The sequence below is a fragment of the Paenibacillus silagei genome, from assembly GCF_017874735.1.
GTDB lineage: Bacteria > Bacillota > Bacilli > Paenibacillales > Paenibacillaceae > Paenibacillus_AQ > Paenibacillus_AQ silagei.
Map to the genome: position 1 here is coordinate 1 of NZ_JAGGLV010000009.1, position 57,671 is coordinate 57,671.

Consider the following 57,671-nt stretch of genomic DNA (forward strand, 5'->3'; position numbering starts at 1 on the left):
CCGATCCGCAGTTCGAGGAACTTCATCAGCCATTCGTGATCCACGTGGTTGAAGAAACCCGAGATGTCCGCATCGACGACATAGCTGGTTTTCCCCTGCTCGATGACCCGGTTTAGATGCTTCAGCGCACTGTGCATGTTTCGGTTCGGGCGAAATCCATACGAGAAATCCATGAAATCTTGTTCATAAACGGCTTCGAGCACTCTTTTCAGCGCATGTTGCACCAGTTTGTCTTCATACGCAGGAATTCCTAGGGGCCGCATACTTTTCTCGTCCTTTGGGATGTAGACTCTTCTCGCGGGCTGAGGTCTGTAGCTTTTTCGCTTTAACCGATCCACTAGGTGTGCTACATTCGCTTCCACGTTGGCTTCGTACGTCTCTTTGGTCGATCCATCGACTCCGGTTGCTTTTCCTGGTTTCATCTCTTTGTGACTTCTCTTTAATGCCTCTGCCTCAATGAGATGTCCGATGGAGGTGAACCGTAACTTCGGATCTGCTTTGGCCATTTCTGCTATTCTTGCTAATTTCGTTTCCATGTTTTTTCCCACCTCTGTGTGTGGCCAATGTGTCCTTACCAAGATTGATTAGGGTGTCGCCTGCCTTTCCTCCGCCCCCATTACAGGGGTTTCACAGGTCTTATGCGGCGATCCGACTCCCTGAGCGCCGTTTGGCATTCTTACGTGTTACGGCTTGTTTGCCATACTCCTGCAGAGGTTCCTAACTAGTACTTCTCTTGCAGAAGAGCGTCAGGGTCTCCCGAGTTGCTGAGTAACCATGGGTATACATGCCTGGCTCTTCGATCCCGGGGAAGCTCCTCCATCCTCGCCTTTTTCGGCTGGAGTCATGTTGTCTTCCGAGTCTGTGATCTCGTCGACCTTCCCGTTTGGTGCGTTTCGAGACTCCATCACTTTCAGGCCTGCATCCTAACTGTCTACGCTTAAACGGTAGAGTTACCCCTCCCGCTCCAAGACTCGCTATTGGTGACGTGGCTTCCGCCTTTCCAAGCAGGGGTTCCACCTGCTAAGTTACTCAACCTAGGCTCGGTCGCTCCACAGAATACACTTATCCTGTTTTTTCGCTACAAACGCAGTGGATCAGTAAGAACCAAATCGATTATATTCTCCATAAATAGTTAGTGTTTTTACAAACAATATTTCACCAGCGCATCGCGCACACCGTTGGCATTATTGGTACCGGTGATCACATCTGCGGCTGCTTTGACCTCTACCGGAGAGTTATCCATCGCCACGCCCAGACCGGCATACGTCAGCATGGAGATATCATTATAATAGTTGCCGATCGACAGCACCTGCTCTTGCGGAATGCCAAGCTCAGCTGCCAGATGCTTTAGGGCATTGCCTTTGGAGGATTCCGGGTGCATGAGATCAACGAAGAACTCTCCGCTGCGCAGAATATTGTATTGCTCTCCCCAAGTAGCCCACTCCCGCTGCGCTTCATCCAGAATATCGGACTGTGTGAACACAGTGAATTTCACAATCGGTTCGCGGAACTCCTCCCAGGCTGGAAGGGATGCAGGCATAATCCGGAAATGCTCATACATAAAGTGGGCTTCCTTCGTCAGGTTCTCCACATTGTCCACATACATCTCAAATGCCGTATTCACATCAAAATGGATATCACGCTCGCGGCAATAGGCGATATACGGGTCCAGCCCTCTGGCGTCCAGCCCGTACTGATGCAGTACCTTACGGTCCTTGACACTCACCGTAGCCGCTCCGTTATGACCCAGCACATACCCCGACAAGCCCATCTCCTCCATAAAAGGAATCGAATTCTGCGGACTGCGCCCTGTGCAGAGTACAATCTGCCCGCCCTGACGCGTGACCTCAGCAACCGCCGCTTTGTTCTCTTCGCTGAGCTGATGATCATCATTCAGCAGTGTTCCGTCTACATCCAGTGCAATCAGTTTGTATTTCATACCCCATCATCCTATCTCTGTATAGTATACCGCCAGGCATTTTCCTGCTTCACCATTCATTGGCAGCTCATTGAGATCAAGCTGCTCCCGGCGTACCTAACTAAGCTTCCGTTTAACGGACTCCAAAGACGCTAATTCGGCACAAAAGGTTATTTTAAGCGTCTAACGGACCCGAGTGTACTTATCTCCTCACCAGTGGTTGAAATTACGCCAAATAGCTGCCAATAAAGGCCGTGGAGTCCGTGAACAGGTGAAAATCAGCCTTTTTGCCGAAATAAGCGTAGTTGAGTCCGTTACCGGCAGTCAGGCAGTTAGTCTATCAGGCTGTCAGAGGTGTATCATCTAACGCTTCAGCAGCTCCAGCTCACGGGCCGTGAGCTCCCGGCAGGCTCCCTCGGGCAGAGTCTCGTCCAGCTTCAATTCGCCCATCGACACCCGCTTCAGGAACACTACCTTCTTCCCGACAGCTACGAACATCCGCTTCACCTGATGGAATTTGCCTTCTGTAATGGTGAGTGAGATATACGACAGCACGCGGCTGCCCCGTTCTCTGCTCAGAATGCTAAGCTGCGCGGGCAGGGTCACATAACCATCCTCAAGCGTAACACCCTCGGCAAAAGCAGCCACATCCGCCGCATCGACCTCCCCCTCGACGGTGGCCTCGTAGGTTTTGGGGACATGCTTGCGCGGGGACAGCAGCTCATGTGCCAGCTTGCCGTCATTCGTGAGCAGCAGAAGACCCACGGTATCCTTATCCAGCCGCCCGACCGGGAAAGGCTCGAACAGCGCATGCTCCTGCTTCAGCAGGTCCAGAACCGTGCGGTCCCGTTTATCCTCGGTGGCGGATAACACGCCCGGGGGTTTATTCATCATCAGATAGATGAATTCCCGGTAGAGGACCGGCTCCCCGCCAACCTCTATGCGGTCCTGCTGCGGGTCTACATGGAACCCGCTGTCTTTGACGACAGCTCCATTTACTGTGATCAGGCCCTGCTTGGCCTGCTTGCGGATATCGCTGCGCGAGCCGATCCCCATGTGGGACAGCACCTTGTCAATCCGTTGCTTCTTATTTGCATTTTCTCCTGTAGCCATACTCTAAGTCCACCTCCAGCCTGCGGGATATTCATTCTTCAGCAGCCCGTCCTGCCATTTGCCCCAGCCTGCGCTGAAGCCGTCGATGCAGACGAGGGTATAGCCTTTGTAAGCATGTCCTTCCTTAACGGACAGGCGCTCTGCGGGGATCGACAGGGTCTCCCCCTTCAGGTAGGACACCGCTTCCCCGCTGGCGCTGGATAGCGATACCGAGCGGCTGCATTCCTCAGGACGCAGTGCTGTAGCGAGCGGATGACCGGGAACAAATCTGCCGCTCTTGATCTGCCCCACATACCAGCCCGGCCGAACCGTCTTCAGACCGTCCAGCGCTTCACGCGGCAACGGGGAGAGATATAGATGATCGCCGAACCATATGGCATGTCCGGGCGGCTGTGTCCCCAGCAGCTCTTGAATAAAGTCCGCATAGACCGCGAACCCTAGCGCTTCACCGCCAGTTCGCTGTGACTGCGGACCTGGACCCGTTCCGGCTCTACCAGAGCCGGAGCCGTGTCCAGATCCGCGTCCTCCCTTGCCGCCCCGGCCTTGATCTGCCCTGCCGGGAACTGCCTTACTGTGAAAGTCTGTTTTCGCAGCCTTGCTCCGGGGCGCGGCAGACAGACTTCTCTCTCTCTTATCATTTCGTGCTTTTACATTCTCTAAAGTGTCTGTCACCGTAGCTCCATTCTCTGCTGCCCCGGCCTCAAATGCCTCTCTCGCAGGTCCGCCACTTCCGTCATGGCGCAATACAGCCATGAAATGCCCTTCCCCCTTGACCTTATGCGGCCACAGCCGCGCCGCACCCGGCAATGGGCCGAGTCCGGCAGCGAACGGGCCGGTTCCGCCTACGGGAACCAGCGAGAACTGCGGATGCCCGGACAGGAATCCGGCAATCATCTCCTCGTTCTCCTCTAGAGCGAACGTGCAGGTGGAGTACACCATAGTACCGCCTGGCTTCAGCGCTGAAGCTGCGGCCTGCAGAATCTCCCGCTGCATCTCCGCATATTTGTCCGGGGTTCCCGGCTCCCACTGTCTGACCATATCCTCGTCCTTGCGGAACATGCCTTCACCCGAACACGGCGCGTCGATCAGAATCCGGTCGAAGAAGCGGGGAAAGGCCGCCGCAATCCGCTCCGGGCGCTCATTCAGGACAATACCGTTACGCACGCCGTACAGCTCCAGATTCTTGGCCAGTGCTTTTGTCCGCTCGGGATGCAGGTCGTTGGTCACCAGCAGACCTTCACCCTGCAGCTTGGCGGCGATCTGTGTAGATTTACCGCCCGGGGCTGCGCACAGATCGAGCACACAGTCCCCCGGCTGAACGTCCAGCAGTTCAACCGGGGCCATGGCACTCGGCTCCTGAATATAGTACAGCCCGGCATGATAATAGGGATGTTTGCCGGGTCTGGCTCCCTCTCCGGTATAGAAGCCCGAAGGGCACCAGGGAATCGGCTCCAGGGTGAAGGGGGAACGCCCCCGCAGCCCGTCCACCGTTATTTTCAGTGTATTGACACGGATTCCCCCGTAGGGTGACTGCTGATAGGTATCTGTAAATTGCTCATATTCCGGTCCCAGCAGCTCTTTCATACGCTGCGCGAAAGCTCCGGGCAGTTGTGCCGTCATGATGCCTTCCTCCCGCTCAAATAATCAGGAACACCCCTGCGGGTGCTCCTGTTGTAGCCTTACTATGGTCAAGCGCCATCCGGCCTGTTCCTCGGTCTGTCCGGCTGCTGCGGGCCGCGCCGCTGAGGCACCACAGGCTGAATGGACTCTGCCGCCAGCCTGACCTCTTCCTTCAGCACGGGGTCTACGATGCGGATGGTGAGATCATAATAATCAAAGGGCTGATCTTCGTAAGCTTCCAGACGGGCAACATACGCTCCCGCTTCCCGGACCAGCTTCTCCAGATCAATACCAAGCGTCACCGCCGGATATCTGCCCAGTACTTCATGAGACTGCTTCAGCAGAATCAAGCCCCCGCGCACATTGGCATTACGGAAATGGTACAGCCCGACTGCCACCTGCAGCAGAGCTTTGTATAACGGATCACGCTGCTTTTCCAGCCATAATTCCTCAAGCACCTCATGACATTCGAAATAATCCCTGTCCCGGTTGAAGTAGATGAGGTAGGCCAGATACAACGGCTCATAAGCCATCCGGCTCGCTGCCCTTCTTGGCATTCGAGAGCAGCTCGCGCACATGGTCCAGCAGTTCCTTCATCGCATCCATATCCTGAGCCTGCCAGATCGCATTGAACCGTTCCTGGCTTTCAATCGCTTCATTCACAAGATGATAGAAATACAGCTGATGAATAGCCTTCAGCAGTTGGGTCGTCATGTTCGAGTTCTCCTCGAAGGTCTTCTGCGCTTCCAGAATCTCTTCCCGGATACTCGACATCTCGCTGTCCAGAATGGAAGCCGCTTCTGCTGCCGTCTTCAGGCGCACCCGCATTTCATCGGGCAGGCTCTCCCGGTATTTATAATTCAGCGAATGCTCAATGGTTGCCCAGAAGTTCATCGCCAGTGTACGGATTTGGATTTCAGCCAGCACAATCTTTTGGCCCAGCGCAGTCTGTACCGGATACCGGATGATCATATGGAAGCTGCGGTAGCCGCTTTCCTTGTAATTGGTAATGTAGTCCTTCTCATATAACACTTCAAGATCCTTGCGGGCACGGATATATTCCGCCACTCTGCGGATATCCTCGACGAACTGGCACATAATGCGAATGCCGGCGATATCCTCGATGCCCGTTTCCAGATCCTCCATTTTTACATTTAACCGTTTGGCCTTCTCGAGTATGCTAGACAGCCGCTTCACACGGCCGGTAACGAATTCAATCGGCGTATATTCTTCCCTTTTCTTGAGTTCAGAGCGCATCGTCTTGAATTTAACCTTCAATTCCTCCACCGTTTGTTCATAAGGAAGCAGAAAAGTTCCCCAGTCCCTGACGTCCATCGCCTTGTCCTCCTGTCCATTCATCCTTCAGTGATGATCAGCGCCTACCGCATCAAGGAGCCTCTCGAAGCCGTCCCGCCGCAGCAGCTGCCGTAGTCCGGCATGCACTCTGCGGTTAACCTCCGGCCCTTCATAGATGAGTGCTGTATAAATTTCGACCAGACTGGCGCCTGCCCGTATCTTATCGTAAGCATCCTGGGCTGTAAAAATCCCTCCCGAACCGATAATCGGCAGCTTGCCGCCCGTCTGGCTATAGATTCTGCGGATAATCTCTGTAGAACGTTCGCGCAGCGGCTGGCCGCTCAGCCCGCCCGTCTCACCGGCTTTGTCGCTCTGCAGCCCTTCACGGGAGAGGGTCGTATTGGTGGCAATGATACCGTCCATTCCGGCTTCCGTGATGGTATGTACCATATATTCCAGCTCAGCGTCACTGACATCGGGAGCAATTTTGACCAGCAGCCCCTTCGCGGTGCCCGTCTTCGCCCGCTGCAGCTCCATCTCTTCCTTAACCTCGCTAAGCAGGTTCGAGAGCTCGCTGCCATGCTGAAGACTCCGGAGATCCGGGGTATTCGGCGAGCTGATATTGACCACAAAAAAATCACCGTACGGATACAGCGTACGGATACACTTGCGGTAATCCTCATGTGCCAATTCATTCGGGGTGGCCTTGTTGCGTCCGATATTGACCGCCACCGGAATTCTGCGCTTCTTCAGCCTCTTGAGGCGTTCAGCCATGGCCTCCGCGCCTTCATTATTGAAGCCCATCCGGTTAATGAGCGCCTTGTCGGGCAGCAGCCGGAACAGCCGGGGACTGTCATTGCCGGGCTGGCCTACCGGAGTTACCGTGCCTACCTCCATAAATCCGAAGCCGATCGAAGAGAATCCTCCTACCGCTTCTGCATTCTTATCCAGTCCTGCCGCTAAGCCCACTGGGGTCGGGAAATGTACCCCGAACAGATCCACCGCAAGGTCAGCTGTCTCAGGAACCCCGTACATGAGGCGCATAGCCGCGCTCCCGCCGGGAACCAGATCTGCTTTATTCAGTCCGCCGATGACGAGATGATGCGCCGTCTCCGGGTCCATTTTAAAGAAAATCGGTTTACCAAAATGTCGATACAGCACCGTTCTCGCTCCTTTAAGGGAACCACAATTGACATAACGACTCCCGTATCTATAGGTTTCTTCTTAATTTTATCCGTTTCCGGGGGAAAAGAAAAGTTTTTTGCCGCAGCGATTGTCCCCGCCCTGCCGTACTTCCTTAATGCCGCCGCCAATTCTCACAGATTCCCCGTAATTTCAATCCCGTCCGCAGTCCGCAGGTGATTCCTTGCCCAGCTTATGAACTGGTTCAGAAAATCCTGCAGTTCAGCGTCTGTAACCGGCCGCTGCTCCAGTTCAGACAAGATAGACTCCCAGTGGCTCTTCGGAATTGGGTTCTCCCAGCACGGGTCCAGCGATGTCATCTCTTCCCCGGTGAACGGATCGGATAGAGGGAAGACCCTGCTGACTGCAGGCTTAAGATACTCGAAATCCCCTTCATAAATAAACAGCATCTCTCCCGGTGCATTCCCGCCCGCGTCCATGTTCAAATCATACCGGGAAAAGGTAAACCCTATATTCCTCCGCGGACCTGCATAGCGGTAGAGCAGTACCGGAATTTCGCTTTTGGACCTGCTTGCCATAGCAGCATCACTCCTGCTTCTGTGTTCTTCATGCTCCAGCATAAAACCTTTCTTATGATACTCCAGGCGGTAATCCTCTGTATAGACCAAGACTTCGGCCAGCCAGTCCCTACCGTAAGAGATTGCAGCTAGACTTGTCTTTTCATCCAGACTAGAATAGAGGAGCGGGTACAAGTTCCATGCACCACCACCAATCCTCATATGTAAGGGTTATCACAGACTAAGAGAGAAAGAAGGGTGACCAAATGTCAACGAAACGCAAGCCTCCCACACTCCAGCAGAAAAAAGAAGAAGTGAACCGCAAAGCCATTCTGTGGATCAGCGCCAGTCTGGTACTGCTGATTGCGCTTATCGCCGTTTTATTTGTCTTTGTCGGGAATTAGTTCAGCCAATGGTACACTTTATGGGGGTTGGTCTGATTACGGGGCGAATCCGAAGGGAAACGTTCCTCCGGTACGACAAGCTCCTCAGGCAGAACCCCTTGACTGATTTGAACCTTCGTGCCCATCGGCACCATGGCGAACAATTCCTCCACATCCTTCCGGCTCATCCGGATACACCCCAGCGACTCATCCTTGCCGATGCTATCCGGCTCATTCGTCCCGTGAATCGCATAATTACTGTCCGAGAGCTGCATACCGCGGCTGCCGAACTCCCCGTTATCGCGCCCGTTCGGGTTCACGACCTTATCCTTAATGAAGAACTCCCCTTCAGGGGTCTTATCTCCGCCGAGTCCTACGGCATAATTCCGTAAAATCACATTGCCGCTGGTGACCGCCAGACGGTGGTTTTGCTTATCTACAACAATAGCAATCGGTTCTTTGAAAAAAAGCTTCTCCCCCGGCCCCTCCGCCGGACCTCCGCCGCCCGTCTGCTCTTGCCCCGGAATACCTGCATCTTGTCCGCCGGACGGCTGCGGTGATGCTGAGAACAGCGGCGCCTCTCCCCGTGCGGCTCTGCGCAGAGGTGCGAAGGCTTCCTTCATCAGCGGGGTGATGCCGCCCAGCACGTTCGCCGGGAAAGGCTTCACTAATTCCTGCACCGCTTCGGGATATGCTCCCTTGCTGCTCTTGTACGCACGCAGCGCACTCCAGAGCACAGCCAGCTCCTCCTGCTGCTTCTGCCAGCCCAGCCCCTGCTGCTTAAGCTCCGCCGAATCCGGCGGCTGGCATGCGCACGCTGCCGGATTATAGGACTGATAGACTATACGCCCTTCTCCGCTCTTGGCAAGAGTAGCCTCCAGCGGCAGCCCTTTCTTCCACAGCAGCCATTTGCCCGAGCGCTTCATACCGAGCAGTGCGGTGGCGGAAGGCGTCTTCGCCGACTTCAGGATGGCTGCCAGGCCCCCGCCCCCCGCAGCAGCATCCGCCGCTACCGCCGTGAAATCCAGACTTGCCGGTTCTTGCGGACTTCCCTGCGTCTCTGCGGCTGTCTCCGGCAGCACGGCTGAGACCGCTTCGACCGGGGCAGCTGCCCCCTTACTGTCCGGCAGAATTCCCGGTGCGACGGCAGCCGGAATAAGCATGAGCAGCAGCAGCATTAGAGCCAGCAGCACCCGGCGCTTCCTGAGCCTCGCGGTCTGCCGTTCCCGGGCCGATTCCAGCAGCCCTTCCTCGTACTGCTGCAGCATTTCCGCGGGCACCTTGCTGCGTTCAAATGCCTCATACACTTCCCCGGCCTGATTATAGCAGTAATTCGCTTTTCCATACTGCCCGTTCTTATAGTATTCCTTACCAAGCAAGTACCATGCCATCTTATTATCCGGATGCATCTGTACATAGGCTTTTAGATGCTGAGCATTCTTCATGTGGGCCTCCACTATTGGTGGTATGGTTATGTATTCGTATGTACCTTCTATTGTATATCGGCAGGGAATGCAAAAAAAGACACCTCAAGCCGCATTTATCGCGGTCCTGAGATGTCTTTTATGGAGACGGCAGAAGCTTAGCCCTCTTTGTTGAAAGGTGCATCTGCAATCTTAATGGAGTCTGTAGGGCATCCGTCAGCTGAATCCTGCAGGTCATCGAACAAGTCGTCCGGAATCACAACATTACCGTGGTTGCCGTCGTTCTCATAGATCACTTCTGCCAAACCTTCGTCATCATAATCAAAAATATCAGGGGCCGTCGCGCCACAAGCACCACAAGCGATGCATGTGTCCTTCTCGACCCAAGTGTACTTAGCCATTTTTTTCTCTGCCTCCCGCTTAACTATACAGCCTGCAGTCGCAGCCTGTTATTTTTCTCATATTAATATAAATAGGATACAATTTCAATGAATTTTCAATGTGTTGACATTATTGCCTCATTCTCTGCGGTGCTCCAGGCGGCTGATGACGGGCCTTAATTCAGTCTATATCCTTGTCTGCGCCGCCCAGATTGTCCTTCTGCAGCGAGGTGCCCCGCTCCTTATGGTTACGCAGCCGCGCCGAGTGGCTGTCGCTCAGCATCCCTGCGGTCAGCACCGCATTCTCGCCGAACTTGTTGCGCAGCATGTCCATCGCCTTATTAAGCGACTCCTTCTTCGGCTGCCGCTCGTAGTCGAACAGGTCCAGCTGAATAGCCGACTCCTCTTTGGGCATCAGCCCTTGGAGCGTTACCCCCAGCAGCCGCACCGGCTTGTCGCCCTTCCAGTGGCGCGCGAACTGGTCGCATGCCACCTTATAAATGTCCTCGGCGCTCTCGGTGGGAGCCTCAAGCTGGCGGGAGCGGGTGATCGTCTTCATATCCGGCGTGCGGATCGTCAGCTGTACCCCCGCTGCAACCAGCCCCTGCTTCCTCAGCCTCCGCGCAACCTGATCACTCAGGTTCAGCAGGATCGGGCGCGCCTCAGCCAGCCCTACCACATCATGCGGCAGCGTGGTTGTATGGCCGATGGACTTGCTCTGCTCCCGCTCAGGATTGACGATTCCGTGATCAATCCCGTTCCCCGCCCGCTTCAGCCAAGCGCCCATGACACCGAAATGGCCGACCAGCATCGCCTCGTCTGCGGCTGCCAGCTGTCCGATGCTGTAGATGCCCAGCTTGCGCAGCTTCTCGGCCGTTTTGCCGCCAATGCCGAACATCTCATTGCACGGCTTGTCCCACAGCACGGACGGCACATCGCGCAGCCGCAGCACGGAGATGCCACTGGGCTTCTTCAGATCGGAGGCGATCTTCGCCAGCAGCTTATTGGGGGCAATCCCGATGGAGCAAGGCAGACCCAGCTCCTCCATAATCCGGCGCTGCAGCGCCTCGGCAATCTCCGGCGGCGTTCCGAATTGGCGGGAGCCGGTGATATCGAGATAGCATTCGTCTATAGAGACGGCTTCGAGCAGCGGAGTATAGCTGTAGGCAATCTGCATGAATGCATTGGAGTACTTGCGGTATAGATGAAAATCCGGCTTAATAAGCATTAAAGACGGACAAATCCGCAGCGCCTTCTGCACCTGCATGCCCGTGGAGATGCCCAGCCTGCGCGCGGCGTAGGAGCAGGTGACGATAATTCCCCTTCTAGCCTCCACGCTGCCCGCCACCGCTGTCGCCTTGCCTTTATATTGCTCCGGATCTTCCGCCTCATGCACAGAGCAGTAGAAGGCATTCATGTCCACATGCAGAATAACCCTGCCGCTTGCCGGATAATATTGATCCACACTCTGCATGGCATCCACCTTCTTATCTTTCGGGGTTCCATTGTTATTGTCAGCATACCTCTACCCCGGCGGGAGGTCAACTTGCCAAGAGAGCCGCTTGTGACAGCGCGGTGAAAAGTTCTTTGTTACTTTCCCGCGTAAAAATGCTATAATATAAAAATTAATTTCCTATGCGAAGGCTAATAACACTTTAGGAGGACACTCATGTCTAAGTCTATCTCCATCTTCGATACTACCCTGCGCGACGGAACACAAGGCGAGGGGATCAGTCTGTCGGCGGATGACAAGCTGAAGATTGCCAGGAAACTCGACGATCTGGGTGTCCATTATATTGAAGGCGGCAATCCGGGAAGCAACAACAAGGACATCGAATTTTTCAAAAGAGTCCAGGAGCTTCATCTGAATGCCAAGATTACCGCATTCGGCAGCACCCGGCGTAAAAACACTGTAACCGAGCAGGACGAGGGGCTGCAGCGGATGATTAACGCAGGCGTTCCGGCGGCTACCCTGGTAGGAAAATCGTGGGATTTCCATGTTCATACTGCCCTGCAGACCACCCTGGAAGAGAATCTGGCCATGATCTTCGACTCCATCTCTTATTTGAAGCGCAAGGGGCTTGAGGTCATCTTCGATGCAGAGCATTTCTTCGACGGCTTCAAGAACAACCCTGAATACGCCGCTGCTGTTCTCACCCGTGCCCGCGAGGCCGGAGCAGACTGGCTGGTGATGTGCGATACGAACGGCGGCACCCTGCCGCAGGAGATTCATGATATTGTGACAAGCATCGGCGTGCTGCTCCCGGAAGCATCGCTCGGTATTCATACACACAACGATTGTGAGCTTGCGGTTGCCAACACCCTGAGCGCAATCGGTGCCGGTGCCCGGCAGGTTCAGGGGACCATTAACGGCTATGGCGAGCGCTGCGGCAATGCCAATCTGTGTTCCATCATTCCAACACTTCAGCTTAAGATGGGCTATCACTGCATCCCTGGCGATTCCCTGCCGCAGTTAACCAACACGGCCCGGTTCATCAGCGAGGTTGCCAATGTGAATATGCCGGTGAATCAGCCTTATGTCGGCACAGCCGCATTCGCCCACAAGGGCGGCATCCACGTATCTGCCATTTTGCGCGATTCACGCACGTACGAGCATATCGCCCCTGAGCTGGTCGGCAATAAGCAGCGTGTGCTGGTCTCTGAGCTTGCCGGACAGAGCAATGTGCTGTCCAAGGCGCAGGAGATGGGACTCAGCCTTGATCCAAGCAGCGAGCAGGCACGCAAGGTGATTGACAAGATCAAGAATCTTGAACACCAGGGGTATCAGTTCGAAGGCGCAGATGCTTCGCTTGAATTGCTGCTCCGGGAAGCGACCGGCGAGATGAATGAGCTGTTCACCTTCGAGTCGTTCAAGATGCTGGTTGAGAAGACTGCCGGCCGCCCTGTCGTCTCCGAGGCCTTCGTCAAGCTGAAGGTCGGCGGTGAGAGCCTATACACAGCCGCCGAAGGCAATGGACCGGTCAACGCGCTGGATAATGCGCTGCGTAAGGCGCTGCAGACCTACTTCCCTCAGCTTAAGGATATGCACCTCTCCGACTATAAGGTCCGTGTGCTGGATGAACAGGATCAGACCGCCGCGAAGGTACGTGTGCTGATTGAATCCAAGGATTATAGCGACACCTGGAGCACAGTAGGCGTATCCAGCAACGTGATCGAAGCGAGCTGGGAGGCTCTGGTCGATTCCATGCGATATGCCCTTCTGGGACAGATCTCACTGGAGCAGGGCATCCAGACCAGCAATGAACCGAGAGGTCTGGTCAATCACTGACCTCCTTGGCTTCGCTCTATGCACTCCAAAAAGCCCTCCTCTGCGGAACTTTCTCCGCGCAGGAGGGCTTTTCACTATGCGGCTGATCGCCGGTGCTAAGAGCCAGTCAGCGCAATAATCTTTTTCTCCAATTCCTCTGCGCTCAGGACCCCCAGAATAATCTCGCTGATGACCCCGTTCTTATCAATCAATACATTGGTCGGGAACACCGCCCCGTTATACTTGTCGAAGATCTGGCCCTTTAGATCATACATTACCGGAAAGGTCAGCATATACTTCTTGACGAAGCGTTCCGCATTAGGCTTGTAATCCTGGCTAGTTACGTTAATGCCGTATACATCCAGCACCTTGCTGTATTTCATAGCCAGCTTATTCAGTTCAGGAGCCTCCTGCCGGCAAGGATCACACCAGGAGGCCCAGAAGTTAAGAATCACCGGCTTCTCCCTTGCCCCATCGACGCCATATTGCTTATCCCCTTCCTGCACTGTAAAAGGAGGCGCTTTGAGTCCGGCAGATGCACCAGTCTCCGGTTCCGCCGTCTGCTGCAGGACCGCAACCGCCTTAGGCTCCGATTTCACTTTATGTTCTATGGCAAGAACGGCCAGAAAAACAATCAAGGCCAGAATCGTTACATTCCGTTTATGGACTGCTTTCATAGAGTTCAGATCCTTTACATGGAGGATTTTTCTCTATTGTACCCCCACTTGCTCCAGTTTCAAACGTTATCATAAAAAAAGAGGATTCCGTCAAAGACGAAATCCCATGAAGAGAGAGGGGTAAAGCTGACAGCGGCCAGGGAAGCCCCCGGCTGTTCAGACCGGACTCTTCCGTACAGCAGAGGCTGGGGAAGCTTCTGCTGCCCGGCTGCCGCAGGAGACCTGCAGACAGCTACTGGCGCTGCCGCAGCGGGTGGCATGTGTATTGGCCTAAGGCCGATACGCAACGTAGCGCCTGACCCGCCGCCTTCCAGATATACCTTAATCAGTCCCCGCTTTGCACTGCAATCCGGCCAGTCTTACCAATAACTCTCATGTCCTGCTTAGATAAGCGTATAAGTCGCCTAACGTATCTACCTGATTCTTTTGTAAGATCTGGCGGATGTAAGCTACCCACAGCTTCGCCGTCATCTTGGCATCCTCCAGCGCATGATGGCGGCCCTCGATGGGAATCTCATGAATCGCCAGCAGCTCATCCAGCGTGTAATTGCTGCGGTGCGGCTCCAGCCAGCGGGCCAGCATCATCGTATCCAGCACCCGGTGGGTTAACTGGACCTTGGAGGTCTTCCATAGGGCGGCATTCAGGAACGCCTTATCATGGGCACTTCCGTGCGCCACCAGTACCCGCTGCCCGACGAAGGACATGAAGTTATGCAAGCCGTCCATCAGCGGCGGAGCAGAGGAGGTCATCTCTGCTGAGATTCCGGTCAGTCTCGTAATATTATCCGGAATCGTTGCCCCGCAGTTCACCAGTGTATAGAAGCATTCCTCTGCCTTGATCTCTTCCCCGACCACCCGGATCGCCCCGATGGACATAATCTCATCCCCGCCCTGGTGGGAGAAGCCCGTAGTCTCCAGATCGAATATCACCGTCTCCAGTTCAGACAGCGGAGTATGCAGCACCTCGGGACGCCGTTTCTCACGCATCAGAGAACGGATAAAGGCCATTTGCTGGGCTGTCTGCTGCGCCGATTCTCCGCCTCTCATGGAAGCGATGGCGGAGGGCATTCCGCCTTGCCGCAGATTATTCCAGAATCCTCCGCCCTTGCTCGGCTCCTTCATAGCTGTCTCCTTTCCGCTGACCGGAGCTGCCGCTGCAGCGCCTTATGCAGGCGTCTGATCAGCAGCAGGCTTTCCCGCAGCTCCGCCCGGAGCTGCTTATTCTTCAGATCATTCTCGGCATAATAATCGCTGCTCACGAGCAGGCCGTCCGTCACTGTAAACGGCGTGTTCACCCGCATCCTGAGCGCCGTCAGACAAGCGCGCCTGATCTCTTCCAGATGCTGATACTGCTCCAGCTTAGCCAGCTCATCAAGCCGCTTCAGTGTCGAAGATGCTTCGATTCCGTGCAGCAGCGACAAATGCCTGACAATATTGACAAGTGGAATGTAGAGACCATATTTGACATCGAAGCCGCCAGCATTATCACCGAACCGCTCCGTGAGCACCTGTCCCAGCAGATTCAGCGTTGCTTTATGGCGCACCGTATTGCGCAGTACCGCCATCGTCAATTTGCTGTTATCTGTGAATCCGGCATGCAGGGCTTCCCGCCACTGCGCAGACAGTGCCTCACTTCCCGCTACATGGCGCATATCCGAAGCTATAATGAGGTACCGGACAGGCTCCCATTCGAGTTGCTCCATCCAGTCAGACAGCTGGCGCTTCCAATCTGCCAGTGACTTCCGCCAGAGCGGCTCAGAGCACATGACCCTGCCCTCGCATTTCTCATAGCCAATCGCCTCAAGCACATCCGACAGCATGCTGCCAAAAGCTTCGAAATACCTTTTCCGCTCACCCTCCAGCGCTTCCTCTACAATTAAGCCGTTATCCTGATCGCTCCACAGCGTAGCCTCCTGCCGGCCCGCACTGCCGAATACAATAAAGGAATAGGCGCAGGGAGGCAGGCCGTAGCCCGCCTCCTTCATCTGCGCCTCACATATGCGTACCGCCGTCCCGGCAAGCTGGTCATGCATCGCATTGACCCGGTGCATCCATACCTGAACGGGAATCACGCCCAGCTGCTCCAGCAGCACTTGTTGACAAGCGGTACGCCTCGCCTTAAGCTCCTCCGGCGAACCGGCTGTTACGATGGACAAGTAACTTTCTTCTTCGTTCCAATCTGCTGCCTCCATCGAAGCCACTCGGTCCGCCTCCCTGCCTGAGTATAAATATTAGTGTTTGAGGGTTTTGGATTCTGATTCACTAATCAGCTTCATTTGCTCAGGATAACCGTACGTACCATGCTCACTGATATCCAGACCCATCAATTCTTCTTCTTCCGTTACACGGATACCCATAACCATCTTCATTACATACAGGATGACGAAGGACATCACAGCTACGAACACGAAGGTTCCGACTACACCCAGTGCCTGCACACCGAGCTGATGGAAGCCGCCGCCGTAGAACAGACCTGCTTTACCTACAAGTGCGCCTTGTTCAATCAGATCAGGTGCTGCGAAGAGGCCTGTAGACAACGCCCCCCACATACCGGCGATACCATGTACAGAGAAAGCATAGATCGGATCATCCAATCCTGCACGTTCCAGCCACTGCGAGGTCATGAAAGTAAAGGCACCGGCAATGAGACCGATAATGATGGCTGCCCAAGGCTCTACGAAGGCACAGGCACCGGTGATGGCAACCAGAGCTGCCAGTACGCCGTTAAGCATGGCCGGAATATCGGATTTGCCGAAGTACAGCCAGGAAGCTGCCAGTGCTGCCAGACCGCCTGCCGCCGCTGCAATGTTCGTAGTCAGCGCTACGTGTCCGAAGAATCCGCCCATAGGGGACAACGCGCTACCGGGGTTGAAGCCGAACCAGCCGAACCAGAGAATGATAACACCAAGTACAGTGAAGACCTGGTTATGACCTGGAATAATAACCGGCTTGCCTTCTTTGTTGAATTTTCCAAGACGGGGCTTGAGGAGAATGGTCGCCACTACAGCCGCCGTTGCCCCTGTAAGATGGACTACTGTAGAGCCTGCATAATCCTGCATGCTCAGCTCTGCCAGCCAGCCGCCGCCCCATACCCAGTGAGCTACAACCGGATAAATCACAACCGAGAAGAGAATTCCGAAGATAATATATACGCTAAGCTTAGCACGTTCAGCCATACCGCCGGATACAATCGCCAGGGAGACTGCCGCAAATGCCATTTGGAACAGGAATTTCGTATTTAGTGTAACATCGGAGAAGGCCAGGGATTCAAATGCGGAGGCTGTGGAATCTCCACCGTAGAAGAAGCCTGTAGTTCCGAAGAAGCTGTTGCCGTTACCGAAGCCAAGGCCAAAGCCCAGTGCCCAGAAGCACAAGCTGGCAATCGCCAGTGTCAGTACCGTCTTACCGGCCACATGGCCGGCATTCTTCATCCGGACCGAACCCGCCTCAAGTAATGCGAATCCTGATTGCATGAAGAATACAAGGATAAATGCCAGGAACGTAAATGCAGTGTCGAGTCCAATCTGCAGATCCGGTGCTGCCGGACCCTCAGCCGCGAAGGCGCTGACCGGATAGATCATTAGTGTAATCATACCCAGGAACATCATCAACATCTTTTTTTTCATAGTGTACCCCACTCCCCAATGTTATATTTTCTAACAAAGCGTGAAACTCTTAATGTCATTATAATCAGAAGTCAGGTAAATTGACAAGACTATTTTTTTGAATGCTTTAATTTAATTTTGGAAGCTGCGCTTTTCTTCACTCAAGGACTATTCCCGAGCACGATTACCGGTAACCCGGCACGAGTAGCGCGCTTCCTTACGTACCAGTTATGCAAACGTATACAGTCAACAGAGCTTTTTCCTAAGTTTCATACTGTATTTTTATTAATGTCTATTAGTAAACATGCCTTTTATTATTCTTTGATCACACCATACCGTATCACCCGCTCACCGTGATCCTGATGATTACCAGCTGAGCTGGGCGCTTAAGTATATAACACGTCATGTCAAGTTTTACATGGATTCTTCTCCTCTAAGGAATATTCCCGCTTCGATTGCCTCCCCAGCATCTTTATGAAAAGTCAGCATATACTTTAAAGTAAGCGTCACGTTTGACTGTACGGTTTCCAATTTGATATGATTATTTTACGCAGCAAATAGCGAGGTGAGATAACTTGGAGATATGACCCTTTACCGGATCGGAGAGCTGGCCAAGGCGGCCGGCATCAGTGAACGTACCATTGATTATTATACGAAGCTTGGACTGATTACACCGGAATCCAGGAGCATGAAGAATTACCGGCTCTACAGTCATGAAACCTTAGTCGTTCTTCAACGTATTAATCAGCTTAAGCAAGAGAAATATACATTGGAAGAAATCAAATCCCTGATGGGCAAGTGGAATGCAGCCACCCCTGAGGCTGAGGTCTCCGGCAAGCTGGTCCAGCTTGAGCTTCAGATGCAGCAGCTAGAACGGGAAGTGAAGGCCCTGGAGCCCGTGATAAGCGGTTTGAAGCCTGGCCAGGCCAACCGGGCACTGGCAGCACTGATTCCTCAGGGCGTCGCCTGTATGGAAGCGATCCGGCTTCTGCTGACGCAAGGGCCGCCAATGTAACAGCTTGTAATTTATAATGGAGGAATGAGCACATATGATGCCACTAATGTATCTGTTGTTAGCTGTCGCTTTTATCTTTTCTGTATGGGCCCAGTTCAGGGTCAAGGGCAATTTCAAGAAATGGGCCAAGGTGCCGAACATGAATGGCTTAACGGGTTATGAAGCTGCCCGGCGTATGCTGGATGCCAACGGACTCTACGATGTTCCCATTGAACCGGTTCAGGGAACCCTTACAGACCACTACGACCCGATTAACCGCGTTGTACGGCTGTCGGAGCCTGTATATTATGAAAGCTCCATCGCAGCGGTCTCCGTCGCTTGTCACGAGATCGGCCATGCGATTCAGCACAAGGAGCATTATCCGATGCTGGCGCTGCGCCACCGGATGTTCCCGGTCGTGAACTTCGCCTCCGGGGTCGCTCCCTTCATGCTGCTTGCAGGCTTCATCTTCAGCTCGTTCAACCTTATCGGGCTCGGCATTATCTTCTTCTCTGCCGCAGTAGCCTTCCAGCTCGTCACGCTGCCCGTTGAATTCAACGCCAGCAGCCGCGCGCGCCGGATTATGGTACAGCAGGGCTTCATCCGTAATGATGAAGAGCGCGGCGTAGCCAAGGTCCTGAATGCCGCAGCGCTCACCTATGTGGCAGCAGCGCTGGTATCTCTGATCGAGCTGATCCGCCTGATCCTGATGTTCCTCGGTAACCGCGATTAAGATCTATATCACTGCACAGACAATACCCCGGTAGGCTATGAGCCGACCGGGGTATTGTCTGTGTGCCTGTCTTTGAAATAGGTAAGCAGGAAGTTACGGAAGGACTGGGCGACCAGCGGCAGCTTGCCTTCTGCCCGGTGAATCAGCCCGACGGTTCTGGTAATCGTAGGCTCCACCACCCGGACCTGTGCAGGCTGCATCGGGTTGGTCTGATAGAGCGCCATCTCCGGCAGCAAGCTTACCCCCATCCCGGCGGCTACCAGACCGCGGATTGTATCGGTCTCCCCGCCTTCAAAAGCAATCTGCGGCTTGAACCCTGCCGCAAGGCAGGCCTGCCACACAATCGGCCGCAGCGAGTAGCCTTGGCTGAACAATACGAACTTCTCGTCCCGCAGTTGTTCCAGCCGGATCACTTCCCTGCTTGCAAGCGGATGATTCTGCGGCAGAATGGCGAACAGCTCCTCGGTCATTACGATATCTCCGGCCACATGCCCTACATTCTCCGGGAACGGCGAGATGAATGCCAGATCCACCTCTCCAGAGATAACATCCTTGATTAAGGATGGATAGGCTCCCTGCTTGAAGCGGAATTTCACATGGGGATAATGGCTGCGGAACTCCGCCACAATGGAAGGAATCAGATGGGTCCCGAGGCTATGCGGGAAGCCGATGCGGATCTCGCCGCGCTCCGGGTCAAGGAATTCATGCACCTCCGCCACCGACCGGTCGAGTTCATTCAGGACCGACTCCACTCTTTTGCAAAAGAGCTGCCCGACAGGCGTAAGCTGCAGATTCCTCCCCTTCTGCATGAACAGATCCACTCCCAGCTCCTGCTCCAGCTGATGGATCTGGCGGCTTACCGCAGATTGTGCGACATGCAGCTCCTCCGCCGCTCTGGTGACATGTTCCTTCTGGGCAACCTTCAGAAAATACTGCAGCTGTCTAAGCTCCACGATTACACCCTTCCTTATCGCCGTTTTCGTTTGAATACACGGATGATTAGCCCATAGATGAAGAATCCGGCGATCAGGCCGCCGATATGAGCCATATAATTGATATTTGGAGCGGCAAAGGACATGATAATCCCCATCACCAGAAGTCCGTAAAGCGTCTTGCGCGAGCCCTCATCCATCATTGCCCTTTGGAACACCGCAATATAGAGGAATGCGCCATAGACGGCGTAGATCGCCCCCGAGGCCCCTACAGAGACAATTCCAATCTCCACATTCCCTCGGCTGCTTATAAGAACCCACAGCAGATTAGCAATGAAGCCACCGCCCAGATACAGCAGTGCATAACGCCACCAGCCCATCAACCGCTCCAGCGGCGGGGCGAACACAAGCAGCGAGAAGGTGTTGAAGAACAAATGAGCGAAGCCGTTGTGAAGGAACATCGCCGTCACGCAGCGCCACAACTCATCCGTTTCAACACCCACATTGACCGTAGCCCCGTACTCCACAAGTGTATACAGGTTGGTGGAGCCGCCATTCAGGGACAGCACGATGAACATAACCACATTGGCCAGAATCAGCGCACAGGTTACAGGATAATACCGGAGATAGCTTCTCCACTTCTCATACCTTATAAAAATCATAACATCCATCCTTTTATGTATGTTGTCCAGCTCGACATCCAGCTTCTAAAAAGATTATAATTTATTCTGGCAGGTACATGCCAATAATGCAATTCAAGGAGGAAACAAGGACATGACGCAAGAAAGAACAGGCGTAGCCACTTTTAAGGGCAACCCCATTACTCTGGTAGGCCCGCAGCTGAAAGCCGGAGATTCCGCGCCGCAATTCACGGTAAGCAAGAATCTCTTGGAAGATGTTACACTTACAGAATACGCTGGCAAAATCAAGCTGATCAGCGTTGTACCTTCCCTGGATACCGGCGTGTGCGATGCGCAGACCCGCCGCTTCAACAGTGAGGCTGCCGGTCTTGGCGATGATGTAGTCATTCTCACCATCAGCACAGATCTTCCTTTCGCCCAGGCCCGCTGGTGCGGCGCCGCAGGCATCGACAGTGTAATCACCCTGTCCGACCACAAAGAGACTTCCTTCGGACAAGCCTATGGCGTCCTGATCAAGGAATTCCGCCTCGACATGCGCTCCATCTTCGTTGTAGACAAGAACGACACTTTGGCTTATGTCGAGTATCTCGGTGAAATGGCTGAGCACCCGGACTACGAAGCGGCGATTTCCGCAGTTAAAGCTCTGCTCTAGGCTTAAACGGACAGCACTGATATGTTATACAGCATCCAAGACTATAAATGTACATTTTTGAAAAAAAGCGGCAGAAGGTCATCCTTCTCCGCTTTTTGCGTATGATGATCAATAAGGATATCCGTGCCCGGAACAGGCTGTCCCACTCCCGGAAACCGCATACAAACCCGGCAATACATGCCCGAATGCTGTCCTTAATCCACCTTATATTTGCCCAGCTTCTTATCCAGAGACTGGTACAAACGCTGAATGACACGGTAATTGGCACCCAGATCGCCAAGCGACCCTCTGGATGCTGAATATATATCTACGGCACAGCGTACGGGCGTGGTGCTTAACACAGATACGGTAATATCCAGCGAGCGGCCTAACGCCGTTCTTTTCTCCAGGGTAATCTCCCCTACAGACTGCACTTCATGCAAGACCTTATAACCAGGAATTTTCTTCAGCGTTGCGGATACTTCATCCCACGCCTTGTCTCTTGAAAGATTGTAATAACGCGTTTTCAATGCCGGATCTTTGGCACGGTCGCTTGTTCCGTCATGACTGCGAAATAAACCGACCAAGGTTCTTTTCAACGACAAAATTCTTCCCCCTCTTCAAATCCCAAGTTCACTACCCTAAGTGTAACACTCTTGTCCGCGGAACAAAAGGGCATTGCTCACTTTAACCTTGAAAAAGGCACCCTCTACCCGCTAGTGAGCAGGTAACAGGATGCCTTGTCAATTCCATTAGAAAACCCGCCTATGCCGTCCGGCTGCAGTGTCTTCTGAACCTGCTAGAGCAGGTGGGTGACCGCAGAAGTCGTTTTTGAATTCCCCAGGTCATATAGACAGGGCTGTTCAGCCGCGCTTCATGTAGATCTCCCAAGACATTATCATTGGTTCAAAACAACGAGCAACCATAACGTACATCGCAGGATTTATTAACATTATAGTGCGTTTTGACGAAAAAGTAAACCTGTATACGCTTTATTTAACGCCGGGATCATTTTCCGTTGACATTGCTGCCCTCATGATCAAGGGAATGTTAAGTCCGCTTGAAATCCTTACCGGTGTACTTATCTCTGTCGTCTTCATCCTCGTCTTCGTCATCATCGTCATCATCATCGGCCGGCAGACCTTCATTCTCAGCTGCTTCCAGCGCGGCCTGTTCTTCAGCCAGCTTCTTCTTCTCCACCTGAAGTTGCAGCTTATTGTATGTAGCGAAGAAATTAAAGAAGGCGAGCATAGCAATCAGCGTAGGAATACACAGCACATAAAGCACCGGATACCGCAGACCTATATAGAGAAGAACGCCTGAACCAATCAACGTCGAGAACACACGGATCGGCCGGGCGATCGTGAGCAGAATCGAATTGGTTACCACTTCCTTGAACGTCATCTGGTAGTGAACCACGATGGAGAAGAAGTTAAACATCGATACGAACAAAATAATCATCAGCACCAGCATCAGGATACCGACGATCTTGAAATTCGGCATTTGCGTCATGTATACGGTCACATCAACGTACATCACGACAAACAGCAGGGTGTAGATAAGCCCTCCCAGCATGCTTTTCAGATAATTCTCTTTGTATCCCTGAAAAAAAGTGCGGAATGTACTTACATCGGTATTGCCCATTACCCATTTGCGCACCACTGTAAATAACGCCGACGTAGCCGGAAATACAGTGAATGGCGCGAATACACCAAGTACCCAGTTCAGCATAATCTGCTCATTCGGTCCGCCTGCTCCTGAACCCAGCATGAGGATCTTCATAATTCCTGCGAACAGAAACGGTATCGAACACAATGCCCATAAAATATTGCTGAAGGCGATGCGTGTGATCCATTCCGTGATGCGGTATATACCGCCCATTGCTCCTTTAAACTCCAATTCCCTTCCTCCTGTCTATCTTGTGCATACTGCGTATCTTAACTATACCTGTTTGTACAGGACTTTTCCAGCGCCCAAGTTTACAAGTTCTAGGTAAGTGTCTAAGCAAGCTCTGCAATACGTCCATATATTACATTGTAACCACAACAAATCCCCCATGCTCAAAGGAGGTTGACCTCATGTCCGCACCTGGCTGCTGCAATCCCTGGACTTCCACCGGAACAATTCTCGTGCTCTTCATCCTGCTGGTCATCATCAGCCGTACCTTCATCTAAGTGAATCCACAGCAAAAAAAGAAGACGGGAACCGGTAACGGTTGCTCGTCTTCTTCAAGGTGTTTTGTTATAGCTTAAGCGTCAAAATCCTGCTTGGCCGGGCGGGTGCTTGTGCTGCTCGGACGCGAGGACGGTCTTCCGTCTGTGTTACGGCTCGCTCCATCACGGTTGCCTTTGTAGCCGCCGCCGTAGCTGCTGCCGCTTCCGCTGTTGCCGCCATAGCCGCTGCTGTAGCCGCCACGGGTGCTTCCGCCGCTGCTGGCATTGTCACGATTTCCGCGATAGCCGCCGCCGCTTGCATTGTCTCGGTTGCCGCGATAGCCGCCACCGGAGCTAGAACCGGAACCGGAACGGTTGCCGCCATAGCCGCCGTTAGGCTTACGCCCGCTGCGGATGTCGTTCTTGCCGCCGCGGCGCTTGGCACGGATCGGATCTTCAGGAGTCAACTCAATTTGCGCATCCTTGTTATCGCCGGTAAGAAGCTTCATAGCTGCGGACAGCAGCTGTACAGAATCATATTGCTCCAGCAATTGAATGGCAATGCCTTTGTATTCGTTCAGTTCGCCAACCTCAACCATTGCAAGCAGACGTTCTGCTGTAATGCGTTGTTTGCCTTCAATAGCCTCGGCCATCGTAGGAAGCGGTTTGCGGGTAATGCGGTGACGGGTCACGCGTTCGATCAGGTGCAGGTGATCCATTTCGCGCGGAGTTACGAAGGACCAGGCTGTTCCTTCTTTGCCGGCGCGGCCTGTACGGCCGATACGGTGTACATAGCTCTCCGGGTCCTGCGGAAGGTCGAAGTTGATTACATGCGTTACGCCGGATACGTCCAGGCCGCGTGCAGCTACGTCTGTAGCAACCAGTACATCAATGCTGCCGTCGCGGAATTTGCGCATTACAGCATCCCGCTGGTTCTGCGACAAGTCGCCATGCAGGCCGTCAGCGGAATATCCGCGCTTCTGCAAGCCTTCTGCAAGCTCGTCTACCCGGCGCTTCGTGCGGCCGAATACAATTGCCAGATCTGGCGATTCCATGTCAATCAAGCGGCTAAGCGCTTCGAATTTCTGGCGTTCAGGCACTTCAACATAAGCCTGGTCGATAAGCGGTGCGCTAATCTGTTTAGGAATTACGGATACATGCTGCGGGTTCTTCAAGAACTGCTGGGCAAGGCGTTGAATGTTAGGAGGCATAGTAGCCGAGAAGAGCATGGTCTGACGTTCTTCGGGAACGAGCTTGAGGATGGTCTGGATATCCTCCATGAAGCCCATATCTAGCATTTCATCGGCTTCATCCAGTACGATCGTCTGAACATCATCCAGGCGGATGGTCTTGCGGTTGATATGGTCCAGGAGGCGTCCTGGTGTACCAATAATAATCTGTGGTTTTCTCTTCAGTCCGCGGATCTGGCGGCCGATATCCTGCCCGCCGTAGATAGCCAGTGAACGAAGTCCTTTGAAGCGGGTCAACTTACCGATTTCTTCAGCGACCTGGATGGCCAGCTCACGTGTTGGCGTCATTACCAGTGCCAGAATCTTATCTTCTTCTCTTGCGATCTTGGAGATGAGGGGAATCCCGAAGGCTGCGGTCTTACCTGTACCCGTCTGTGCCTGTCCGATAAGATCCGATCCGGCCATAGCAAGCGGGATAGCCTGTTCCTGGATTGGTGTTGCTTCCTCAAATCCTAGCTCTGTGATTGCTTGAAGTACTTTTGGCTCCAAGCCGAATTCTGCGAATGTTTTCAAATTATTCATGCTCCTTCTATACAGTGGACATTCCACATGCTTGTCTGTATTCTTAAGTAGCGGTAAACACATTTATAGGCTGTCCAATCATGCCGGATTTTCTGCATGGTTTAGCGCGTATTGGGACAAACAACTGTCCTATGATCAGGCCACTACATACACCTGACAATTGTAGCTTCGCATTCTAAGCAATGCAAAAATACCATTGTAACGTCCTACTCAAGAATATCCTATACATTATATCACAAACCCAATCAGGAATACCAGTGTATTCCTTACTTTCATTACTTACATGACACTCACACTACACTCAGAGGTGAATTTGCTTGGTTAAACTAAGATTATTCGGGAGCTTTCTTGCCGTCCTCTTCGGTTCAGCGATGATCGCAAGCGGCTTTAATCTGTTCCTGATCCCCCACAGACTGCTCAGCGGAGGCGTATCCGGCCTCGCCATGCTGGCCGGTTATTTCACTCCTTTTAATATCAGCTTACTGTATTTACTCTTCAATATCCCGCTGCTTGTCGCCGGATGGTTCCAGCTCGGCCGCCGGTTTATCATTCTCAGCATGGTCTCTGTAGGGGCTACCACCTGGCTGATGACGGTGGTACCGGTCTTTCAAGTATCCTCGGATATGCTGCTTGCCTCTGTCTTCGGCGGGGTGCTTGTGGGTGCCGGTGCGGGCATCTCCTTCCGTGTAGGAGGCTCCTCAGGCGGCTTCGATATTCTGGGCTCCATTATAACACGGTACCGGGATTTCCCGGTAGGCAGTGTGCTGGTCGGTCTCAATGGTCTCGTCATTCTTGCTGCGGCTTATTTTGACGACAACTGGAATCTGGCGCTGGCCTCGATGGTCTCCATTTACGTCACCGGCAAGGTGGTCGACCTGATTCATATCAGCCACATCAAAGTTACCGTGTACATTATCACCAACCGGACTGACGAGCTGCTGCAGCAATTGCTGGGCCTTCAGCGCGGCGTTACAAAATTTAAGACAGAAGGTGCTTATTCTCATGTAGAACGGGACATGCTAATGACAGTGACCACACGGTATGAGCTTGCAGAATTGAAACGTATTATTAAAACAAGCGACCCGCAGGCTTTTGTAAATATCGTTGAAACTGTCGGTGTGATGGGCTCTTTCCGCAAACGGTAATTCATAAGAAAATGCTTATCCGTTCAAATTATGTTATATTATAGCTACGCAGGACCTTAACAATTTCATGAAGATTGTGATTTACCCTCTTTTTTCCAGGCACTTCGTTTTTCCGGGTGGACCCTGAATTCTGATTCAGTTCGATTCGAAAAAGGAAAGGGTGATTTTTGTGGAAATGGAAACGGTAAAACTGTCAGCAATCGTCATGAGGTGGTATCCGGATATGATACCGTTCCTGAAGCAGGACGAACTCAATTCTGTAATCGTACTGCGTGACGGTCTGAGTATTCTGGAACCGGCAGATGCCATGGATATCATCCATTACAGCATTTGCGAGCATCAGAATTCTGCGTATCTTCATTAAGCAAGCTGCCCTAAAGAGCAAGTTGTAATAGTTGCCGTCCTGGTCATTGGCCTTCGTGCCAGTCCGGGGCGGCATTTACTTTTATAATCAGCGGTTCAAAATCTGTGCATCCCGTTTATAAACAACAAGAGCGGAAATATGACCTCAAAAAATTACGGGTATTGTTACAAGTCTGTTCTTTTTGGGTGCATCCGTTACCTTATACTTTATAAGGAATGTACATAAAGGGAGCGAATAAGAAATGAATATCACCTGGGCTTTACTGATGATGGCCCTGGGAGGCGTAGGTGTCCCGAATCAAGGACATGAGGCCGATGTGGCAGCAGTCTTGCAGGGCGCCATGAATCCCCCCATCGTCGCAGAACACACCACCAATCCGGATCCAGCAGCATCACCGAACGGAGGCGGCACTGCCTCTCCTGCACCTTCACCAAGCGCATCGCCGGAGACAGCGCGTCTTGCCGATCCGCAGCCGGATGCTCCCAAGGTTAAAGGGATATACGTGACTGCCTACAGCGCCGGTGGCGCACGGATGGAGACCCTGCTTGCCCTGCTGGACAAGACTGAGCTCAACTCCATGGTCATCGATATTAAGGATGATGCCGGATATATCACCTACAAGACGGACAATGCTGAGCTTCAGCAAATGGGGCATCCCCAGCCGTTCATAGGGGATATCAACAAGCTGATGACCCGCCTGAAGGAGCATGATGTCTACCCGATTGCGCGGATCGTAGTATTCAAGGATTCAGTGCTCGCCAAGAAGAACAAGGAATTATCCTTCGTCAACAAAGACGGCTCTGTCTGGGCCAACAAGGGCGGAGACAGCTTCGTCAATCCTTATAATGAAAATGTGTGGAAGTATAACGTAGATATTGCCAAGGAAGCCGTTAAGCTCGGGTTCAAGGAAATCCAGTTTGACTATGTACGCTTCCCTGAAGGCTTCGAGAAGCGTGCGGACACTCTGAAATACACGAAGAGTGACAGACCGCGCGTGGAAATCATCGCCGACTTTGTCAAGTATGCCAAAGCTGAGCTCGCTCCGCTGGGAGTTCGGATCTCTGTAGATATCTTCGGATATGCCGCCTCGGTACCTGCCGCAGAAGGCATCGGACAGGACTTCGTGAAGATCTCCAAGAATGTCGATGTTATCAGCCCGATGGTCTATCCGAGCCATTACTCCACCGGCTGGTTCGATGTGAAGGACCCGGACAAAGACCCTTATGCTACCATTAAGGGCTCAATGGTCGATACACACAAGAAGCTCAATCCGCTAGGCAGCTACAAGCCGGTCATCCGCCCATGGATTCAGGATTTCACCGCCAGCTGGCTGGGCAGCGGGCATTATGTCAAATACGGCAAGAAGCAGGTTGAAGATCAGATCCGTGCCTTGAAGGATCAGAATATTGACGAATTCCTGCTATGGAATGCCAACAACCGCTACACCGCCGATGTGAAGTATGACCAATAAGCTTTCTGCAATTATCCGGATGTATCCATAGCCGCATGATATCCAGAGCCCGGCAGCTGCCGGGCTTTTTACTGGGAATATTCACACTGGGAAAATAAGTATTCAAAATAAAGATAACGGGGCATTGATCATTATGAAACAGACAACTTCCATTAAACAAAAGGCTGGGCAATTCCTGCATATATTGCTTCCGATTCTGATTACTCAGATTGCATTGTCGGCCATTACCTTCTTCGACACCAATATGTCCGGCAAATTCGGCACGAATGATCTGGCCGGCGTAGCCATCGGCACAAGCCTGTGGATTCCGATCCAGACAGGCCTTAGCGGTATTCTTATGGGGATTACACCCATTGTGTCTCATCTCCTCGGCAGCAAGCGGGGGAAGGATGTGGCTAACCAGGTGATGCAGGGCATTTGGCTCTCCCTGATCGTATCCGTGCTCGTGCTGTTTCTTGGCAGCCTCGCTCTCACACCGATCCTGAATTTCATGAATTTGGAGCCTGCGGTACGAGATATTGCCTTCCGCTTCCTCGGTGCTATTTCCTTCGGCATTATTCCGCTGTTCGGCTATACCGTTGTCCGCAGCTGTATTGATGCCCTGGGTCAGACCCGTGTCTCCATGTTCATCACCCTGATTGCCCTGCCGGTCAATGTGGGGCTTAACTATCTGCTGATCTTCGGCAACTTCGGCTTCCCCCGCCTTGGCGGAGTAGGCGCAGGCGTAGCCTCTGCGATCACGTATTGGGTCATTTTTCTGATTGCCCTAATCTTCGTCTACCGGGCTGAGCCTTTCCGCAATCTGCAGATTTTCCGTAAATTTCACGCGGTGTCCCTGGTAAGTCTCAAGGAGCTGCTGAAGATTGGTGTGCCTATCGGCTTTTCGATCTTTTTCGAGACGGCGGTGTTCTCGGCTGTAACCCTGCTGATGAGCCGCTTCGATACCATTACAATCGCTGCCCATCAGGCCGCCATTAACTTCGCCTCCACCCTCTATATGATTCCACTGAGCATCTGCATGAGTCTGACGATTCTCGTCGGCTTCGAGAGCGGCTCCGGCCGGCTGAGGGATGCGCGCCAGTATGGCATTATGGGCATTGGTACGGCGGCTGTCCTCTCACTGCTCACAGCGCTGGTGCTGCTCTTCGCCGGGAATCATGTCGCCGGACTGTATTCGGATGACCAAGAAGTGATCTCGCTGATCCAGCATTTCCTGATCTACGCGATCTTCTTCCAGATCTCCGATGCCATCGCAACCCCGACTCAAGGTGTGCTGCGGGGATATAAGGATGTTAATCCTGCGTTCGTCATCTGCTTCATAGCCTATTGGGTGATCGGCCTGCCCGTCGGCTACCTGCTCGCCACTTATACTGAGCTTGGGGCTTACGGCTACTGGATCGGACTCATTACCGGCCTTGGAATCGGCGCAATTCTGCTCCTGGGCCGGCTCGTCAGGGTGCAGCGCAGATTCGCCCCGGAGAAGGCATGAAATAGCACGGAGCTCCACAAAAAAGTTCTTGTCTTATAACAAGAACAGCCACAGATAAGGAAGAGTACTCTCCTTCGTCTGTGGCTGTTCTTCATTAACGGCTCTTTACAAGCAAATCTACTGCTTCCTTAATCACTTGATCAGGGGAGTTCCCCTTCGCAAGCTCTTCCTGAATACAGTGCTCCAGATTGTCTCCGATCACTGCACCAATAGAGCGGTCTACGGCTGTTCGGATCGCTGTCAGCTGAGTCACGATCTCGCGGCAATCTTTGCCTTCCTCCAGCATCCCGAGTACTCCCCTCACCTGACCTTCGATACGCTTCAACCGGTTGCTAATAGCTTTATCATACTCCACTGTCCCTTGGCCCCCTCTAGATGAATAAGTTCACGCCGGAATCCTCGGCAGCTCCAAGATAGCTGGCAACACCGCCGAAGTCTACACCTTCAATTAATTCCTCCTGCTTGATGCCCATGATGTCCATGCTCATCGTGCAGGCCATCAGCTTAACCCCGGCATTCAGTGCGCCTTGCATCAGATTCTCCAGGGATTCCACATTCTTGCGGCCCATAGTATAGCGGATCAGCTTCGACCCAAGCCCGCCCATGTTCATGCGGGATAAGGGAAGCTTCCGCGTTCCCTTCGGCATCATCATGCCAAACATCCGGTCTAGAGCATTCTTCTTCACCTGCGGAGACTGCCCCCGGCGCAGAACATTAAGCCCCCAGAAGGTAAAGAACATGGTTACCTGCTTGCCCATCGCTGCGGCGCCTGTTGCAATAATGAAGGAAGCGATAGTTTTATCCAGATCACCGCTGAATACAATCATCGTGGTTCCTTCAGAGACGGCTGCCTGTTCCGCCGGAACTACGGTTCTGTCTGCCGGATCTACTCCCTTCCGTATCAACGCCTGAACCTTGCCCCCGGATACATCCACTGATTCCAGTGTGTTCCCTGTCTTGCTGCACCACTGCCTGATATCAGCGGCAAAACCGAAATCCGTTGCAGTGATCTCAACCCGCTGGCCTTCCTCCATTAAGCTTATAGTCTCATATACTTTGAGTATAGGGCCGGGGCACTGTAATCCGCAAGCATCCAGCAGGAGCTGCGGCTTAGGGCTGAGCTGTTCGTGGCTATGGACTATACTGGCGGGAGACGGGGCATTCACTTTTAAAGCCGGCGTCTCTCTTTTCCCGGAATCATCAGTGTTATTCCCCCTTGCCATCGCTGCGTATGTTTTGTACCCTCCGTCAACATTTCGTACTGCATATCCGTATTGGATTAACATGCGGGCAGCAATGTAGCCGCGCAGCCCTACCTGGCAGGACACGGCGATCTCCCGATCCCCAGGAATCTCTGTGAGCCGGTCTCTCAGCCCAGCCAGCGGAATGTTGATGGAACCTGGAATGAAACCGGCTAAACGCTCTGCTTCGTCTCTGACATCAATGACGAGGCCGCCACTACGTGTGAATTCGTCCACTTCATGCCATTGCAGATTACGGACGAGTCCCTCCATCAGATTGGAGGCAACATAGCCCGCCATATTGACCGGATCTTTGGCCGAGGAATACGGCGGCGCATACGCCAGCTCCAGATCGGCCAGCTCATCTGCCTTAAGCTTGCTGCGGATCGCGGTGGCAATGACATCTATTCTTTTGTCCACTCCGGCACTTCCGGCCGCCTGTGCTCCATAAATCTCTCCTGTCTGCGGGTTGAACAGCAGCTTAAGCGCTATCGGTGCAGCACCGGGGTAGTAACCGGCATGAGAATTCGGATGGATATGCACAGCTTCATAAGGTACCCCAAGCGACTTAAGTGTCTTCTCGTTGTTCCCGGTCAGCGCAGCAGTCATATCGAAAATTTTGATAATCGCAGTACCTAATGCCCCAGTGTAAGAGGCTTCCCGGCCGTTGATATGATCGGCGGCCAGACGCCCCTGCCGGTTCGCTCCCCAGGCCAGGGAGACCATGGTATCGAACCCTTGAACGCGGTCCTTCACTTCAATGACATCCCCTACGGCATAGATGGCCGGATCACTGGTCTGTAGCGAAGCATTGACCTTAACCGATCCCCGGATGCCCAGCTCCAGCCCGCAGCTCCGTGCCAGGTCATTCTCAGGACTGACCCCAATCGCCAAGATAACCATATCCGTTCTAAGCTCCCCGCCGGAGGAGAGACGGAGCAGGCTGCCTTGCTGTTCAATAGCCTCTACACCCTCATTCATCCGCAGTTCCACCCCGTGCAAACGCATGTGCTCTTCCAGCGGACGAACCATCTCGAGATCAAGCGGGTTCAGAATCTGCTGCCCCCGGTCAATCACAGTGACATCAAGCCCCCGCTCCCGCAGGTTCTCCGCCATCTCAAGACCAATAAAACCTGCACCAATTACAGTGGCATGCCGGGGGTGACGGCTGTCCACATAGGCCTTGATACGGTCTGTATCAGGAATATTCCTTAAGGTGAACAGGTTCTCAGCCTCTGAAATACCCGGAATCGGAGGAACTATCGGCTTCGCTCCCGGTGAGAGTACTAAGATATCATATGGAATCTGCAGTGTCTCGCCTGTTGTAACATTGCGGCAGTGTACCTGCTTATGTTCACGGTCAATCTCTGTCGCCTCGGTAAAGATTCTCACATCAATATTGAAGCGTGCCCGGATTCCAGCCGGTGTCTGCAGAAACAGCTTGTCCCGGGAATCAATACTCTCCCCAATATAATAAGGCAGCCCGCAATTGGCAAAAGAAACATGCTCTCCCCGCTCAATCATGATAATGTTGTCTTCTTCGTTCAGTCTTCTTAGGCGTGCCGCAGCGGATGCCCCTCCGGCAACACCGCCGATAATGACTATAGTTCTACTCATGCTTATTCCCTCCTAATTGTATACCCCTATGGGTATTAATATATACGGGTGGGGGTATACTGTCAAGTCAAAAAAGAGCAGCCCCTTCCGGTGATGGAAGGCTTGCTGCTCCGGTGAAATTTGAAGATCCTATAAATTCTGCTGCTCTTACTGGGACAAACGGGAAGCCAGCTCATACAGCTCGATATTGAAATCCTTCTTCGTATTCACTACCTTATCGATATCGGTCAGGGTCAATTCCCCTTTAATAATTCCGCATGCCTTGTCCGATTCGCCTTCGATCAGCTTACGGACCGCGAAATCAGCCAGACGGCTGGCGAGGTTACGGTCTCCTGGTGTTGGAGTACCTCCGCGCTGAATGTGTCCCAGTACCGTAACACGGGCATCCAGGGAAGCATGGCGGTCTTTGAGTGCCTGAGCAACATCCTCACCCTTGCCGACGCCTTCAGCTACAATGACGATACTGTGACGTTTGCCGCGTGCGAAATTATCCTTCATCCGGTCAGCTACCTCATTCAGGTCATAAGGCATTTCCGGCACCAGAATCGTCTCCGCCCCGGAAGCAAGACCTGCATGCAGAGCGATATCTCCGCAGTGACGCCCCATAACCTCTACGATGGAGGAACGCTCATGGGATGACATGGTGTCGCGCAATTTATTGATCGCATCCACTACCACGCCAACGGCAGTATCGAATCCGATAGTGTAGTCTGTGAACGATATATCATTATCAATGGTACCCGGCAGAGCCATCGTCTTGATTCCAAGCTTGCTGAGCTTGTTGGCGCCATGGTAAGAGCCGTCTCCGCCGATAACAACCAGACCGTCGATGCCGAGCTCATTCAGAATGTCAGCACCTTTCTGCTGGCCTTCCGGCTTCATGAACTCCAGACAGCGTGCAGACTGCAGAACCGTTCCTCCGCGCTGGATGATATCTCCGACACTGCGCAGATCCATCGGGAAAATGTCGCGGTTCAACAGGCCCTGATACCCGCGCTGAATGCCGAATACTTCAATTCCGAAGTAGATCGCGCTGCGGACAACCGCACGCACTGCGGCGTTCATCCCCTGGGAGTCTCCTCCACTGGTTAATACTGCGATTTTTTTTACGTTTGACATTCTGTTAGTTCCTCCTTAAATTTGTGCCAGTTTCTCCCCTTACCTGGAGAAGATCCGGCAGCATCTAATACATGTGTTTGCGTATCCAGCGGCTGTTGACGAAGAAGAAGAGTCTGGTCAGCGGACTATTCTTCATCAGCCTCCGGGATACCGAGCGGACCTCGCGTTGCTCACTAACCTTGGGATCGGATAAATACAGGGCCAGCAGTCCTTCGATGATCATACGGTGCATGGAGTTCTCAGGAAGACTCCGGACATCCTTACGGGCCCACTCCACAATGGAAGCGATCCGGTTCAGCATCATATCCGTATTCTCATAATAATTGCAGAAATTGAGATCACCGCCGGCCCGGTCTTCATCCTGGTCAATCAGATAATCCAGCATGATATGCAGACCGCACACATGCGGAAAATAAGCAGCACGAATGGATGATGATGCCACTGTGCTTAGCTTAGGATCACAGGATGCCAGAAAAAGCATGAATACGCCCAGGGTTGAACCGGTTGCGGCCGCAAATTCATTCCACTGGAGATGAGGCGCGCGGTACCCCTCCTTCTCCCACCATTCCTTGAGGGCAGCTTCTCTAAGCTCCGGGTGAATGTGCTTATAGACCTGAAGATCAGTGTACAATACAGCCAGATTATAGACCTCTTCAGTAGCAGCACCGTAGCCAGGTAGCCGGGAGGTCATCTCCTGGCATTTGCGGACCAGTCTGTGCAGGTATCCGCCGTCATTCTGTTCCGTGCGCAGCGCGTAATAGTTCACAGGCTCCGCGCCGGGGGTAACAGCATCCAGCATGGACTTATGCAGCAACCGGAAATCGGCCGGATCAAGCGAAGTACTGCGGTCACACAGGTTGTCCAAATAATCACTGATCGTCTGATAAGCAACAATTAGCGGAATCAGTATATGTCTCATCGACAAATTGCCGGCGGCATAGATTCCGCCGCCTTCGCAATGAAACTGCTTCGTTTCAATGCTGGCAAGCGCTTGCTTACGGAGCTCGGGATCGGGAATTCCTTCTGCATCCTTGCGCCAGGAATCGAGACATGATCGCACTTCCGGCAGCACGTACTTATAGACCCTCTTCATGAGTCCAATAGGACCGCGCGGACTACGGTTACGGCCTTGCTCAAATTCATTCAATGACAGTGCCTCCACATTGTTGTCTCCTTATCCAAATCATGATTATTATAATATGCAGAGCGGATTTGTACAAACAACAAAATCACTTTCGCAAACTCTTGAAAGATTCAGAAAATCGATATTATACGAATCCCCCGGCCTCTCCGCTTTATGCTATACTATACTTTTCTATATCCCGAAGGAGTGCACAATCATGAATGCGAGGCGGAGCGGCGGCCAATACAGTGATCAAAACTGGCTGCGATCCTTTATGTTTACGCTGTACGGCACCAGTGTGCTGGTTGTTTCTTATTTCCCGTTATTTTATGCCCACTTAGGCTTCAGCAGTCCGCAAATGGGTCTGCTCTACTCGGTAGGCCCGTTAATCTCGATTCTCTCTAATCTGTTCTGGAGTATGATGAGCGACCGGCTGGGTACCGTCCGTAAGATTATGGCTCTCCTGCTTGGAGGCCAGCTGATCACCGCCATTATTCTGGCCAGAGCCACCGATTTCTCGAGTGTCATGCTTATTTTATCCTTTTTCTATTTCTTCTATTACCCTGTCTTTCCACTGGCAGATACGATGGCAATTAAAATTGCCCAGCGTCACGGGCGGAATTTCATTGCCATCCGTGTATTCGGCTCGCTCGGATACTCCTTCTTCGCCCTTACAATCGGCTATGTACTCAGAACGCTGGGACCTCAGTACAGCGTAGCGATTTGTATTGTGATTGTCGTAACCGCGCTGCTGATTACGATTGGGCTGAAGGATGTGAAGCGAACCGAGGCGGCTCCGCTCTCTGTAGACAAGGAGTCTACGGACAGACCGCTGAAGGGCGCCGGACTCCGCGAGATTCTGCTGCAAAAGGAAGTACTGTGGTTCTTCGGCTCTGTATTCCTGCTCGCCATCGGCTACCGGATGAACGAGGCCTTCCTGACGATCAGCCTCAAGGGCATGAATGCAGGAGATGAAGTTGTCGGCTGGGCGCTGCTGGCTTCAGCGCTCAGTGAGATCCCCATCTTCTTCCTGCTCAGCAGATATGGCGACAAGTTCAAGGAGCTGCCGCTGCTTGCTTTTGCCAGCCTGATGTTCACGCTGCGCTTTCTGTTCATGTCGCTGGCCCGGGAGCCGGGTACCGTGGTTGCCATTCAGGCCATGCACAGCATTTCGTTTGGCATTTATTATGTAACTGCGGTCCGCTACATTACTCGGATCATCCCTGATCACCTGCGGGCAACCGGAATGGCACTCTTCACCGTCGTATGGTCCAGCGGCGCAGGTCTGCTCAGCGGCACCTTCGGCGGACTGATCTACCAGGATGCCGGCCGGATTGTATTCTATCTGGTTGCTACCGGCTTCTCGGTTCTGGCCTTCATCGGCTTCCTGTCCAAGCATCTGATGGACCTCGGGGGCGGCACGGACCGCCCGCTGCGGCGTAAGAGCAAGACCCCGCTCTGACTGATTATGGGCGGGGAAGGATATAACACCACCGGGCCCGCCGCAGCATAACAAAATGCTCCGGCATCCCCATTGTGGTCGGTTTTTCGACCATATCCCGCCCACTCGCCTCTTCCGCACCGAATATGGTCGGTTTTTCGACCATATCCGGCCCTTGCCCCTCTGCCGCACCGAATGTGGTCGGTTTTTCGACCACATCCCGCCCACTCGCCCCTTCCGTACCGGATGTAGTCGGTTTTTCGACCATATCCTGCTGTTCGCTGAAATCAGCGAAGTCATTCCTATTAACTTTATGCGTAACTTATCCACATCGGACGTAAATCATAATTTCCTAACCAATAAAAAAACACAGCCCCCGAAGGAACTGTGCTGCTCAAGCTGCCTGATGCTACTTATGCCAGTGCGTGCTAGATCAAATATATATATTGCGGCTGACAGAAGCTCTGCCTTGGCCGTATTTTATAATTTAACTACGTTCGCTGCCTGTGGACCGCGGTTACCGTCCGTAACATCGAATTCTACCGCTTGGCCTTCGTCCAAAGTCTTGAATCCGTCGCCTTGAATCGCTGAGAAGTGAACGAAAACATCTTCGCCGCCTTCAACTTGAAGGAAACCATAACCCTTTTCTGCGTTAAACCATTTTACTGTACCTTTCAAATGAACAACCTCCTAAAAATACCGCCATATATGGCGTATGCTTACATTATACTCTTTCTATACTTGTAAAGCAATCCATCTTTTCCCTGATTTCATGATTTAATTTGCTTTTCCCTTCTCCGGTGCGTTATCATTGACCCAAAAGCCAAAAATCGCCAGGGTGGTAATGATAATGATCAAAAAACATGAAATATACAAAACAGACAAGTGGAACATGATGACGGTGGAGGTTCAGGGACGTTATATTATCCTTCGTGAAATCTCCGACCAATGGGGAGAAGAAACGCATACCTTCATGAGCCGTCCGGCTATGATGCAGTGGGTGAACAACCGCTTCAATAAAGAATCCTACAAGGATAATGAAGAAGAGTACAAGAATATCATCGCAGCCTTCAAACAGGTATAGTCCGGCATGGATAATGAGAGTCTTGTCATTTATGTCATTGTCGTCCTGTGCCTGGGTGCCGTACTGATTATGAGCAAGGACAAAATGCCCCCGCGCTTGAAGCGCGGGATGGCATTGACCGCAGTCATTATGATTGCGCTGGCTTTTGTCTTCATTATTTATAGCCTGCTCACATAACTTCATCTGTAAGCAAGATTTAATAAACATGAATTGGCAGGGCATACTAAGCAGACTTTGAGAATCAGGAGGCTGCCGTCATGTCCGTTACCGCCAAATCACTCCCGCTCCTGCTTGCGCTCAGCCTGCTGCAAGGAAATCTGTCCTCAGCGCTCCCGCAGGCGGAGAGCAGCCCAGCCGCATCCCATCTACCGAGGAGGATTTCTATGGAACAATTACCTAAGAGAAGTGAAGTGCCCGCCGAGAACCGCTGGAAGCTTGAAGATATGTTTGCTTCAGAGGAGCAATGGGATGCCGAATATAAGGAAGTGAAGGCGCTGATTACAAGCGCTGCCTCCTTCCAGGGGAAGCTGGATTCTCCGGATGCCCTGAAGAAGTGCTTCGAGCTGGACGATAAGCTGTCCCTGCTGACTGAACGCCTCTATGTCTATGCGCATATGCGCCAGGACGAGGATACAGCGGCTCCGAAGTACCAGGCTCTCTCCTCCAAGGCCAAGAAGCTTGGCGTTGAAGCGGGTGAAGCTCTTTCTTTTGTCACACCTGAGATTCTGGCCCTGCCTGACGCGACACTGGACCAGTTCATCGCTGACCCTTCGCTCTCCTACTACACCTTCACCTTGACTGAAATGAAGCGTGAGAAGGCCCATGTCCTGTCCAAGGCGGAAGAAGCGCTGCTGGCTCAGGTCAGCACGATCGCCCAGGCCCCGCAAACTGTATTCAGCATGCTGAATAATGCGGATCTGAAGTTCCCTAAGATTAAGAACGAAGAAGGCAAGGAAGTTGAGCTGACCCACGGAAGCTATATTCAATTCCTCGAAAGCCCGGACCGTGAGATACGCAAGAACGCCTTCAAAGCGGTCTATGAAACTTACGGCAAGCAAAAGAACACGATTGCCGCCACGCTGAGCGCGAATGTGAATAAGAATGTCTTTTACTCCCGTGTGCGCAAATATCCTTCCGTGCTGGAAATGTCCCTCTACGGCGACAATATTCCGAAGGAAGTCTACACGAATCTGATCGATACGATTCACGAGAGTCTGCCGCTGATGCACCGTTATATGAAGCTGCGCCAGAAGCTGCTTGGGGTAGATGAGCTACATATGTATGACTTGTTCGCTCCGCTGGTGGACGAATATAAGCTGGATATTACGTTTGACGAGGCCAAGAAGATTACCAAGGAAGGCCTGAAGCCGCTTGGCGAGGGCTACCTTAGTGTTCTGCAGGAAGGCTATGACAAAGGCTGGATCGATGTCTACGAGAACGAGAACAAACGCTCCGGCGCATACAGCTGGGGGGCTTACGGCACCCATCCTTACGTGCTGCTGAACCATAATGACAATCTGAACAGCATGTTCACACTGGCACATGAGATGGGTCACGCCCTGCACTCCTACTATTCGGACACAGCGCTGAAATACCGGGACGCGCAGTACACTATTTTCCTGGCGGAGGTTGCTTCTACTACCAATGAGGCGCTGCTGATGGATTACCTGCTGAACAAATCCACAGATCCGAAGGAAAAAATGTACCTGCTCACCTATTATGCCGACCAGTTCCGCACGACGGTATTCCGGCAGACGATGTTCGCTGAATTCGAAAAAATCATTCACCAGCGTGCCGAAGAAGGCGAATCGCTCACACCGCAGGATCTCTCTGCGATCTACTACGATCTGAATGTCAAATATTACGGCAAGGATATGGTGATTGATCAGGATATTGAGATGGAATGGGCGCGGATTCCGCATTTCTACAACAGCTTCTATGTTTACAAATATGCTACCGGCTTCTCGGCGGCGACGAGCTTCGCCAAACAGATTCTGGAGGAAGGCAAACCGGCGGTTGACCGTTACCTCGGCTTCCTGAAGAGCGGCGGCAGTGATTATTCCATTAACATCCTGAGCAAGGCGGGGGTTGATATGTCGTCTCCTGAGCCGATCCGTGAAGCCATGAGCGTATTTGAGAGCGTCATTGAGCAGATGGAACAGTTGACCAAGTAAGACAGAACGCTTAGTATAACAGTAATCCCTTGCCCTTTGATGGCAGGGGATTTGTATTGTCAGATCATCCTGAGGAGGAAGCTATATGAAATTTCAATGGTCACTTATATTAGGTTTATTTTTCGCTCTGCTGACTGCAGTATTCGCAGTAATGAATGTGGATACGGTGCCCGTTAATTTCGGGTTTGACTTTGTCAGCATTCCGCTTATCCTCGTTATTCTTGGCTGTGCGCTGATCGGCGGCGTGGTTGTAGGTTCGTACGGAATTTTCCGCCAGTACAAGCTGCAGAAGCAGATTAAGAGCCTGAATGCCGAGCTGGCCAAGCTGCGTGACGCTAATAGTATCAACATGGAACCTATCCCTGCTGAGAGTGACCCCTTTACGCCAGAAGGATCATCCCGGCTGTAACCCATAGACGAATAGGAGGAACTATCCTTGCTTACCATCCAGCCCAATGAAGAATATATTCTGAATCTGCTCAAAAAACTGCTCGACACCCCAAGCCCCAGCGGCTTCACCGCCCAGGTGATGGCACTCGTGGCCGAAGAAGCGGCAGCGCTCAATATTCCGCTTACCTGGAATGAAAAAGGCGGCGCGATGCTCACCGTACCCGGACTTGACCCTTCGCGCACGATCGGCATCAGCGCCCATGTGGATACGCTCGGTGCCATGGTCCGCTCCATTAAGTCTAATGGTACTCTCCGCTTAACCTCTGTGGGCGGCTTCAGCATGAACAGCATTGAGAATGAATATTGCATCATCCATACCCGCAGCGGCTTAACTTATACCGGTACGATCCTGACCAGTCATCCATCTGTGCATGTGTATGCCGATGCCCGTGATTTCAAGCGTGCGGAAGAGAACATGGAGATCCGGATTGATGAGCTGGTCTCCACCAAGGATGATGTGCTGAAGCTGGGGATTTCGGTAGGTGACTTCATTTCGTTCGATGCAAGGGCGGTGCTCACCCCCAGCGGATATATCAAATCCCGCCATCTGGACGACAAAGCCAGTGTAGCTGCCTTATTCGGGCTGCTGGAGAGCATCCGGCGCGAAGGCTGGAAGCCGCTGCATAACCTGTCCCTGCTCATCTCCAACTATGAAGAGGTAGGTCACGGCGCTGCCTGGATTCCAGGGGAGATCAATGAGATGATCGCTGTGGACATGGGCGCGATGGGCGATGACCTCAGCTGCAAAGAGACGGATGTCTCCATCTGTGCCAAGGACTCCTCCGGCCCGTATGACTATGCCATGACCAGCCGCATGATCGAGCTGGCGAACGGTCTGGCTATTCCATTCGCGGTCGATATCTATCCGCAATACGGCTCCGACGCCTCTGCTGCGCTGCGCGGCGGAAATAACATCCGGGCCGCACTGATCGGACCGGGCGTACACGCCTCGCACTCCATGGAGCGTACCCACAAGCAGGCTGTGCTAAATACGGCTAAGCTGCTGGCGGCTTATGTTGGGGCGAACTGATCGGGCTGCTCCCCACGGCGGGTCACTTTCTATAGCAACACGACCTGGATATTAGTAAACAAGTACAAAAGGCAGCACCAGCTCATTTCAATAGCTGGTGCTGCCTTTTTAGTTAACCATGGTGATATAGTAATTAGACAAATATTACTTTACACGGCCGAAATGTTGCAACTATTGCAACCTGGCCCGCCCATAATTGAATATTTGCAGGGATTCCTGCACAAATTGCAACAATTCCCCTGCCCACCGGCTCCGGTGAGGAATAATCCTGCATTTTGGGCAACATTTGCGGATTAGAGCTGAGATAACGAGAGAGATGTTGCATTTTGGGCAGGATTTCCGCATACCCTCTGACTTTGAGGATTAGGGCTGTGTTCACGCGTGAGATGTTGCATCCCCCGGTTAAGGCCATACCTGCTCCAGCTTGTCCGCATAGTATTTAATGGCCTTGCGGTAATCCCGGATACCGGGATCGGCGGATGTATCCGCAAGCAGGGTAAGCAGAAGCTCCATAGCTTGGGTGTGTACACCGAGATTATGCAGCGTCATGGCCAGAAAAGCTTTGAATTCCGCACGCTGCGGGAATTCAAGCGCTCCCTGCTCCAGCACCACACGGGACTCCGCATACTGCCCGAGCGTCCGGTAGGTGCTGCCCAGGCCCAGCATCGCGCCTGCCTTCTGCTCCGCATCTGGAAGCCCCAGGGCAAGACTCTGCTCGTAATAGGACACCGCCTCACGCTCCAAGCCCAGCACATCATGCGTCCATGCCAGCTGATAATGCAGCTCGGCATTGCTCCCGTCTGCTGACAGTAGCTCTAGCAGCAGGGTCCTTGCTTCTTCTGCCCGGCCAGAGGACCGGAGCTGCACAGCAGCTTCTATCGTATGAGTCACAGCCACTGTTCCCTCCTTCTGTACCGCGGTGTTACTTACCCGCGATCTTCTCCGCCAGCTCATTGAGATACGTCCAGCGCTCCATCAGGCGCTCCAGCTCTGCCTCGGCCTGCCGCTGCTTCTCCACCAGCTCCTGCAGCCTGCCGGAGTCGGCGAAGGCCGCTTCCATCTGGGCCGAGATGTCTGTCAGATGCTGCTCTGCCTGTTCGATGGCCTCGTCGATGCCCTCATACTCGCGCTGCTCCTTGAAGGTGAATTTCAGCTTCTCGCGCGGCGCTGACCCGGCCTGAGCATTCCCGCCCTGCTCAGCAGCGGCACCAGCCCCGCTGGCACTGCGGCCGGAGCCGCCGTCTGCCTTGCCGGCGTTCCCGCTGCCGGATGGGACATTCTTCGCCAGCCACTCTTCATATTCGCTATAGTCGCCGACATGCAGGCGGATGCCCCCATCCTCGAAGGCAATCAGCTTATCCACGGTGCGGTCCAGGAAGTAACGGTCATGCGATACCGTGAAGACTACACCGGGGAATTCATCGAGGTAATCCTCCAGCACAGCGAGTGTACCGATGTCCAGATCATTCGTCGGCTCATCGAGCAGCAGCACGTTCGGGGCTCCCATGAGGACGCGCAGCAGGTAGAGACGTCTTTTCTCGCCGCCGGACAGCTTGGAGATTGGCGTCCACTGCATCGCGGGCGGGAACAGGAAGCGCTCCAGCATTTGCCCGGCGGTGATGACACTGCCGTCTGCGGTCTTGATGATCTCGGCTTCTTCCTTCACATACTCGATCGCCCGCAGGCTGAGATCCATGTCCTGATGCTCCTGGGTGAAATAGCCCAGCTTCACGGTTGTTCCGAGCTGCACCTCACCGCTGTCCGGGGTAAGCTTACCGGCAATCAGGTTAAGCAGCGTGGACTTGCCGCTGCCGTTCTTGCCGACAATCCCCACACGGTCCTGCGGCACAGCAATATAATTCAGATCCTTGATTAAGGTCCGGCCATCCAGCGATTTGGTGAGATCCTGAATCTCAATGATTTTGCGGCCCAGTCTGGTGGAGGCTACAGAGATATCCATAGATGATGCCGATGCGCCTCCCGTGCTCTCCTTGAGCTTCTCGAAGCGGTCGATCCGCGCCTTCTGCTTCGTGGAGCGGGCCTTAGCCCCGCGGCGAATCCAGGCCAGCTCGGTGCGCAGCAGATTCTTGCGCTTCTGCTCGGCCGAAGCCTCCCGTTCTTCACGGTCTGCCTTCAGCTCCAGGAACCGCGAATAGTTCGCTTCATACCGGTACAGATTCCCGCCGTCCAGCTCAAGCATTACACTGGCTACCCGTTCCAGGAAATAACGGTCATGCGTGACCATCAGCAGCGCCCCGCGCCGCTTCTGCAGATACTGCTCCAGCCAAGCTACGGAATCCGTATCAATATGGTTGGTAGGCTCATCCAGAATCAGCAGCTCCGACGGCGTAATCAGTGCCGCCGCCAGCGCTACGCGCTTGCGCTGTCCGCCCGACAGGCTCTCCATCCGGGCATCGAAGCGGGTAATCCCCAGCTTCGTGAGGACTGTCTTGGCCTCACTCTCGAGCTGCCAGGTGCCAGCGGCATCGATGGCCTGTCCAATCCGGACAAGCCTGCTCTCCAGCCCTGAATCTCCCGGATTCTGCTCCAGAAGAGACATAACCTCCATATATTCCCGCATCGTCGCAAGCTCCGGGTCCTCTCCGGCAAATACCTGCTGCAGGACCGTATTTCCAGGCTCATAAGGCGGATTCTGGGCCAGAAACTGCACCCGCACATCATTGCCGATGCTAATCTGCCCTTCATCTGCTGTATCGAGCCCGGCGATAATCTTCAGAAAGGTTGATTTTCCCGTGCCGTTGACGCCAATTACGCCTATCTTATCCCTGTCGTCCATGCCAAAGGAGGCATCACGGAACAAGGTTTTCTCCCCGTAGCTCTTGGAGAGGTGTTCCACCGTCATAATATTCATCAGTTGTCCTCGCTTGCCTTATATTTTGAAACCGGAACTTAGCTGTACTCTCTTAAGATTCAGCTTCAGCAGGGAAGTCGCCCAGCGCCGAATCCAGGCTGCCCAGTGCCCCAGTGATAAAGAGCCTGGCCGCAAACTTCGCCCGCTTATCGGCATCTGCCTCGGCAAACTCAGGGTCGAACAGGATATCCATCTTCAGACGGTCCAGAATCCCGATGTACGACTGCGCCATCAGCTCCGGCTCGGTAGCCCCGCCTTCCAGCAGCACCTTCACCACAGCCTGCATATAGGCTTCCATGAACTGTGCCATATACGCCACCAGCTCAGGGTTATTGTTAGGCGCACGGAAGAACAGCTTCGTATGCTGCTTGCGCTCATAGTAATAGAACAGATGATGCTCTGCAATCACGGAGAGCTTGTCTGTCATTGCGGAGCAGGCCCTCAGCTTACCCTCAAGCTGCTCAAGGAAGCCTTCACAATCGCGGCGGGTAACCGCCATGAAGAGCTCCTCTTTGCTTTTAAAATATAAATAGACCGTACCCTTGGCAATGCCTGCACGTTCGGCCACTTCCGACATCTTGGTCTCATAAAAGCCGCCTGAACCGAAAAGCTCATAAGCGGCATCCAGAATAGCTGCATGTTTGTCTACGGATGCACTGCTCAACGGTTCACCTCCCAACCCATAGAATCCTGTATGTTACCGGATAACGCAACGGCCGGCTTAATCCTCAGGTCCGTCCTTATCCTATGTAACTGATATAACTGACCAGCAGCGCTACAGCACCGCCTATTATAGAACTTACAGCATTTAGAGTATCATTGTCCATCCAGCGCCAGCCCCTGGCGTATACCGTAGGCTTCCCGCAGTGCTTGGAGGCCTCGACCTCGCGGCCGCAGACCGTGCAGCGGTTCATCCGTTGCACGGTAGCACCCAGAACCGAGTCGGCAAAAGCTCCCGCAAGCCCGCCCAGCAGTCCGGCCAGCACCAGCAGCCAGAAGGCATGGGGCGTCATGCCGGAGGCCGCCCGCAGCACCCAGGAGGCCGCGCCGATGAGCGCCCCTCCCGCCGCTGCGGCCAGCGTCCCGGGCAGGGATACGCCGCCGGAGGTGCCTGCCTGGAGCACTTTCCCGGTCAGCACCGACCGGGGAGGCTTCCGGGCCAGCGTGCCGATCTCTGTCGCCCATGTATCCGAGGTCACAGTAGCCATCACCCCGATGAACAGGAAGCTCCAGAGCTCCAGCGGATAGATCGCGTTCAGCAGAACGGCCAGCATCCCGAGTCCGCCGTTGGCGAAAACCTGGCCCGCGTCGCGGCGTCCGGTTTTGTCATACGTGGCCTCCAGCTCTGCCTTATTCTCATGATGCAGCTTCGACAGCAGGGTTGAGGAGATGAAGAACACGAGCAGGATACCGAACCAGAACAGATTCCCCGCGCCGAAATAGATCGTCCCCATAACCACTGCCGCCACCATTCCTGAGAAGCTAAGCGACTGCTTCCAGTAAGCGGCCCCGGCAACCAGCAGCGCACCGCAGGCCCCGATCAGCCATTGCAGCACTTCAAGTCCTGAGAGCATCGCCTTAACCGATCAGGCAGGTGCCCATGAGGGTGTCGCCCCAGAACAGCTCGAACGAATCGCCCGCCACTACCGGACCTACCCCGGCGGGAGTTCCGGTGAAGATAATATCGTCTTTGCCCAGCCCGTAGCGGGCGGCAATGAATTCAACGATTTTTTGCAGGGAGAAAATCATGTTCTTCACGTTCCCGCGCTGAACCTCAATCCCGTTCTTGCGGACGGTAAAGTCGGTGGCCTCCAGTTCCTCTTCCTCAGGCAATGCCATGTACGGGGTCAGCGGAGCTGCGTTCTTGAAGCCCTTGGCAGCCGTCCACGGCAGCCCCTTGCGCTGCAGATCATTATGCACATCACGGAGCGTGAAGTCGAGGCCCAGCGCCATCACATCCACCAGCTCCTGCACACTCATCCCCGGCACGTAATCACGCGCAATGCGCAGCACCAGCTCCCCCTCGTAATGAATCAATCCGGCGTCCTTGGGCAGATGGATGATCGCTTTATCCAGGGCCACGGCAGCATGAGACGGCTTCAGGAAGATCAGCGGCTCAGTAGGCACCTTATTGCCCAGCTCCTCCGCATGTAATTGATAGTTGCGTCCTACACAGTATACATTATTGATCGCACTGCTCATTGTTCCGTCATCTCTCTTCCTCTATGAATTGGAATTCATACTGCAATGCTGCAATCCTTATTAGGCCTTCAAAAAGAGTTCGCCCCAAATATCCGGACGGTTCGTACAGATCATAATATCGGAATGAATCTCCGACAGGCGGCGCATTTCCTTGCCCTTGTTCAAGGTCCAGGCCATCACCTGCACCCCGCGTGCAATCAGGGATTTGGCCAGAACCGGGCTAAGCCGGTCGAAGCTGATGGATAAGAAGGAGCAGCCCAGCTCATCAAGCTTACCCGCAGGATCACCGGATCTGGAGTCATAGATCAGCCCTGTATGGAACCGCGCGTCCAGCTCCTTGATCCGCCGCAGTACGCCGGCATCGAACGAGGTCAGCACCACTTCCTCACGCATTCCCCTGGCATTCACCAGATCAATGACCGCCTGCGCAAGACCCGGATACATGTCCCCCACCGTCTTCAGTTCAATATTCAACCGCAGCCGGCCTGATGCCAGAGCAAGCACCTCTTCCAGAGAAGGCACCCGCTCTCCGCGAAAAGCACGGCCTTTCCAGCTCCCCGCATCCAGCCGCCGCATGTGTTCATAATCCATATTCTTCACCTTGCCGTGTCCGTTGGTCGTGCGGTCCAGGGAATAATCATGGATGACTACAGGCACCCCGTCCTTCGTCAGCTGCACATCAATCTCCATCCAGCGTACAAAAGGCAGCGCAATCGCCATCCGCACGGCGGCCAATGTGTTCTCAGGAGCTTTACCGGAAAAACCGCGGTGGGCTACACACATATTGTTCATCATCGATACGCACCTCCGGCTATTTCACCGCTTGGGTCACAGTGCCGTCATTGCGGACCTTGATCAGGCCGGAAGAAATAGATTGTATTCTGTGCAGCAGCAGCTGCCCGTCGGCTTCATTCATCGGCACCGGCTGCGCCAGCTCGGCATCCATCGGCTTCAGCTTAAGAGCGCATTGCCCCTGCTTGCTGCATTCCGCCTGGAATACCGCCGTCTCCCAAGTCGCCGGGATGGAGCCGCGTGTGAAAATAAAGTTGCCTGTGCTGTAGGCAATCCATTTGCCTTTGTACGGCTCAATTCCCTGCAGCACATGCGGATGGCCGCCCATCACGAGATCGGCTCCGGCATCAATGAAGCTATGCCCAAGCGCCTGCTGGGTCTTGTCATACTGCTCCATCCGCTCCCGTCCCCAATGGACGACGACAACGACAACATCGGCCTTTTGCTTGGCTGCGGCAATCGCCTTGAGCGCTTCCGCACTGTCATACACCGAGGCAAGGCCAGGCTTGCCCGCTTCCGCCTTCCATTCAATCACCGGCATCACCCGGGTGAAGCCCAGCAGGGCAATCTTAATTCCATTACGTTCAAAATACTGCGCCGAATAGGCCTCCTGGCTATTCCGCCCTGCCCCCACATGAGGGATTCCGCGCTCACCCAAATGCTTCAGGGTGTCCAGCAGACCTTCCTCCCCCTGATCCAGCGTATGGTTGTTAGCCAGATTGACGGCATCCACACCGGCGGCTTTGAGCGCGTCCAGTGCTTTCGGCGGGCCCTTGAACACAAACTGCTTGTTCTTGGCCCCAACCCCGCGTGTAGTGATCGGCGTTTCCAGATTGACTACCGTGAGGTCATCCTTCTTGAACATTCCATCCAGCGCGCTGTAGGAATAATCGTAGCCCTTCTGCTCCAGCAGCGCGCCTGCTTTTCCGCTGAAGATGATATCTCCGGCAAAGCTCAGCTTCACCGTCCCGCCGGAGGTATTCTCCGGCAAGCCTGCAACCAGCCCGCTGCTGCTTCCCGTTGTGGCCTGCGGTGCATCCGTATGGGTTGCCTGATCCGTTGGTGACGGTGCAGGCGTAGCCGAAGCTTCCGTGGTCGCCGCAGGCACTGGAGAAGCCTCCGGTGTCTCCTCCGGAGCAGGCTCAGCAGTGGCTGTAGCCTCCGTCCCAGTCTCTGCCGCTGTAGGTACGGCTTCTGTAGGGACGGCCGCCGTTGCATCAGCTTCTGGTGAAGGGGATGTGACAAGCGCCGCTGGCGGAGCAGCAGAGCCCTGCGGGTCCTTGTCATCCATGAATGAATAAGCGAGCGCTGCGGTAATCATCAGCAGCAGCGCCACATTGACCCACGCCCAGACCCTTCTGCGCCGTCGCCTGCTATGTTGTCTCTTGCCTTGTCTATTGCCTGATCTCGGCGGATACATGAGTCCAAGTAATCTCCTTTACCCTTAAAGTGTTTCTATTATAGCATATCTATCAGCCGCCGCTCCAAGCCGGGAACGGAGCCTCTCATAAAAAAAGGTGGAGCGCCACTGCTCCGCTCCACCGTTGCTTTTAGATTGTAGCTCCCGCCGGCTCCGGCAGCTTCGTGAGGCTGGCTGCGGCAGTCTCAGCCGTAAGCTTCGCCTGCTTGATGCAGTCCGGCATCCCGATGCCGTCATAGCCTGCGCCAAAAGCATAGACGCCGGGCAGCTTCTGCGCCAGCTCGCTGCGCAGGCCGGCAATCCGGCCGGGATGGCCGACCGGATACTGCGGCATAGATGACCTCAGCCGGGTAATCTCTGTGAACAGCGGCGCTGCAGTGATCCCCATGATCTCCTTCAGGTCCTTGCGGACCAGCTCCGCCAGCGCGTCATCGGGCAGCTCCACATTCTGTTCATCCCCCGACCGTCCCACGTAGCAGCGCAGCAGTACCTTATCGTCAGGGCTGGTATGCAGCCATTTGGTAGAGGTCCAAGTGCAGGCGGTGATGTTCCGCCCTTCCTTACGCGGAACAAGGAAGCCCGATCCGTCGTATTCAGTAACGATATCTTGCCGGGTGAACGCCAGAACCACATTAGCTACTGATACATAGTTCACTGCATCCAGCGCCGAGACATCCACATGGGGACGCAGCAGCTCTGCGGCTGCGAAGTTCTGCACTGTAATATAGATGTCGTCTGCTTCCAGCAACTCACCGCCCTCAAGCTCCACCTCATAACGGGCAGCGCCGGAAGAACCCGCACCTCCCAGAACACGGATGGATTTCGCTCCTGTCCCCGTGAGCTGCCGGACATCCTGCAGCTCATGGATGAGCGCATGCACGAGACTTTGCAGCCCTTGCCGGAAGGTGAGGAAGGCGCTTTTCTTCGTTCCCGTATGGGTCTCCACCGGCTTCCTGCCGGTGGTCATTCCACGGATCAGACTGCCGTACTGGCGCTCGACCTCACCGAACTGCGGAAAGGTCGCCTGAAGACTGATCTTGCGCATATCCCCTGCATAGATCCCTGCCAGCAGCGGCTCCGTCATATTCTCCAGCACCTCTGTACCAAGACGGCGCTCAATCAGATCGCCTAACGACTCATCCTCCGCACTGCGGCGGGGCGGGAGGACGAAATCCATCATCGCCCGCATTTTGCCGCCGAAGGAGACCAGACCGCTCTTCAGGAAGGGCTTCAGCTCTGTCGGAATGCCCAGCACAAGACCGGCAGGCATCGGATGAAGCTTGCCACGCTGCAGAATGTAGGTCTTCTTGGCATTAGGATTCGTGCTTACCAGCTCGTGGTCCAGCTCCAGCTCCCTGGCCAGATCAACCATCGCCGTCTTACGGGCCAGGAAGGAATCCGGGCCCTTCTCAATCACGAAGCCGTCACGGTGCAGTGTCTCGATTTTGCCGCCAAGGACCTTGTCCTTCTCGATTAAGGTAATCTCCGGCTGTACTGCCGCCTCACGGTAGAACTTGCGGATATAGAACGCGGCGCTGAGCCCGCTAAGGCCTCCGCCGATAATAACTACCTTGCGGGGTGATGCCGTCATGGCAGATTCACCTTCAACTGGTTCGCCTTCGTACGCACCACATCGCTGAGCACCGACATATAGGCCGGATCACTGTTCAGCGAGTCAATCCGCAGAAGACGCATATCCAGCTCGGAGGCAAGCTGCTGCGCTTCAATATCCAGATCGTACAGCACCTCCAAATGGTCGGAGACGAAGCCGATCGGGGCTGACAGCACGTATTTCACCTGGCTCTCCGCCAGCTCACGCAGCGTATCGAGAATATCCGGGCCTAGCCAAGGCTCCGCCGTCCGGCCCGCACTCTGCCAAGTGAACTGCCAGGATTCCACCCCCGCCTGAGCGGCAATCGCCTGTGAGGTCTCCAGCAGCTGGTCACGGTACGGATCGCCCATCGCCAGAATACGTTCAGGAAGACTATGTGCACTGAACAGCACGCGCACTTCCTCGCGCGACGCGCCGGTCTCTTCGAACTCGTCCAGCTTGGCAGTCACTCTCCGGCTAAGCACATCGATCAGCTCGGGATGCATATGGTAGCTCTCTACGAACTCCATATGAATACCGCAGGCTTCGGCTTTTTCCTTGGCGCGCTTGATATAGGTTCCTACACTCATCACAGAGTAATGCGGAGCCAGCACGATGCCAATCGCCTGGGTAATACCGTCCCGGACCATAGCCTCGACACCATCCTCGATGAATGGTCTGGCATGCTTGAGACCCTGGTAGCAAACATACTGGATCTGCCCGCTGTTCAGCTTGGCCTGCAAGGCTTCCACCTGACGGTCGGTATTTTCTCTAAGCGGAAAAACCCCGCCGACAATCGCCTTGTAGCGGTCAGTCAGCTCTTTAAGCTGCTCAGCAGAGGGAGCGTTCCCCCGGCGGATATGCGTATAATAAGCCTCTACATCCTCAAGACTCTCAGGCGTGCCGTACGACATCACGAGTACTCCAATTTTGTTGGCCACGGTTTCCATCCCCTTTATGAATTAATTAACGTCCTATACAGCAAAGAGAGCAGCAAAGGCTGCTGCCATCTTGATGCTATTTCTTCAACTAGGCCAGCGGTGGTGCCGCCTGTTTCATTGCTGCTGCCGAATACTCATGCACGTAATCCGTTAATTCCTTGAGCGTGTCCAGTGAAGCTTCAGGGAATAATCCATGCCCCAGGTTGAAAATATACCCCGGCTGCGTGATTCCTTCATCGATCAGTTCCTTGGCACGGGCTTTGAGCATATCCATCGGCGCGGTCAGCAGGTATGGATCCAGATTACCTTGAACCGCATAGCCCCCGCCCAATCTGCGCCGTCCTTCGGTGATGCTTACCCGCCAGTCCAGCCCGATCACATCGGCCTGCAGCTTGGTCAGGCTGGGGAGCAGCTCCCCTGAGCTGACACCCGGGAAGTAGATCTTCGGAACCTCCAGATCAGACAACTCGGCAAAAATCCGGGTGATCGTCGGCAGCACATACTGCCCGAAATCACGTGGAGCGAGCGCCCCGACCCAGCTGTCGAACAGCTGGAACGCCTTCCCGCCGCTAGCGACATGGGCGCGCAGATAGGCGATAACCATATCGCCCAGCTTCTCCATCAGCTTCTCCCACACCTGAGGCTGGCTGAACATCAGCTCCTTGGTGCGGTGATAGGTCTTGGACGGTCTGCCTTCGATCAGATAACTGGCGATGGTGAACGGAGCCCCGGCGAAGGTGATCAGCGGAACGTCCAGCTCCTTGTCCAGTATGGCGATGGTCTCCAGTATATGGCCCAGATCGCCTTCCACATCAATCGGCTTCAGCCGGTCCACATCACTTGCGGAGCGGATCGGATTCTCGATAACCGGTCCGATGTTCTTCACAATGTCAAAATCCACACCGAGGGAGGCCACCGGATTCATGATGTCAGAATACAGAATCGCCGCGTCCACGCCCAGCTTGCGCACAGGCATCAGGGTCACCTCAGCCGCAAGCTCAGGCTGCCTGCAGATCTCAAGCAGCGAATATTTCTCCTTGATCGTACGGTAGTCGGGATCATACCGGCCAGCCTGCCGCATGTACCATACGGGGGTGTACTCCGTGTTCTGCTGTCTGCAGGCACGGATAAAAGTGTCGTTGTAGGTCATGATAAGATCTCCATTAGATTTAATAGAATACTGTGAAAAAACACATATCATTATTATGCCCCTTTTGTAAGCGGCTAACAACCGCCTCACCCGAAAGGGAATGACAATCCCATGACATTACTATGACATGTGTTGCATTGTACCGCTGAAAAACTATGATATACTGATATAATGTCAATTTTTCGTGAACTCTGTAACATTGAATCCCCTGAAAGGAAGTGAAAGCACTTTGAAGAATTGGGAGACCTGGAAAGTCAACCTCATGGTGCTTTGGTTCGGCCAGTTTCTGGTGAATGCAGGCATGACTATGATTACCCCGTTTCTGTCGCTTTATCTCGCCAAAGATCTGGGGGTGACCGGCGACCGCGCAATCGGGATGTGGGCCGGGCTTATTTTTGCCGCCAACTTCTTGACCTCGTTCATCTTCCAGCCGCTCTGGGGCAAGCTTGCCGACAAATACGGACGCAAAATTATGCTCCTGCGCTCCAGCTTCGGCATGGCGATTGTTATTGTGCTGATGGGCTTCGCCCAGTCCCCGATGCAGCTGCTGCTGCTCCGGTTGCTGAACGGAACCATCTCCGGCTTCAACCCCGCCTCTGTCGCGCTGGTCTCAGGCACCACACCGAAACCGAAGATGGGCTTCGCGATGGGCCTGATGCAGTCCGGCGCGGTAGCCGGAACGATTCTGGGGCCGCTAATGGGCGGCTTACTGGCGGACTGGATCGGGTTCCGGCCGATTTTCTATGTGGTCGGCGCGCTGCTGTTCGTTGCTTCATTGCTGGCGTTATTCCTGGTCAAAGAGAAATTCGACCGGGCAGAAGCAGCACAGGTGCCTCAGGTATCCGTGCTGGAAGGCTTAAAGGAACTGGCGAAGGTACCGCAGCTTCCCGCCTTGTTCGGCGTGACCTTCCTGTTGCAGTTCGCCATGGTCAGCCCAATGTCGCTACTGCCGCTCTATGTAGAGAAGCTGCATGGCACCACCGTGGACCTTGCGTTCTGGGCAGGTATGGTCAGCGCAGTCACCGGCATCTCGAATATGCTCGCTTCGCCGCTGCTCGGCAAGCTCAGCGACAAGGTAGGGGCGCACCGGATACTGACCTTTGCGCTGATCGGCGCCGCTCTGTTCCTGATTCCGCAGGCGTTCGTGACCAGCGTCTGGCAGCTGATTCTCGTCCGCTTCCTGATGGGCGTCTTCATGGGCGGCCTGCTGCCTAGCGTCAACGCCCTGATCCGCTCCTATACGCCTGACGGCAAGGAGAGCCGGGCTTTTGGCTTCAACAGCAGTACGCTCGCGCTCGGCAATATGCTCGGTGCGGTAATCGGCGGATTCCTGTCCGGTTATATCGGGATTGAAGGCCTGTTCATTGTCTCCGGTGCATTCCTGCTGATCAATACGGTCTGGGTGCGGATCAAGCTGTACAAGAAGACTGAACCCCGGCTATTCCGTTAACAGGCTGCTTCTCTTATGGGCGGTATAACTGGTGTGGCTGGTGTAGCACAAGTTATTTCACCATTGCCAGCGCCAGGCCGTCATAGGCAGGCAGCAGTGTGCTGGTCAGGCGGGGATCGCCCGCTATCATCTCATTGAAGCGGCGCATGGCCTGGACTGCCGGTCCGTTCTTCTCCGTATTGAGTGTGCGTCCGCGCAGAAAAATATTGTCCCCGGCAATAATCGCCCCCGGCGAAGCCAACCGGATCGCATATTCCAGATAATTCGGATAGTTCTCCTTATCGGCATCGATGAAGAAGAAATCATACCTGTTCCCCTGTGCTTCAAGCAGCTTCAGGCTGTCCAGTGCAGGGCCGATCCGGTATTCCACCCGGTCCCCGAAGCCCGCCTGCTGCAGATGGCTCTGTGCCAGCTCAGCATAGTCGGCCTTAAGCTCCAGAGAGGTCAGCCGGCCTTCCTGCGTAAGTCCCCGGCACAGACAGATTCCGCTGTAGCCGCCTAGCGCCCCGATCTCCAGCAGGTTTGCTGAGCGGGAGAGGGTCACCAGCATCGTCAGCAATCTGCCGTAGCCTGGGGCAATGGACACCTCCGGCATGCCTTTGGCCGCGATGGCTGCTTTGACTTGGAGCAATAATTCATCTTCTGTATATAGCTGTTCGCTGTACTCTTCCTGATTCTGCATATGTATTCTCCTCTTGAATGGGTGTATGCGCCTGCGGACAGGCATTGTGCAGAACTCTTCCTTACCCTATACTGTAAGCTGAACGTTCTGCAGGTTCAGATGACAAACCATATAAATTGAACTTGAAAATCTACAGACAGGGAAAAGTAACGGAGCCCCTACTGAAAAACTTGCATGTACAATTTATATAGTTACTCTTATTGTACTGGCTATACGTATTTATCCACAAGTTAAACGGAGTTGAGCGCACTTGGGCAAATTACAATTGATCGCCACCGCCCCCATGGGGCTGGAGGCTGTAGTAGCACGCGAATTAAACGAGCTGGGTTATGAGACCACGGTCGAGAACGGAAGGGTCCTGTTCAGCGGGGATTACATCGACATCTGCCGCTGCAATCTGTGGCTGCGTACCTCGGACCGTGTACTGGTGAAGATGGGCCAGTTCCCGGCCCGGACCTTCGATGAGCTGTTCGAAGGAGTGAAGGCGATAAATTGGGAGGACTGGATTCCCGAGAACGGCGAATTCCCGGTAGAGGGCCGCTCGCATAAATCTCAGCTGACCAGCGTACCTGCCTGCCAAGGGATCGTCAAGAAGGCCATTGTCGAGAAGCTGAAGCTGTCATACCACACCGAATGGTTCCCGGAGAATGGCCCCCGGTATGTGGTAGAAGTGATCCTGCTGAATGATATCGCGCTGATTACCCTGGATACTACCGGCCCGGCCCTGCACAAGCGCGGCTACCGCCGCCAGGCTACGGAAGCGCCGCTGAAGGAGACGATGGCGGCGGCTCTGATCCAGCTCAGCCGCTGGAACGGCCATCGTCCACTCTATGATCCTTGCTGCGGATCAGGCACGATTCTGATCGAAGCCGCGATGATCGCCTGGAATATCGCGCCGGGCCTGCGCCGCTCCTTCCCGTCCGAGCACTGGCCGGAGATTCCCCAGCGCCTGTGGGAGGAAGCCCGCGAGGAAGCCTTCGATGCGGTGCGTGACGATTACCCGCTGCAGCTGACCGGAACGGATATCGATCCGGCAGCGATTGAGATCGCCGAAGCGGCGGCGAAGAGCGCCGGACTCTCCGGTGAGATTACGTTCAAGCATATGGCCGCTGCGAAGGCCCGGCCGGAAGGCGAATACGGCTGCATCATCACCAATCCGCCTTACGGCGAGCGGATCAGCAATGACAAGGAAGTGGAGAAGCTGACCCGCCAGTTCGGCGAGATGATGCTCTACCTGCCCACCTGGTCCTTCTTCGCCATCAGCCCGTACAAGGAGTTCGAGCAATACTACGGCCGCAAGGCGGACAAGCGCCGCAAGCTCTACAACGGCCGGATCGAATGCCAATACTATCAATACCTGGGGCCGCTGCCTCCGCGGAAATAGCAGGAACAGCGCGGTTAAGCAGTTAAGTAACGATCTCTAAGAAGCCTTAAGTCCCATGAAGCACTCTGTGCTATGGACTTAAGGCTTTTTGTTCTCATTCAGCCGCTGATGCTGCATCAATTTCGCACACAGTTGCCCCCGCTCACCCCGAAGCTATACATTGTATAATGTTTTCCACATACATTTACTCCACTCACCCCCGCAGATGCACATTGTATGTTGTTTTCGGCATACATTTGCTCCGCTCACCTACGTAGCTGCACATTGTATGTTGTTTTCCACATACATTTGCTCCGTCCACCCAAGCAGATGCACATTGTATGTTGTTTTCGGCATACACTTGCGGTGGAATCAGACCTTAAACCAGATCTGGACTTTGCAGCGAACCTACATACTCATAGTAAATAATTCGTTGAGATACTCCTCTAGCTACAGGGCGAAATTTACCTTTATCCACCAACATGCGACTGTACTTAATGACTGTCGCGGTTTGCAGTTCAAGCTCTCTCGCAGCATTCCCCGGACGAAGAACACGATTGTAACGGATAGCTAATCGCATTAAATCTCGTTCAATTCTGGAATACGCTCTCTCGGTACTTCGATTTGTAGTTTCAGCCGACAAATAAGGAAACAAAAGGTTCCGTAGTGCGGAGAGAATGAAAGATGGATTATCTTTCATCTCGTCTAGAGAGATGTAGAGCACCACGCAATCTTGTGATTGCAGGAAGAGACCCCGATTCAGGTCCATCCGGTATTTGCTACGGTCCGTGCCATGCGACCCAAAATCCATAATCTCAAACGCAATGCGCGAAGATCCAACCTTCCATAGTAAATCGACAAAATAGGATCTGCCGCGCCAGTCTTTTACTTCGTATTCCGGATGCAGTCCGTGAAAATGTCCGGCAAGTGGCCACCAAACACTTTCGACGAATAAGCGGTTCCCGTAGCCATGCCCCCGCTTAAGCGCATCTAGCCGCTCCCCCTTTCTTCGTTTGAGATGATTGCTTAACCATTGATCATGCTCTCCAGCAAAGCCCATTTCAGTCCCCCCACTTAGCATTGAATTTAATCTCAGAACGCATAAAACCCCGCCTCCTTCTGAATGGAAGGGAGCGGGGCATACTTTGCCGCGTTAATTTGTACCTAGAATTAGTGTCCCACTTTTGGGCAACGAATGCAATATAAAGGTAGTAATATAGAGTTACAATTTCCTCCGCTCACCTTGTAGATGCAAATTGTATGTTGTTTTTGGCATACATTGCCCCGCTCACCCTCGTAGATGCACATTGTATATTGTTTTCCACATACATTTGCCCCGCTCACCCCCGAAGCTCCAAATTGTATGTTGTTTTCCACATACATTTGCTCCGCTCACCCCCGCAGTTGCACATTGTATATTGTTTTCCACATACATTCGCCCCGCTCACCCCCACAGCTGCACATTGTATGTTGTTTTCGGCATACATTGCCCCGTTCACCCTCGCAGTTGCACATTGTATATTGTTTTCGGCATACAGTTGTTCCGCTCACCCTCGCAGCTGCACATTGTATATTGTTTTTGGCATACATTTACTCCACTCACCCTCGTAGCTGCCCATTGTGTGTTGTTTTCCACATACATTCGCCCCGCTCACCCTCGCAGCTGCACATTGTGTGTTGTTTTCCACATACATTTGCTCCGCTCACCCCCGAAGCTGCACATTGTATGTTGTTTTTCGCCTACATTCGGCCCAGCGCACACGCACCTGCCTATTGTGTTCGGTTTTCCGACTACACCCGCGCACACCAAAACAGCCCCCGCATATAACGCGGGGGCTGTACGATGCTGCAGGCGCAGCAGATCTGAATTACTTCTTCTCCACCGGCCGTTTGACGAAGGCTTCCGCTTTGGCCAGCACCTCGTCTTCCGTCGGTCCGCTGATGTAGCGGCCGTTGATGTAGACAAACGGGCGTTTGCCGCACGGTCCGCAGTAGGAGATGCAGCCTGTCTTGATCTCGGCATCCGGTGCCATCTTCAGCAGCTTGGGCACGATGCTTTTCATTTTGATATGATTGCACTCGTCACATAATCTTATATCGTTAGCCATGAAGCAACCCTTCTTTATGTCCGTAAAATACGGGCGGATCAACTAGTGATCGCCATGATTTCCTTTAGACGGATTAGTAATCACAAAACCTTCTTCGGGCAAGTAGAGATAA

The 57,671-nt window shown here is 53.7% G+C and carries 58 protein-coding genes and 1 other RNA gene (1 of these 59 running past the window's edge); 18 read left to right on the forward strand and 41 right to left on the reverse strand.

What is annotated here, in order from left to right:
- From J2Z70_RS14735 to J2Z70_RS14770, 8 genes are all read right to left on the reverse strand, one after another.
- On the reverse strand, positions 1–536 hold a 536-nt coding region (locus J2Z70_RS14735; protein ID WP_245368248.1), incomplete at its 3' end, for a reverse transcriptase domain-containing protein.
- A gap of 605 nt (positions 537–1,141) precedes the next feature.
- On the reverse strand, positions 1,142–1,939 hold the full coding sequence (locus tag J2Z70_RS14740) for a Cof-type HAD-IIB family hydrolase (RefSeq protein WP_036725175.1): 798 nt from the start codon (positions 1,937–1,939) through the stop codon (positions 1,142–1,144).
- A 342-nt stretch (positions 1,940–2,281) separates the two neighbouring features.
- Positions 2,282–3,031 carry a pseudouridine synthase gene (locus J2Z70_RS14745; protein ID WP_209874234.1) on the reverse strand — a complete coding sequence of 250 codons (750 nt, stop codon included), beginning with the start codon at positions 3,029–3,031 and terminating at the stop codon, positions 2,282–2,284.
- 3 nt (positions 3,032–3,034) lie between these two features.
- A complete protein-coding gene (locus J2Z70_RS14750) occupies positions 3,035–4,651 on the reverse strand; it encodes an RsmB/NOP family class I SAM-dependent RNA methyltransferase (RefSeq protein ID WP_209874237.1) in 1,617 nt (538 codons plus the stop codon).
- Between the two features lie 68 nt (positions 4,652–4,719).
- Positions 4,720–5,208, reverse strand: coding sequence for a DUF309 domain-containing protein (locus J2Z70_RS14755; RefSeq protein ID WP_339255382.1), 489 nt, complete (start codon positions 5,206–5,208; stop codon positions 4,720–4,722).
- On the reverse strand, positions 5,174–5,986 hold the full coding sequence (gene yjbM / locus J2Z70_RS14760; protein ID WP_036725183.1) for a GTP diphosphokinase: 813 nt from the start codon (positions 5,984–5,986) through the stop codon (positions 5,174–5,176). The genes J2Z70_RS14755 and yjbM overlap by 35 nt, the downstream gene beginning before the upstream one ends.
- A gap of 27 nt (positions 5,987–6,013) precedes the next feature.
- Entirely contained in the window at positions 6,014–7,108 is a 1,095-nt protein-coding gene (locus J2Z70_RS14765; RefSeq protein WP_209874239.1) for a quinone-dependent dihydroorotate dehydrogenase, read from the reverse strand.
- Between the two features lie 155 nt (positions 7,109–7,263).
- Positions 7,264–7,668 carry a hypothetical protein gene (locus J2Z70_RS14770; protein WP_209874242.1) on the reverse strand — a complete coding sequence of 135 codons (405 nt, stop codon included), beginning with the start codon at positions 7,666–7,668 and terminating at the stop codon, positions 7,264–7,266.
- 245 nt (positions 7,669–7,913) lie between these two features.
- Between J2Z70_RS14770 and J2Z70_RS14775 the strand changes: the two genes are divergently transcribed.
- The gene (locus J2Z70_RS14775) at positions 7,914–8,051 is read left to right on the forward strand and encodes a hypothetical protein (protein WP_200869536.1); all 138 of its coding nucleotides are present in this window, start codon (positions 7,914–7,916) and stop codon (positions 8,049–8,051) included.
- Here the strand turns inward: J2Z70_RS14775 and J2Z70_RS14780 are convergent.
- The 3 genes from J2Z70_RS14780 to J2Z70_RS14790 form a co-directional block, all read right to left on the reverse strand.
- Positions 8,048–9,475, reverse strand: a complete 1,428-nt coding sequence (locus J2Z70_RS14780; protein ID WP_209874245.1) for a L,D-transpeptidase family protein — start codon at positions 9,473–9,475, stop codon at positions 8,048–8,050. The genes J2Z70_RS14775 and J2Z70_RS14780 overlap by 4 nt on opposite strands.
- Positions 9,476–9,612: 137 nt before the next feature.
- Positions 9,613–9,855, reverse strand: a complete 243-nt coding sequence (locus J2Z70_RS14785; protein WP_036702186.1) for a ferredoxin — start codon at positions 9,853–9,855, stop codon at positions 9,613–9,615.
- 160 nt (positions 9,856–10,015) lie between these two features.
- On the reverse strand, positions 10,016–11,308 hold the full coding sequence (locus tag J2Z70_RS14790) for a DNA polymerase IV (RefSeq protein WP_209874248.1): 1,293 nt from the start codon (positions 11,306–11,308) through the stop codon (positions 10,016–10,018).
- 195 nt (positions 11,309–11,503) lie between these two features.
- On the opposite strand from J2Z70_RS14790, the gene cimA reads away from it, so the two are divergent.
- Complete coding sequence (gene cimA, locus J2Z70_RS14795) at positions 11,504–13,123, forward strand: citramalate synthase (RefSeq protein WP_209874252.1); 1,620 nt, start codon at positions 11,504–11,506, stop codon at positions 13,121–13,123.
- A gap of 95 nt (positions 13,124–13,218) precedes the next feature.
- Here the strand turns inward: cimA and J2Z70_RS14800 are convergent, their stop codons facing one another.
- From J2Z70_RS14800 to J2Z70_RS14815, 4 genes are all read right to left on the reverse strand, one after another.
- On the reverse strand, positions 13,219–13,779 hold the full coding sequence (locus J2Z70_RS14800; RefSeq protein ID WP_036725194.1) for a TlpA family protein disulfide reductase: 561 nt from the start codon (positions 13,777–13,779) through the stop codon (positions 13,219–13,221).
- Positions 13,780–14,151: 372 nt separating this feature from the next.
- Positions 14,152–14,901 carry an exonuclease domain-containing protein gene (locus J2Z70_RS14805; RefSeq protein WP_209874255.1) on the reverse strand — a complete coding sequence of 250 codons (750 nt, stop codon included), beginning with the start codon at positions 14,899–14,901 and terminating at the stop codon, positions 14,152–14,154.
- Positions 14,898–15,971, reverse strand: a complete 1,074-nt coding sequence (locus tag J2Z70_RS14810; protein WP_245368266.1) for a DUF294 nucleotidyltransferase-like domain-containing protein — start codon at positions 15,969–15,971, stop codon at positions 14,898–14,900. Before J2Z70_RS14810 ends, J2Z70_RS14805 begins: the two co-directional genes overlap by 4 nt.
- A 39-nt stretch (positions 15,972–16,010) precedes the next feature.
- On the reverse strand, positions 16,011–17,405 hold the full coding sequence (locus J2Z70_RS14815; RefSeq protein ID WP_036725199.1) for an ammonium transporter: 1,395 nt from the start codon (positions 17,403–17,405) through the stop codon (positions 16,011–16,013).
- A 562-nt stretch (positions 17,406–17,967) separates the two neighbouring features.
- On the opposite strand from J2Z70_RS14815, the gene J2Z70_RS14820 reads away from it, so the two are divergent.
- Entirely contained in the window at positions 17,968–18,399 is a 432-nt protein-coding gene (locus tag J2Z70_RS14820) for a MerR family transcriptional regulator (protein ID WP_036725200.1), read from the forward strand.
- Between the two features lie 34 nt (positions 18,400–18,433).
- Complete coding sequence (locus J2Z70_RS14825; RefSeq protein WP_425355115.1) at positions 18,434–19,111, forward strand: zinc metallopeptidase; 678 nt, start codon at positions 18,434–18,436, stop codon at positions 19,109–19,111.
- Between the two features lie 35 nt (positions 19,112–19,146).
- On the opposite strand, the gene gltC is transcribed toward J2Z70_RS14825, so the two are convergent.
- Both gltC and J2Z70_RS14835 read right to left on the reverse strand, forming a co-directional pair.
- Positions 19,147–20,064: a glutamate biosynthesis transcriptional regulator GltC gene (gene gltC / locus J2Z70_RS14830; protein WP_209874261.1), complete on the reverse strand. Its 918-nt coding sequence runs from the start codon at positions 20,062–20,064 to the stop codon at positions 19,147–19,149.
- A gap of 14 nt (positions 20,065–20,078) precedes the next feature.
- Positions 20,079–20,705, reverse strand: coding sequence for a rhomboid family intramembrane serine protease (locus J2Z70_RS14835; protein WP_209874711.1), 627 nt, complete (start codon positions 20,703–20,705; stop codon positions 20,079–20,081).
- A 112-nt stretch (positions 20,706–20,817) separates the two neighbouring features.
- Here J2Z70_RS14835 and tpx point away from each other — a divergent pair, with 112 nt between their 5' ends.
- The gene (gene tpx / locus J2Z70_RS14840) at positions 20,818–21,336 is read left to right on the forward strand and encodes a thiol peroxidase (RefSeq protein WP_076078429.1); all 519 of its coding nucleotides are present in this window, start codon (positions 20,818–20,820) and stop codon (positions 21,334–21,336) included.
- Between the two features lie 194 nt (positions 21,337–21,530).
- Here tpx and J2Z70_RS14845 read toward each other — a convergent pair whose 3' ends face one another.
- From J2Z70_RS14845 to J2Z70_RS14855, 3 genes are all read right to left on the reverse strand, one after another.
- Positions 21,531–21,920, reverse strand: coding sequence for a DUF1499 domain-containing protein (locus J2Z70_RS14845; protein ID WP_036725209.1), 390 nt, complete (start codon positions 21,918–21,920; stop codon positions 21,531–21,533).
- Between the two features lie 149 nt (positions 21,921–22,069).
- Positions 22,070–22,261: non-coding RNA, 6S RNA (ssrS, locus tag J2Z70_RS14850), on the reverse strand.
- A gap of 104 nt (positions 22,262–22,365) precedes the next feature.
- The gene (locus J2Z70_RS14855) at positions 22,366–23,214 is read right to left on the reverse strand and encodes a YesL family protein (RefSeq protein ID WP_209874263.1); all 849 of its coding nucleotides are present in this window, start codon (positions 23,212–23,214) and stop codon (positions 22,366–22,368) included.
- Between the two features lie 179 nt (positions 23,215–23,393).
- Between J2Z70_RS14855 and J2Z70_RS14860 the strand changes: the two genes are divergently transcribed.
- Positions 23,394–23,489 (forward strand): hypothetical protein, encoded by a 96-nt coding sequence (locus J2Z70_RS14860; protein WP_036702210.1) that lies wholly within the window; start codon positions 23,394–23,396, stop codon positions 23,487–23,489.
- A gap of 74 nt (positions 23,490–23,563) precedes the next feature.
- Here the strand turns inward: J2Z70_RS14860 and cshA are convergent, their stop codons facing one another.
- Complete coding sequence (gene cshA, locus J2Z70_RS14865; protein WP_209874266.1) at positions 23,564–25,231, reverse strand: degradosome RNA helicase CshA; 1,668 nt, start codon at positions 25,229–25,231, stop codon at positions 23,564–23,566.
- A 326-nt stretch (positions 25,232–25,557) separates the two neighbouring features.
- On the opposite strand from cshA, the gene J2Z70_RS14870 reads away from it, so the two are divergent.
- The 4 genes from J2Z70_RS14870 to J2Z70_RS14885 all read left to right on the forward strand — a co-directional run bounded on the left by J2Z70_RS14870 (position 25,558) and on the right by J2Z70_RS14885 (position 29,709).
- Positions 25,558–26,385 (forward strand): YitT family protein, encoded by an 828-nt coding sequence (locus J2Z70_RS14870; protein ID WP_281068179.1) that lies wholly within the window; start codon positions 25,558–25,560, stop codon positions 26,383–26,385.
- A gap of 175 nt (positions 26,386–26,560) precedes the next feature.
- Positions 26,561–26,749: a hypothetical protein gene (locus J2Z70_RS14875; protein ID WP_171718441.1), complete on the forward strand. Its 189-nt coding sequence runs from the start codon at positions 26,561–26,563 to the stop codon at positions 26,747–26,749.
- Positions 26,750–26,990: 241 nt separating this feature from the next.
- Entirely contained in the window at positions 26,991–28,220 is a 1,230-nt protein-coding gene (locus J2Z70_RS14880) for a putative glycoside hydrolase (RefSeq protein ID WP_209874269.1), read from the forward strand.
- A 133-nt stretch (positions 28,221–28,353) separates the two neighbouring features.
- On the forward strand, positions 28,354–29,709 hold the full coding sequence (locus J2Z70_RS14885; protein ID WP_209874272.1) for an MATE family efflux transporter: 1,356 nt from the start codon (positions 28,354–28,356) through the stop codon (positions 29,707–29,709).
- A 94-nt stretch (positions 29,710–29,803) separates the two neighbouring features.
- Here the strand turns inward: J2Z70_RS14885 and J2Z70_RS14890 are convergent, their stop codons facing one another.
- From J2Z70_RS14890 to J2Z70_RS14905, 4 genes are all read right to left on the reverse strand, one after another.
- A complete protein-coding gene (locus tag J2Z70_RS14890; protein ID WP_036725219.1) occupies positions 29,804–30,064 on the reverse strand; it encodes a metal-sensitive transcriptional regulator in 261 nt (86 codons plus the stop codon).
- Between the two features lie 16 nt (positions 30,065–30,080).
- Positions 30,081–32,567 carry a CoA-disulfide reductase gene (locus J2Z70_RS14895; RefSeq protein WP_209874275.1) on the reverse strand — a complete coding sequence of 829 codons (2,487 nt, stop codon included), beginning with the start codon at positions 32,565–32,567 and terminating at the stop codon, positions 30,081–30,083.
- Positions 32,568–32,714: 147 nt separating this feature from the next.
- Positions 32,715–33,686 carry a 6-phosphofructokinase gene (gene pfkA, locus J2Z70_RS14900; RefSeq protein ID WP_036725223.1) on the reverse strand — a complete coding sequence of 324 codons (972 nt, stop codon included), beginning with the start codon at positions 33,684–33,686 and terminating at the stop codon, positions 32,715–32,717.
- A 64-nt stretch (positions 33,687–33,750) separates the two neighbouring features.
- Positions 33,751–34,833, reverse strand: a complete 1,083-nt coding sequence (locus J2Z70_RS14905; RefSeq protein ID WP_076078515.1) for a tetraprenyl-beta-curcumene synthase family protein — start codon at positions 34,831–34,833, stop codon at positions 33,751–33,753.
- 193 nt (positions 34,834–35,026) lie between these two features.
- Between J2Z70_RS14905 and J2Z70_RS14910 the strand changes: the two genes are divergently transcribed.
- Positions 35,027–36,271: an MFS transporter gene (locus J2Z70_RS14910; RefSeq protein WP_209874278.1), complete on the forward strand. Its 1,245-nt coding sequence runs from the start codon at positions 35,027–35,029 to the stop codon at positions 36,269–36,271.
- A gap of 4 nt (positions 36,272–36,275) precedes the next feature.
- On the opposite strand, the gene J2Z70_RS14915 is transcribed toward J2Z70_RS14910, so the two are convergent.
- Positions 36,276–36,518, reverse strand: a complete 243-nt coding sequence (locus J2Z70_RS14915; RefSeq protein ID WP_209874281.1) for a hypothetical protein — start codon at positions 36,516–36,518, stop codon at positions 36,276–36,278.
- Positions 36,519–36,730: 212 nt separating this feature from the next.
- Positions 36,731–36,928 (reverse strand): cold shock domain-containing protein, encoded by a 198-nt coding sequence (locus J2Z70_RS14920; RefSeq protein WP_036725228.1) that lies wholly within the window; start codon positions 36,926–36,928, stop codon positions 36,731–36,733.
- A gap of 172 nt (positions 36,929–37,100) precedes the next feature.
- Here J2Z70_RS14920 and J2Z70_RS14925 point away from each other — a divergent pair, with 172 nt between their 5' ends.
- The 5 genes from J2Z70_RS14925 to J2Z70_RS14945 all read left to right on the forward strand — a co-directional run bounded on the left by J2Z70_RS14925 (position 37,101) and on the right by J2Z70_RS14945 (position 40,988).
- On the forward strand, positions 37,101–37,334 hold the full coding sequence (locus J2Z70_RS14925) for a hypothetical protein (protein ID WP_036702226.1): 234 nt from the start codon (positions 37,101–37,103) through the stop codon (positions 37,332–37,334).
- A gap of 6 nt (positions 37,335–37,340) precedes the next feature.
- The gene (locus J2Z70_RS14930; RefSeq protein WP_209874284.1) at positions 37,341–37,511 is read left to right on the forward strand and encodes a hypothetical protein; all 171 of its coding nucleotides are present in this window, start codon (positions 37,341–37,343) and stop codon (positions 37,509–37,511) included.
- Positions 37,512–37,717: 206 nt separating this feature from the next.
- On the forward strand, positions 37,718–39,508 hold the full coding sequence (gene pepF / locus J2Z70_RS14935) for an oligoendopeptidase F (protein ID WP_209874287.1): 1,791 nt from the start codon (positions 37,718–37,720) through the stop codon (positions 39,506–39,508).
- Positions 39,509–39,593: 85 nt separating this feature from the next.
- Positions 39,594–39,917 (forward strand): LapA family protein, encoded by a 324-nt coding sequence (locus tag J2Z70_RS14940; protein WP_036725233.1) that lies wholly within the window; start codon positions 39,594–39,596, stop codon positions 39,915–39,917.
- A 27-nt stretch (positions 39,918–39,944) separates the two neighbouring features.
- On the forward strand, positions 39,945–40,988 hold the full coding sequence (locus J2Z70_RS14945) for a M42 family metallopeptidase (protein ID WP_036725236.1): 1,044 nt from the start codon (positions 39,945–39,947) through the stop codon (positions 40,986–40,988).
- A gap of 402 nt (positions 40,989–41,390) precedes the next feature.
- On the opposite strand, the gene J2Z70_RS14950 is transcribed toward J2Z70_RS14945, so the two are convergent.
- The 10 genes from J2Z70_RS14950 to hemE all read right to left on the reverse strand — a co-directional run bounded on the left by J2Z70_RS14950 (position 41,391) and on the right by hemE (position 51,956).
- Positions 41,391–41,879, reverse strand: a complete 489-nt coding sequence (locus J2Z70_RS14950; RefSeq protein WP_342593018.1) for a tetratricopeptide repeat protein — start codon at positions 41,877–41,879, stop codon at positions 41,391–41,393.
- Positions 41,880–41,910: 31 nt separating this feature from the next.
- Positions 41,911–43,860 carry an ABC-F family ATP-binding cassette domain-containing protein gene (locus J2Z70_RS14955; RefSeq protein WP_036725238.1) on the reverse strand — a complete coding sequence of 650 codons (1,950 nt, stop codon included), beginning with the start codon at positions 43,858–43,860 and terminating at the stop codon, positions 41,911–41,913.
- 52 nt (positions 43,861–43,912) lie between these two features.
- Positions 43,913–44,524, reverse strand: coding sequence for a TetR/AcrR family transcriptional regulator (locus tag J2Z70_RS14960; protein WP_209874293.1), 612 nt, complete (start codon positions 44,522–44,524; stop codon positions 43,913–43,915).
- Between the two features lie 76 nt (positions 44,525–44,600).
- Positions 44,601–45,413: a DUF92 domain-containing protein gene (locus J2Z70_RS14965; protein WP_209874717.1), complete on the reverse strand. Its 813-nt coding sequence runs from the start codon at positions 45,411–45,413 to the stop codon at positions 44,601–44,603.
- Between the two features lie 25 nt (positions 45,414–45,438).
- Complete coding sequence (locus tag J2Z70_RS14970) at positions 45,439–46,062, reverse strand: fumarylacetoacetate hydrolase family protein (protein WP_209874296.1); 624 nt, start codon at positions 46,060–46,062, stop codon at positions 45,439–45,441.
- 60 nt (positions 46,063–46,122) lie between these two features.
- Positions 46,123–46,854, reverse strand: coding sequence for a glycerophosphodiester phosphodiesterase (locus tag J2Z70_RS14975; RefSeq protein WP_209874719.1), 732 nt, complete (start codon positions 46,852–46,854; stop codon positions 46,123–46,125).
- A gap of 19 nt (positions 46,855–46,873) precedes the next feature.
- Positions 46,874–48,274, reverse strand: coding sequence for a CapA family protein (locus J2Z70_RS14980; protein WP_209874299.1), 1,401 nt, complete (start codon positions 48,272–48,274; stop codon positions 46,874–46,876).
- A gap of 130 nt (positions 48,275–48,404) precedes the next feature.
- The gene (hemG, locus tag J2Z70_RS14985; protein WP_209874302.1) at positions 48,405–49,865 is read right to left on the reverse strand and encodes a protoporphyrinogen oxidase; all 1,461 of its coding nucleotides are present in this window, start codon (positions 49,863–49,865) and stop codon (positions 48,405–48,407) included.
- A complete protein-coding gene (gene hemH, locus J2Z70_RS14990) occupies positions 49,862–50,806 on the reverse strand; it encodes a ferrochelatase (protein ID WP_209874306.1) in 945 nt (314 codons plus the stop codon). The genes hemG and hemH overlap by 4 nt, the downstream gene beginning before the upstream one ends.
- Positions 50,807–50,894: 88 nt before the next feature.
- Entirely contained in the window at positions 50,895–51,956 is a 1,062-nt protein-coding gene (hemE, locus tag J2Z70_RS14995) for a uroporphyrinogen decarboxylase (protein ID WP_209874309.1), read from the reverse strand.
- A gap of 229 nt (positions 51,957–52,185) precedes the next feature.
- Between hemE and J2Z70_RS15000 the strand changes: the two genes are divergently transcribed.
- A complete protein-coding gene (locus tag J2Z70_RS15000) occupies positions 52,186–53,406 on the forward strand; it encodes an MFS transporter (RefSeq protein ID WP_036725253.1) in 1,221 nt (406 codons plus the stop codon).
- Positions 53,407–53,458: 52 nt separating this feature from the next.
- Here the strand turns inward: J2Z70_RS15000 and J2Z70_RS15005 are convergent, their stop codons facing one another.
- Positions 53,459–54,088, reverse strand: a complete 630-nt coding sequence (locus tag J2Z70_RS15005; RefSeq protein ID WP_209874312.1) for an O-methyltransferase — start codon at positions 54,086–54,088, stop codon at positions 53,459–53,461.
- Positions 54,089–54,338: 250 nt separating this feature from the next.
- Between J2Z70_RS15005 and J2Z70_RS15010 the strand changes: the two genes are divergently transcribed.
- Entirely contained in the window at positions 54,339–55,472 is a 1,134-nt protein-coding gene (locus J2Z70_RS15010) for a THUMP domain-containing class I SAM-dependent RNA methyltransferase (RefSeq protein ID WP_209874315.1), read from the forward strand.
- A gap of 358 nt (positions 55,473–55,830) precedes the next feature.
- On the opposite strand, the gene J2Z70_RS15015 is transcribed toward J2Z70_RS15010, so the two are convergent.
- The 3 genes from J2Z70_RS15015 to J2Z70_RS15025 form a co-directional block, all read right to left on the reverse strand.
- On the reverse strand, positions 55,831–56,511 hold the full coding sequence (locus J2Z70_RS15015; protein ID WP_209874318.1) for a hypothetical protein: 681 nt from the start codon (positions 56,509–56,511) through the stop codon (positions 55,831–55,833).
- An 808-nt stretch (positions 56,512–57,319) separates the two neighbouring features.
- Positions 57,320–57,559, reverse strand: a complete 240-nt coding sequence (locus J2Z70_RS15020) for a DUF1450 domain-containing protein (RefSeq protein ID WP_036725257.1) — start codon at positions 57,557–57,559, stop codon at positions 57,320–57,322.
- Positions 57,560–57,601: 42 nt separating this feature from the next.
- Positions 57,602–57,671: the final stretch of a HesB/IscA family protein gene (locus tag J2Z70_RS15025; RefSeq protein ID WP_036702251.1), read on the reverse strand. The gene runs 233 nt beyond the window's last position; only the last 70 of its 303 coding nucleotides appear in the window; its start codon lies off the right edge, out of view; its stop codon occupies positions 57,602–57,604.

Coding starts and splice junctions, on each gene's coding strand:
- J2Z70_RS14835 (WP_209874711.1), bottom strand. CDS start 20,705: ATGATTTTTATAAGGTATGAGAAGTGGAGAAGCTATCTCCGGTATTAT.
- J2Z70_RS14915 (WP_209874281.1), bottom strand. CDS start 36,518: ATGGTCGAAAAACCGACTACATCCGGTACGGAAGGGGCGAGTGGGCGG.
- pfkA (WP_036725223.1), bottom strand. CDS start 33,686: ATGTCAAACGTAAAAAAAATCGCAGTATTAACCAGTGGAGGAGACTCC.
- J2Z70_RS14925 (WP_036702226.1), top strand. CDS start 37,101: ATGATCAAAAAACATGAAATATACAAAACAGACAAGTGGAACATGATG.
- J2Z70_RS14805 (WP_209874255.1), bottom strand. CDS start 14,901: ATGAAGGAGCCGAGCAAGGGCGGAGGATTCTGGAATAATCTGCGGCAA.
- J2Z70_RS14825 (WP_425355115.1), top strand. CDS start 18,434: ATGATGCCACTAATGTATCTGTTGTTAGCTGTCGCTTTTATCTTTTCT.
- J2Z70_RS14800 (WP_036725194.1), bottom strand. CDS start 13,779: ATGAAAGCAGTCCATAAACGGAATGTAACGATTCTGGCCTTGATTGTT.
- J2Z70_RS14875 (WP_171718441.1), top strand. CDS start 26,561: ATGGAAACGGTAAAACTGTCAGCAATCGTCATGAGGTGGTATCCGGAT.
- J2Z70_RS14740 (WP_036725175.1), bottom strand. CDS start 1,939: ATGAAATACAAACTGATTGCACTGGATGTAGACGGAACACTGCTGAAT.
- J2Z70_RS14980 (WP_209874299.1), bottom strand. CDS start 48,274: ATGTATCCGCCGAGATCAGGCAATAGACAAGGCAAGAGACAACATAGC.
- tpx (WP_076078429.1), top strand. CDS start 20,818: ATGACGCAAGAAAGAACAGGCGTAGCCACTTTTAAGGGCAACCCCATT.
- J2Z70_RS14975 (WP_209874719.1), bottom strand. CDS start 46,854: ATGAACAATATGTGTGTAGCCCACCGCGGTTTTTCCGGTAAAGCTCCT.
- J2Z70_RS14755 (WP_339255382.1), bottom strand. CDS start 5,208: ATGCCAAGAAGGGCAGCGAGCCGGATGGCTTATGAGCCGTTGTATCTG.
- hemE (WP_209874309.1), bottom strand. CDS start 51,956: ATGACCTACAACGACACTTTTATCCGTGCCTGCAGACAGCAGAACACG.
- J2Z70_RS15020 (WP_036725257.1), bottom strand. CDS start 57,559: ATGGCTAACGATATAAGATTATGTGACGAGTGCAATCATATCAAAATG.
- J2Z70_RS14750 (WP_209874237.1), bottom strand. CDS start 4,651: ATGACGGCACAACTGCCCGGAGCTTTCGCGCAGCGTATGAAAGAGCTG.
- J2Z70_RS14955 (WP_036725238.1), bottom strand. CDS start 43,860: ATGAATATTATGACGGTGGAACACCTCTCCAAGAGCTACGGGGAGAAA.
- pepF (WP_209874287.1), top strand. CDS start 37,718: ATGGAACAATTACCTAAGAGAAGTGAAGTGCCCGCCGAGAACCGCTGG.
- J2Z70_RS15015 (WP_209874318.1), bottom strand. CDS start 56,511: ATGGGCTTTGCTGGAGAGCATGATCAATGGTTAAGCAATCATCTCAAA.
- J2Z70_RS14815 (WP_036725199.1), bottom strand. CDS start 17,405: ATGAAAAAAAAGATGTTGATGATGTTCCTGGGTATGATTACACTAATG.
- J2Z70_RS14790 (WP_209874248.1), bottom strand. CDS start 11,308: ATGCAGAGTGTGGATCAATATTATCCGGCAAGCGGCAGGGTTATTCTG.
- cimA (WP_209874252.1), top strand. CDS start 11,504: ATGTCTAAGTCTATCTCCATCTTCGATACTACCCTGCGCGACGGAACA.
- yjbM (WP_036725183.1), bottom strand. CDS start 5,986: ATGGACGTCAGGGACTGGGGAACTTTTCTGCTTCCTTATGAACAAACG.
- J2Z70_RS15005 (WP_209874312.1), bottom strand. CDS start 54,088: ATGCAGAATCAGGAAGAGTACAGCGAACAGCTATATACAGAAGATGAA.
- J2Z70_RS14770 (WP_209874242.1), bottom strand. CDS start 7,668: ATGGCAAGCAGGTCCAAAAGCGAAATTCCGGTACTGCTCTACCGCTAT.
- J2Z70_RS14940 (WP_036725233.1), top strand. CDS start 39,594: ATGAAATTTCAATGGTCACTTATATTAGGTTTATTTTTCGCTCTGCTG.
- J2Z70_RS14910 (WP_209874278.1), top strand. CDS start 35,027: ATGAATGCGAGGCGGAGCGGCGGCCAATACAGTGATCAAAACTGGCTG.
- J2Z70_RS14880 (WP_209874269.1), top strand. CDS start 26,991: ATGAATATCACCTGGGCTTTACTGATGATGGCCCTGGGAGGCGTAGGT.
- hemG (WP_209874302.1), bottom strand. CDS start 49,865: ATGACGGCATCACCCCGCAAGGTAGTTATTATCGGCGGAGGCCTTAGC.
- J2Z70_RS14810 (WP_245368266.1), bottom strand. CDS start 15,971: ATGGAGGCAGCAGATTGGAACGAAGAAGAAAGTTACTTGTCCATCGTA.
- J2Z70_RS14930 (WP_209874284.1), top strand. CDS start 37,341: ATGGATAATGAGAGTCTTGTCATTTATGTCATTGTCGTCCTGTGCCTG.
- J2Z70_RS14775 (WP_200869536.1), top strand. CDS start 7,914: ATGTCAACGAAACGCAAGCCTCCCACACTCCAGCAGAAAAAAGAAGAA.
- J2Z70_RS14895 (WP_209874275.1), bottom strand. CDS start 32,567: ATGAGTAGAACTATAGTCATTATCGGCGGTGTTGCCGGAGGGGCATCC.
- J2Z70_RS14885 (WP_209874272.1), top strand. CDS start 28,354: ATGAAACAGACAACTTCCATTAAACAAAAGGCTGGGCAATTCCTGCAT.
- J2Z70_RS14780 (WP_209874245.1), bottom strand. CDS start 9,475: ATGAAGAATGCTCAGCATCTAAAAGCCTATGTACAGATGCATCCGGAT.
- J2Z70_RS14745 (WP_209874234.1), bottom strand. CDS start 3,031: ATGGCTACAGGAGAAAATGCAAATAAGAAGCAACGGATTGACAAGGTG.
- J2Z70_RS14860 (WP_036702210.1), top strand. CDS start 23,394: ATGTCCGCACCTGGCTGCTGCAATCCCTGGACTTCCACCGGAACAATT.
- J2Z70_RS14970 (WP_209874296.1), bottom strand. CDS start 46,062: ATGAGCAGTGCGATCAATAATGTATACTGTGTAGGACGCAACTATCAA.
- J2Z70_RS14785 (WP_036702186.1), bottom strand. CDS start 9,855: ATGGCTAAGTACACTTGGGTCGAGAAGGACACATGCATCGCTTGTGGT.
- J2Z70_RS14820 (WP_036725200.1), top strand. CDS start 17,968: ATGACCCTTTACCGGATCGGAGAGCTGGCCAAGGCGGCCGGCATCAGT.